Raw genomic sequence first — 57,671 nt, forward strand, 5'->3', positions numbered from 1 at the left:
GGCGTCATGGCCCCGGAGACGAGGGTGACGTCCCGCAGATGGATCCAGCGGGGAAGCCGGGCCGCCCCCGTCGCGTCCTCCTCCGCGCGCAGTTCCCGTACGCCCTGGTCGACGGTCTCGGGGAACTCGGCGAGCAGGTTGGCCCCCTCGCCCTCGACCTGGCGCAGGCTCCTGGCCCACTCGGCCTTCCACTGCTCGTGCCCGATGACGTCGCCGTGCAGGATGCCGCCGGGGTGCGTGAGGGTGAGGGGCAGGCTGGAGCGGGGGTCCTCGTCGAGGAGCTGGATGAGCAGCTGGAGCTGGAGATCCGGCAGGGGTTCGGTGATCACCGCGGCGGACGGTGCCGGCGAGGTCTCGGCGGTGGCGCTCATGGGCCTGCCCTTCACGTGGCGATGGCGGACGACGGTCGTCCTCCCCGCCTGCCCGGCGAAGGCGCGCGTACGCCCCCGGGGCCCCAGTTCTCAGAGGAAGCGGCGGATGGGCACGACGGCCGCTTCCTTGGCCCGCTGGACGAGGTCGCGGCGCTTCCACCGGCCGCGCTCGATCAGCACGCTGTTCTCGCGGTCCTCCTCGAAGTGGCCGTCGAGGGTGGCGGTGAAGTCCTGGTCGAGGACGGCGAGCATGACTTCCTCGTCATGGTCGAGGGAGCGCCGGTTGAAGTTGGTGGAGCCGATGAGCGAGGCGACCCGGTCGATGGTGAGGCTCTTGGTGTGCATCATCGTCGGCTGGTACTGGTAGATCTTCACGCCGCAGGCGGTCAGGTCCTCGTAGTACCGCTGCCCGGCGAGCTGGCAGACCCGCTTGTCGGTGTGCGGCCCCGGCAGCAGGATCTCGACCTCCACCCCGCGCGCGGCGGCGGCGCACAGCAGCCCGGTGAAGTAGGCGTCGGGGGCGAAGTAGGCGGTGGTGAGGCGGATGCGTTCCTCGGCGGACTCCAGGACGACCCGGATCAGGGTCTGCATGTCCTGCCAGCCGAAGGAGGCCGAGCCGCGCACCACCTGGACGACGGAGTCGCCGTGGTGCTCCTCGGTGACGAACCGGTCGCGGTCGTCGAACAGCTCGTCGTGGCACTCGGCCCAGTTCTGGGCGAACGCGGCGGCCAGGCCGTCGACGGCGGGCCCGCTGACCTGGACGTGGGTGTCGCGCCACTCGTTCTCGTTGCGGGCGTCGCCGCACCACTCCTCGGCTATCCCGACGCCGCCGGTGAACGCGGTCTGCTCGTCGACGACGAGGACCTTGCGGTGGCAGCGGTGGTTCTGCTTGAGCGGCGAGAGGTAGAGCGGCTTGCGGAACCAGGTGACGGTGACCCCGGCCTCGTCCATCATGGCCAGCTGGTCCTTCTCGATGAGCCGCGATCCGAACCCGTCGAGCATGAGCCGCACCCGGACCCCGGCGCGGGCGCGGTCGGCCAGGGCCTCGGCGAACTGGAGAGCGATGTCACCCCGCCAGTAGACGAACGTCATCAGATCGACGGTGTGCTCCGCCTCACGGATGGCCTTCAGCATCGCGCCGAAGATGGCGTCGCCGTTACGGAGCGGGACGAGGGAGTTCCCCTCGGTCGCGGCGATACCGATCAGCCGCTCCAGCCTGCGTCTGAGTCGTTGGGAGCGTTCCTCGCAGGTACGGTCCTCCGGGGCCGTGCGATCGGAGGCTTCGGCTGCAGTGGCGGACATGAATCACCTGTGGGTTGTCGGGCGGGGCGGCCGTACACCGTCGTCGCGCGACGGCGAGGCTGCCAGAACCTCGCAGACTGTACTCCCGAGTTCTGGACATGTGTACGACCGCTTATCGGTCAGCCACCGGGATGTCCGATAAGCGAACTTTGAACGCTACATAATTGAATGCCTGGAATCAGCAACGCTCCTCCTGCGCTCCGTCCCAGGTCGCCGTGTCGGGGTCGATGCCATGCGCACGCGCGCCTGCGTCGATGAGGCGACGGAACCACATCGCGAGGCCGGGGCGGATGCTGTCGTAATGGGCGGCGAATCCCGCATCGGCCTCGTACATGCGGCCGAGGCAGACCTGCATCTGCCGGGTGAGGGGGAAGTACGAGCCGAAGACCTCGCGGTGCCGCTCGACGAGCCGGTTCGCCTCCCGGCTCCCGGGTGGGATCCCGGCGTCCATCGCCTCCCCCAGGGCGCGGTCGAGATCCGCCACGTCGTCGGCGACGGCCTGCCACTCCTCCGGACTGCGCGAGGCCGAGCGTTCGGCGTACTGCCGCCACTGCGTCGTGTCCCCGTAGCGCCGGCGGGCCCGGGCCGGACCGTCCGGATCCCATCCGGGGCCGAAGACCGCGGCCTGCTGTTCGTCCGTCAGCAGCGGGCCGCCCTCGTGGGCCTCGATCATCCGGTCGAGGCCGGCGCCGAGCCGCTGGAGGCGGTCGATCCGTTCGGCGACCTGGGTGCGCTGCGCACGCAGTGCGCCGAGCACGTCCGTGGTCGTGTCGTCCAGGACGGTCCGGATCCGGTCCAGGCCGAGACCCAGCTCGCGGTAGACCACGACGCGGTGCAGGCGTTCCAGATCAGCGGCGGTGTAGAGCCGGTATCCGGCAGCCGTGCGCAGCGACGGCTGCGCCAGACCGATCTCGTCCCAGTGGTGCAGCGCGCGGACCGTCACTCCCAGCCGCGCCGAGACCTGACCGACGGTCAGGCCGTCGGCATCCGTGGTGTCAGGCATGCCTCTCATGGTCGGTCAGGTTGTCGCCGGGTGGGGCGATGCCCATGGCCTCAAGGTTGCGTGCCTCCTGGCTCGCCGGGTCGAAGGGCTTGGCCGCGGTGAAGACGACCCGCGCGTTCTCCGGCGTGATCACCTCTACATCGCGGGTGTTCCAGGCGGTGTCCCGGGGGCCGTCGACCGAGTCCGGGCGCAGCGCACGGCAGGCCTCGGCCAGGGATTCGACCTGGCTGAGTACGCCCGCGAAGCTGAAGCTCATCGCCGGTGGCTGCTCCGGAACGCTCTCCGCCGCGACGAGGAGGACATCCTGGAACGCCCACCGGCGCAGATGCACCAGCGTGCCGGGGACGCTGAACAGCTCGAAGAACCCGAGTCCGTGCATCCAGAAGTCCACCGAGGCCGCCAGATCGCTGGTGGGGATCGTCACGAACGCGGGCATGCCATAAATGCCGCGGAACGGCTCCGGCGGAACCGCGTCCGGGCCGGGGGCGGGCACAGGACTCATCTCGAACGCGTTGTAGTAGTCGCTCATGGACCCGACCTTCCACCCTCACGCCGCGTGAGGGTCAAGTCGGCGTCGTCAGGACTGCCCGGTGCGCTCCCACCCGTAACCGGGACCACCGTAGACGTACTCCGGCCGCCCCTTCATCCCGCTCGTACGGAAAGGCTTCCCGTGGTCGTCGATCCGCAGCACCCCGTCCTCACCGCCGCTGCTCCACTCCAGCTCCAGGTACCAGGCGACGTCGTAACTCACGGCCTCCATATCGAGGTTGAAGACCTCCACGTCCTCGGACGACACCTTGTACGGGAAATCCACCGCCGGGACCTCGATGTCCCCCTGCGTCCCCGGCACCGGCCGCAGGACGGGGTTCCCGGCGTCGAGGTGGGAGGCGAAGGACTGGGGCGTGATCCCGCTGCCGCAGCCGTTGCCCATCCGGTACGCCGACCAGGGCAGCGGAGCCTTGCGGGACACGACGCGGACGTGCATGCCCTTGAGGACGACCGCCTCCCGGGAGGTCCCCTGCACGGTGAGCTGGAGCAGCATGTTGCCGGCGTCGACCCCGCCGTACGACTCCGCCCAGCCGCGCCGCTCCGGTGACGCGGGCGGTGGATCTACGTCGTCGGGATCCCGGTTCACCAGATAGTGCTGACCGCAGGGCTCTTCCCAGTTGTACGAGGAGATGCTGACGGTCGGCGGGGCGCCGAGGCCCGTACCGCTCCCGCCATCGCCGTCCCCGCTCTGGGACTGCCCGGCACCCGAGCCCGCCGAGGGCTTCGCAGACGGCTGCCCCGAGGGCGACGCGGACGCGCCCGTCGAAGTACCGGACGGGCTCGGGCTCGCGGAGGGCCGGGGCGTGCCCGAAGCGGAGCCCTCCGGAGGCTCCGCGAGACCCCCGCCCGCGTCCTCCACCCGGTCCGCGGCGCTCCCGCCGCCGTCCTTCCCCGACCCGACGAGGTCGACGGCGACGACAGTGCCGGGCACGAGGAGCGCGGCGACTCCGGCGGCGGCAATGAGCACCCGCGTACGCCGGGAGAACCGGGACCACCGGGAGCCCGGGCCCGACCGATCGCCGCTGCCGGCCGACGTCACGTCCGGCGCGGACGACTCCGGCGGCTCACTCGCCTCAACCGCACCGGGAACGACGGCAGACACGGCATCAGACGCAGTGGCAGGCACGACCTCAGACGCGACGTCAGGGACAGCAGCAGCGGAAGCCGCAGTCGCAGCGCCAGCCGGAGGCCGCCGCCGGGCCGCGTCCGCCACGATCCACCGCCGGTGCACCTCCACCAGCTCGTCGCCCGACGCCCCGCACACCCGCGCGAACCGCTCCACCGGAGCGAACTCGTTCGGCACGGCGTCCCCGTTGCAGTACCGGTGGAGGGTCGACGTACTGACGTGCAGCTTCCCCGCCAGCGCCCCGTAGCTGCGCCCCGAACGGTCCTTCAGATCCTTCAGCAGAGCCGCGAACTCCACGGCCTCCGGCGTCGCCACGACGGCGCTCCCCTTCCTCGTACGTCCCGGAACGGCGTTCCAGGGACGCGGACTTCCCGCAGGTCACCGTATGCGTAGACGTTCCAGCGTCCCCAATGGTTCGGCAGGCGTTGCGGCCGGATTCCGCCACCCCACAAGCTCGGACCACACCACACCAGCACCGCAGATCAACCGAGTACGGGGAGAACCACCGCCATGCGCACCAACCGCATCCGCACCACCGCCCTCGCCGCCACCGCTCTCGTGGCCGCCCTCTCGCTCACCGCCTGCGGCGGCGACGACAAGGCCATGGGGACCAAGCCGGCCGGCTCCGCCGAGACCGCGACCCCCGCGGCGACGAGCACCGTCGGCACGGCACAGCAGGACGCGCCGGAGGCCGGCGCGCCCGAGACGCAGACCGTCCCCGCCGAGGGGAAGCACGCGGGCGGCAACGGCAAGAAGCCGGAGACCGCGCCGAACGCGGAGGCGGCGGCGTCGATCCCGGCCTGCACGCCCAAGAACTCCACGGTGAAGGTCTCCAAGGTGAGGCGGCCGATCAACCACCTGCTGCTCACGGTCACGAACACCGGCTCCAAGGACTGCGCCGCGTACCACGCGCCGTTCCTCCGCTTCGACAACGCGCAGGCGGTGTACCCGATCCTCGACGACAGCAAGCCGCAGGCGGTCGTCGTGCTCTCCCCCGGCGAGGAGGCCTACGCGGGCATCGGGCTGCTCGGCGAGCCCGGCGAGAACGAGCCGGTCAAGAGCAAGGGCCTCGGCGTGATCATGGTCGACAAGAACAACAAGGCCAAGGGCGAGGCCACGCTGAAGCTCCCGGCGGAGACCTACACGGACGGCCTGGGCTACGTCACCTACTGGCAGTCGGACATCGGCAACGCCCTGGGTATCTGAGCCTCGCGGGACATCCCAGGCCAGCGCCTGACGTGCCGTAACCATGTGCGACCCGTACATCTTTCTTGTACGGGTCGCACATGCGTGAAGTGGGTTCCGGGGTGGGAGTGGGAACCGTATGCACCCCAGAAAGCGACAGCGTAAGAACGCGTCGACGATGAAGCTCGTGGGCAAGCTCCTGGCCCGGTTCCGCACCGAGGCGGGTATGACCCAGGTCGAACTGGCCCTGGCCGCGGGCGTACAGGAGGACACGATCGCCTCCATCGAGCAGGGCAGACGCTCGCTCGTGCCGGATCTGGCGGAGACGATCGACGACCTGCTGGACACGAAAGGCGCGTTGTCGACGGCGGTCGACAACATGCCCGAGTACGACCTGATCCCGCTCTGGGCCGAGCACTACCTCAACATGGAACACGAGGCGCTGGCACTGTCCTGGTACGACAACCAGGTCATCCCGGGCCTGCTCCAGACGAAGGCGTACGCGGAGGCGGTGTTCAGCAACAGGACCCCCGTCTACAGCCCGGAGGAGATCGAGACGCAGACGACGACGCGGCTGCAACGCCAGCAGATCCTGGACCGGAAGAAGCCGCCGACGATCAGCATGGTGATCTGGGAACCGGTCCTGATGATGAAGCTGACGTCGGACGAGGACCACCGGGAACAGCTACGCCGCCTCTACGCGATGGCCCAACTCCCGGGCGTCTGCCTCCAGGTGCTCCCGCTGGACAGCAGGGCCCACGCGAGCCTCGACGGCCCCTTCACTCTCCTGGAGACACCGGACCACCAGCACATCGCCTACTCCGAAACCCAGCGCGGCAGCCACCTGATCTCGGACCGGAACGAGATCAGCATCCTCGCCCAGAAATATGCGATGCTGCGAGCCCAGGCGCTCACCCCGCTGGAGACCCTGCGCCTGCTGGCCCGTTTACTGGGAGAGACATGAGCACCGCACTGAACTGGTTCAAGTCGAGCTACAGCGGCAGCGAAGGCGGCCAGTGCCTCGAAGTCGCCTACGACTGGCGGAAGTCGAGCTACAGCGCCGATGAAGGCGGGCAGTGCATCGAGATCGCCGCGCACCCCGCCGCCGTCCACGTCCGTGACTCGAAGGACATCGAGGGCCCGACGTTCACCGTCGCGCCGCAGGCCTGGTCGGCGTTCGCCGCCTACGCGGCCACCGCCTGACCCTCATCCCCGCTCAGCACCGCAAGCCTCATCCCCGGACCGTCTCGTAACGGAGCATCGCGACCCCGTTCCCGAAGGTCCGGGTCTCCACCAGCCGGAGCATCTGCCTCTCCTCGCTGTCCTGGAAGAAGCGACGGCCCCGGCCGAGGATGACGGGGTGGACGTAGATCCGGTACTCGTCGATGAGATCGGCCTGCCGGAACGACTCCAGCAGATTCGCCCCGCCGACCGCCAGATCCCCCGAGGCGGCGTCCCGCAGCGCCCGCACCTGCTCGGGGTCGACCTCGTGCAGCAGGGTCGCGTTCGGACCCACGCTCTCCAGCGTCCGCGAGAAGACGAACTTCGGCACGTCCCGCCAGATCCCCGCGAATTCGGCCATCACCCCCTCGTTGGCAGGGTCCTGATCGGCGGTCGGCCAGAACTCCTCCATCAACTCGTAGGTGACGCGCCCTTCGGCGAAGCCGCCCATGGTGCGGAAGTAGTCGTTGAAGTGCTGATGCAGCTCGTCGTCGACGGTGTGCCAGTCGATGTCCTGGTCGGGCCCTTCGAAGAATCCGTCGAGGGAGAGCGAGATGGACGTGATGATCCTGTTCACGGCGGCTCCTGCCGGATCGGCCCGGTCGACGGTGACGGGGCGGCGCACAACGGGGCTCGAACATACGCCTTCCGCACCCGGCCCACCGGGAAATGGACCCTGTCGGTACCGGCGTCGGCACACGGATGGCGGCCTAGCCTGGGCACATGATCACCTGCGTCGTGCGGTACACCATCGACCCGAAGAAGATCGCGGCATTTGAGCGGTTCGGTACCCGCTGGATGGAGCTGGTGCAGGCCCACGGCGGCACGCACCACGGCTACTTCCTCCCGGCGGAGGGCGCGAGCGACGAGGCGCTGGCCCTGTTCAGCTTCCCGAGCCTGGCGGCGTACGAGGAGTACCGGCACCTGTTCGGCCGGGACCCCGAGTTCATCGCAGCGGACCGCATCCGCGACGAGAGCGGCTGCGTACTGCGCTACGAGCGCACCTTCATGCGCCCGCTGCTCCCGGGCGACCTGGCGGGTGCCGACGCCGTGCCCGGGCCGACGCCCGGGGAACCGCGGCCCGGGACGCCCTAGTTCCGCGCCCGTCGCGCCGCTCGGTGGGCGGTGGGCGGTGGGCGGTGACGTCCCTGGCGGGACGCAAGGACCGCCTGCCCCGCTCGTTGTCAGTGCCGCCGCCTAGGCTCCCCCTCATGGCGACGCTCCCGAATCCTCTGCCCGACCTGGCCTCCTCCGGCCTGGTCCTCCCGCCCGGCTCCCTGGTGGACGCCACGCTGGACGGCCCCTGGCACGAACCGCTGCTCTGGCACGCGGACGGCCCGGCGGCCCCGCGCGACTGGCCGGACCTGCGGGCGGCCGGGCGGCGGCTCGGGCTGCTGCCGGTGCTGGTCACGGGCGGCCGGCGCGACCAGTGGCCCGAGGACTGGGACCTCTGCCCGGACGACACGTCGTATCCCGGCGACCACGACGCCGAGGAGGTCCTCGCGGGGTACTGGGCGGACCACGTCGACCACGTCGACCACGCGGACGACGCCGACAACGGGATCGGCGACGGGACGGCGGCCGACGAAAACCACGAGGACTCCCCGGCCCCCGGCTCGTCCTGGCCCGGCCTCGCGCCCGTTCCCGCCCGGGAGGCGGCCGAGGACGCGGACACGGTGGCCGCAGGCCTCGCGGGCGTCATCGCCGCCGACGCCGACGAGTGGCTCGGCGGAGCCCGCATCGCCCTCGCCCCGGCCCGCCGCAGCGCCGACATACCGGCGGCGATCGGCTGGTCGGGCCCGATGAACCACGAGAACGACGTGGCCCGGCTCTGCGCGGTGCTCCGCTCCTGGGAGGACCGCTTCGACGCCCGGGTCGTGGTGCTCGGCTTCGACACGATGATCGTCTCCGTGGGCCGCCCGCCCGCGACCATCGAGGAAGCCCGCGCCCTGGCCGCCGAGCACTACGCGTTCTGCCCGGACAACATCGACCAGGCCCCGCCGCACGACCTCGACGCCTACGCCGAGAAGGCCCTGCTCAACCAGGAAGCGTGGTCGTTCTGGTGGGACTGAACACGGACCGTACGGCCGGGCAGCGATCGGACCTGTCCCGGATCAAAGCCTGGTGGCGCACGCTCGGCGGCGACGGCTTCGTCGCCCTGCCTCCCCCCACCCGTAGTCGCTACACCCAGTCCGACGGCCACGAGGACGCGGCCGAGCTGTTCGCGACCCGAGGCATCCCCGAGACCGCCTCCTTCGCGTACTGGCACTGGCAGTCCCACGACGCCTTCGCCCGCTCCGGCGACCTCCGAGGCGCGCTGTACCTGCACTGGGGCGGCGACCACGCCACGGTCGCCACGGGTCTCGGGGAGGGCCCGCCCGGCTATCGCATCGTCAACAACGGTCCGCAGGGAGCCTTTCAGCTGGACAAGGTCACGGCGACGGACGCCGACGGGCTGCCGGACCCGGAAGACACCGCGGGCGTACGCCAGTTCCTCTCCCGCATCGACGAGCCCCGCCGGCGGACCGCCCGCTCCACGGAGTACGACCCGCTGGCCCCAGCCGAGGAACGCTGGCTCCACGACCGGCTGTCGGGCCCCGTGGACCTGGACGCCGCCGTCCGCTTCACCGCCCCGCTGGAGCACCGGCAGGCGCTGACCCCGGACGAGACGGCACGGCTGCTGTCCGCCTGGCGGGAGACGTACGCCGGCCGGCTCGCGGCCTGGCCCGGCTGGCGTTCCGTGCTCCCCGCGCTGCTGCGCCAGGAGCACCCGGAGGCCTGGGAGGTGGCCCCCGAACTGGGCGCGGATGCGGCGTACGCCCTCGCCGCGCATCCGTCCCCGCGCTCGCTGGAACTGCTGCGTACGTGGGCGCTGACCGGTGACGAAGGGGCCGTTCGCGGCTGGTTCCGCGCCCACCACGCCCTGCGCGAACCGGACCCGGTCCGGGCGGCCCACGCGCTCTCCGAGGAGCTGACGGACGGCACCGCGCCCGAGGCCGCGCAGACCGGCCTCCTCCACGCGCTGCGGGAAGCCGTCACGGGCGAGCCCGAAACCCGCCGCCCCGCCGCCGACGCGTTCTTCCCCCTGCTCCTCGCCACCATCCGGTTCGCCACCGACGACCGCCTGCCGCGCCCGCTGCGGGTCGCCGCCGCGAGGGCCGCCGCCGAAACGACCGACCGCGTGCGCGAAGCGGCCGGCCGCCTCACCGACGCCGCCGACGCCGCCGAGGCGCTGGCCGCCGTGGAGCGCTACGAGACCGTCCGCGACGAGCTCCTCGCGGGCACCGGCCCCGACCTCACCGGCTACGAGGGCGGCCTGGGCGACATCTACCACCGCTACCGCACCCTCTCCCCCGCCGACGTCCGGTGGCTGCACGACCGGCTCGCCGACCCGGCCACCGGCGTCCAGGGCATCGCCTTCTGCCTCGAACTGCTCTACGCCCACGGCAAGGCGACCGAAGCGGACCTGGTCGCCCTCCTCCCCCGCTGGAAGAAGGAGCTGACCAAGCAGTACCGCACCACGTACACCGAGTGGCGCCACCCGCTGGTCACCCTGACCTGCCTCGCCCTCGACCTGGAACACCCGGCCGCCGCCGACCTGCTGGCCTGGTGGTCGAAGCCCAAACCGCTCTGGAAGGAACCGGTCCGGCTGCTCACCCACCTCGGCGCCCCCGACGAGGAGAAGGCCGCCGAGCTGTGGGAGTTCGTCGTCTCCGGCGGGCACGACACGGGCCACCTGATGACGTGGGTACTGCTCCGCGCCCGCCTCGACGGCACGCACCCACTGCACGTGGCGGAGAAGCTGATCGCGGAGCAGGAGACCCGCGATTACGTCCTGCACCGCGTCCTGATCGGAGTCGCCGACCCCGCCCAGCCGCTCTGGCACTACGCGATCGACCCGCGCAGCCACAGCTGGTGGCACCGCGCGCAGGAGGTGGCGGACGACCCCCGACTCTCCGACGCCGCCCGGGCGATCGGCATGAAGGCGGCCCGCGAGCACTACGTCACGCGCTACCCGGACCAGGTGCGCCCACCCCTCACGGAAGGCGAGGTGAACGCGGCCCGCGCCTGGCTGGAGGCCCGCGCCGACAGGACCGCCGCGGACTGAGCCCTCGTACTCATGCGGGCGGCGGCCCCCTCGCGGTTGGCTCGACCGCATGAGCGAGAACAGCCACGACGGCGGCAGCGGCACCGGCAGCACCCCGGCGACCGACCCCGCGCACGCACCCGACCGCCGCGCGTGGGTCGCCCCGCTGATCTCCACGGTCGTGACCCTGCCGCTCGGGCTCATCGCCCTGTTCATCGGCGGGCTCACGCCGATGGCGTGCGACTCCTGCAACGGCGCGGCGGCCGACCGCTTCGACGCGAGCTTCGCCACCGCCTGGACCGTCCTGTGGATCGGCCTGTTCATCGCGCTGGCCGTGCTGATCGCGAGCTGGGCGGTCCCGCACCAGCTCCGCCACGCCGCCCGCCGTGTGGGCCTGGCCCTGGCCGCACCTGCCACCGCCGTGGTCACTTTCGTAGCATTCATGGCACTGGTCGACTGGCCCTGACAGAAAGTGTCCACCCCCATGAACGACACGAACCTCACGACCACGACGGAAGCCGCTTCCGCGGCCGAAGCCGCAGAGCGCCTGATAGCCGAATTCCATGCGCTGCCCGCAGACAGCGACCGCAAGCGCGAGATCATCACCGAGCTGGACGACAACACCCAGGCGCTGCCGTTCCTCGTCTCGGTCGTCGCGGACCCGGGCGAGTACGACCTCGCCCGGGTCGAGAGCGCCACCGTCCTGCGCCTGTGGCCCCCGGCCGACCCCGCTCTGCGCCACGAAGCGGGCCGCGCCCTGCTCACCGCGCTGCGCGATCCGGCGGAGGACCTGGTCCGGCAGTACGCGGCGATGTCGCTGGCGCCCTACACGGACGACCCGGTCGTCGCCACGGTCCTGGACACCACCGCGCGGGCCGACGAGGACCCCCTCGTACGGGACAGCGCCCGCTTCTCCATCAAGGAGGCCCACCGGCTCCAGGAGACCGGAGCGGGTGGGCCGTGATCACGCGGGGCTCAGCCCCTGCCGCGTCCGAGCCACTGGGCCGCCTCGGTCGCCCAGTAGGTGAGGATCATCTGCGCCCCGGCCCGCCGGATCCCGGTCAGGCTCTCCAGGATCGCCTTGTCCCGGTCGATCCAGCCCTTCTCTGCGGCGGCCTCGATCATCGCGTACTCGCCGCTGATCTGGTACGCCGCGACCGGCACGTCCACGGACTCCGCGACCTTGGCGAGGATGTCCAGATACGGTCCGGCGGGCTTCACCATGACCATGTCCGCGCCCTCCGCCAGGTCCAGCGCCAGCTCACGCAGCGACTCGCGGGCGTTGGCCGGGTCCTGCTGGTAGGTCTTGCGGTCACCGGTCAGCGAGGAGCCGACGGCCTCGCGGAACGGGCCGTAGAAGGCGGAGCTGTACTTCACGGTGTAGGCGAGGATCGACACGTCCTCGTGGCCGGTCTGGTCCAGGGCGTCCCGGATCACGCCGACCTGACCGTCCATCATCCCGCTGGGGCCCACCACATGGGCCCCGGCGTCCGCCTGGACCTGGGCCATCTCCGCGTACCGCTCCAGGGTGGCGTCGTTGTCCACCCGCCCGTCGGCGTCCAGGACCCCGCAGTGGCCATGGTCGGTGAACTCGTCCAGGCACAGGTCCGACATCACGACGAGCTCGTCGCCGACCTCCTCGCGGACCGCGCGCAGGGCGACCTGGAGGATGCCGTCGGGGTCGGTGCCCGCCGTTCCCCGGGCGTCCTTCTTCCCGTCCTCCGGCACCCCGAAGAGCATGATCCCCGAGACCCCGGCCGAGACCGCCTCGACGGCCGCCTTCCGCAGGGTGTCCAGGGTGTGCTGGTGCACGCCGGGCATGGCCGAGATGGCGACCGGGGCGTCGATGCCCTCCCGGACGAACGCGGGGAGGATCAGGTTCGCGGGGTCGAGCCGTGTCTCGGCGACCATCCGCCGCATCGTCGGGGTCGTCCGCAGCCGCCGGGGGCGGGAGCCGGGGAAGTTTGCGTACGCAGTCATCCTTCGACGATAGACCCGTGCGCCCCACGGTCTTACCGACACCTGCGCCGGGAAAGGCCCGCGCGCAGGCTGTCAACAGGGCCCTGCGCCGGCGCCGGAGAAGACAGCGGGCCCGGCCGCCGAAGCGACCGGGCCCGCTCACCCTCGTACTGCCGTTAGGTCGTCGTCCGACGCCTGCGCGCCCCCGGGCGGCGCTCGCTCGGCCGGGTCACCGGGTCGCCGGCCTCCTTCGCGGCGTCCCGGCGCTGCGCGCCGAAGGCGGCGAGCGCCTCGGCGAGCTTGTGCACCGACGGCTCCGGGGACAGGACGTCCACCCGCAGACCGTGCTCCTCGGCGGTCTTCGCGGTGGCCGGGCCGATACACGCGATCACGGTCACGTTGTGCGGCTTGCCCGCGATGCCGACCAGGTTGCGCACCGTCGAGGACGAGGTGAACAGGACCGCGTCGAAGCCGCCGCCCTTGATCGCCTCGCGGGTGTCGGCCGGCGGCGGCGAGGCGCGGACCGTGCGGTACGCGGTGACGTCGTCGACCTCCCAGCCCAGCTCGATGAGCCCGGCCACCAGGGTCTCGGTGGCGATGTCGGCGCGCGGCAGGAACACCCGGTCGATCGGGTCGAAGACCGGGTCGTAGGGCGGCCAGTCCTCCAGCAGCCCGGCGGCGGACTGCTCGCCGGAGGGCACCAGGTCCGGCTTGACGCCGAAGTCGATCAGCGCGGCGGCGGTCTGCTCGCCGACGGCGGCGACCTTGATCCCGGCGAAGGCCCGGGCGTCGAGACCGTACTCCTCGAACTTCTCCCGGACCGCCTTGACGGCGTTCACGCTGGTGAAGGCGATCCACTCGTAGCGGCCGGTGACCAGGCCCTTGACCGCGCGCTCCATCTGCTGGGGCGTACGCGGCGGCTCGACGGCGATCGTCGGGACCTCGTGCGGCACCGCACCGTAGGAGCGCAGCTGGTCGGAGAGCGACGCGGCCTGCTCCTTGGTCCGCGGGACGAGCACCCGCCAGCCGAACAGCGGCTTGGACTCGAACCACGCGAGCTGGTCGCGCTGTGCGGCGGAGCTGCGCTCTCCGACCACTGCTATGACCGGCCGGTGGCCCTCGGGCGAGGGGAGCACCTTGGCCTGCTTGAGGGTCTGGGCGATCGTCCCGAGGGTCGCCGTCCAGGTGCGCTGGCGGGTGGTGGTGCCCGCGATCGTCACGGTGAGCGGGGTGTCGGGCTTGCGGCCCGCCGAGACCAGCTCACCGGCGGCGGCCGCCACCGAGTCCAGCGTGGTGGAGACGACGGCGGTGGCGTCGCTCGCGCCGACCTCGCTCCAGCACCGGTCGGAGGCCGTACGGGCGTCGACGAAGCGGACGTCCGCGCCATGCGCGTCGCGGAGCGGCACCCCGGCGTACGCGGGCACGCCGACGGCGTTCGCGATGCCCGGGACCACCTCGAAGGGCACCCCGGCGGCGGCGCAGGCGAGCATCTCCGCGCCCGCGTCGCCGTCCAGACCCGGATCGCCCGCGACGGCACGGACCACCCGCCTGCCGCCCTTCGCGGCCTCCATGACAAGATTGGCCGCATCCCTGAGAACGGGTACACCGGCGCTTGTTGACGAGACGTCAACAAGCGTCAGCTCAGGCGTGCTCACGCCTTCCCGCGCATGGCTGCGAACGACGTCGAGCACATCGGGCTCGGCGACAAGGACGTCCGCGCTCGCGAGCGCTTCGACAGCGCGCAGAGTCAGCAGTCCCGGGTCGCCGGGACCGGCGCCGAGGAAGGTGACCTGGCCTTGGGCGGACAGGACCGGAAAGTCGGATGCGGCGGGGCCGGTGGGGCTCAAAGTGCTCGCTCCCCCATAAGACCGGCCGCACCCTTGGCGAGCATCTCGGACGCGAGTTCGCGACCGAGGGCCGCCGCGTCGTCGTGCGACGTGGGGACGGGACCGGTGGTGGACAGCTGTACGAGCGAGGAACCGTCGGTGGTACCGACGACTCCGCGCAGGCGCAGTTCGTTGACAACCTGTCCGTCGGCCAGGAGGTCGGCCAGCGCACCCACAGGTGCGGAGCAGCCGGCCTCCAGGGCGGCGAGCAGGGCGCGCTCGGCGGTCACGGCGACCCGGGTGTACGGGTCGTCGAGCTCGGCGAGCGCGGCGGCGAGGTCGGCGCTGGACGCGGCGCACTCGATCGCCAGTGCTCCCTGGCCGGGAGCGGGCAGGACGGTGTCGACCGGCAGGAAGTCGGTCACCTCACCGGTCCGGCCGAGACGGCTGAGCCCGGCGGCGGCGAGGACCACCGCGTCGAGCTTGCCGTCCCGCACGAACCCGATCCGCGTGTCGACGTTGCCCCGGATGGGGACGGTCTCGATCCGCAGTCCGTGGGAACGGGCGTACGCGTTGAGCTGCGCCATGCGGCGCGGCGAACCGGTGCCGATGCGGGCGCCGTCGGGCAGCTGCTCGAAAGTCAGCCCGTCCCGGGCGACGAGCGCGTCGCGCGGGTCCTCGCGCTGCGGCACCGCGGCCAGCACGAGGTCGTCGGGCTGGCTGGTCGGCAGGTCCTTGAGCGAGTGGACGGCGAAGTCCACCTCACCGCGCAGGAGCGCCTCGCGCAGGGCGGCGACGAAGACTCCGGTGCCGCCGATCTGCGCCAGGTGCTCGCGGGAGGTGTCCCCGTACGTGGTGATCTCGACGAGCTCGACGGCGCGCCCGGTCACCTCGCGGACCGCCTCGGCGACGAGCCCGGACTGGGCCATGGCGAGCTTGGAGCGCCGGGTGCCCAGCCGGAGCGGCGCGGCGCCCCGCGCGTCCGGCGATGAGTTGTCGGTCATGACCGCCCTCTATTCGGGTCGTTCAGGTCGGCCCGGGAGACGGCGGCCACCGTCTGCGGGTCGAGGTCGAAGAGTTCTCGCAGCGCGTCCGCGTACCCGGCGCCGCCGGGCTCGCTGGCGAGCTGCTTGACCCGCACGGTGGGCGCGTGCAGGAGCTTGTCGACGACGCGGCGCACGGTCTGGGTGATCTCGGCGCGCTGCTTCTCGTCCAGGTCGGGGAGGCGGCCGTCCAGCCGGGCGATCTCGCCGGCGACCACGTCGGCGGCCATGGTGCGCAGGGCGACCACGGTCGGGGCGACGTGCGCGGCGCGCTGGGCGGCGCCGAAGGCGGCCACCTCGTCGGAGACGATCGTGCGGACCCGGTCCACATCGGCGGCCATCGGGGCGTCGGCGGACGCCTCGGCGAGCGACTCGATGTCGACGAGGCGCACCCCGGCGATGCGGTGGGCGGCGCCGTCGATGTCGCGCGGCATGGCGAGGTCGAGCAGGGCGAGCCGGACCGGACCGGTCGACTGGGCGGGCACGGTGACCCGGCGCGGCGTCGCCGGACCGGCGTGCGCGGCGGAGGCGGCGGAACCGTTCTCCACCCAGGCAGCGTGCTGGTCGACGTCGTCCGGGGCCGGGGCGACGGCGGTGACCGCCGGTGCCTCGGGCGCGGCGTCCAGGGTCACGCCCAGGGCGTCGGCGAGGGCGTCGGCGGTGAGCACGAGGCCGGTGGAGCCGGTGCAGGAGACGACGATGTCGGCACGTGTCAGTTCGTCGCCCACCGCGGACATCTCGACGGCGCGGGCGCGCACGGCGGTGTCGTCGCCCTGCTGGAGGATCTCCACGAGGCGGTCCGCGCGGGCGCGGGTCCGGTTGGCGACGACGATCTCGGCGACACCGGTCCGGGCGAGGGTCGCGGCGGCCAGCGAGGACATCGAGCCGGCGCCGATGACCAGGGCGCGCTTGCCCCCGGCCCACAGGGCGGGGTCGGCCCCGGCGGCGAGCTGCTGGAGCCCGAAGCTGACGAGCGACTGCCCGGCCCGGTCGATCCCGGTCTCGCTGTGGGCGCGCTTGCCGACCCGCAGGGCCTGCTGGAAGAGGTCGTTCAGCAGCCGTCCGGCGGTGTGCAGCTCCTGGCCGCGCGCGAGCGCGTCCTTGATCTGGCCGAGGATCTGGCCCTCGCCGACGACCATCGAGTCGAGCCCGCAGGCCACCGAGAACAGGTGGTGGACGGCCCGGTCCTCGTAGTGCACATAGAGATACGGAGTGAGCTCTTCCAGGCCGACGCCGCTGTGCTGGGCGAGCAGGGTGGAGAGCTCGGCGACGCCCGCGTGGAACTTGTCCACGTCCGCGTACAGCTCGATGCGGTTGCAGGTGGCCAGCACGGCGGCCTCGGTCGCGGGTTCCGCGGCGAGGGTGTCCTGGAGCAGCTTGGCCTGGGTGTCGGCAGCGAGGGACGCCCGCTCCAGTACGGAGACGGGGGCGCTGCGGTGGCTCAGTCCGACGACGAGGAGGCTCATGCGGGCATCACGGCGGGCATGTCCCCGTCGGGTCCTTTTCGGCCGGTGGGCGTGGCACGCATCGGGGGCGCGCCCTCGTCCTCGGCGGTGGCGTCCTCGCCCGCCTTGCGCTGCTCGTGGAACGCGAGGATCTGGAGCTCGATGGAGAGGTCGACCTTGCGCACGTCGACGCCCTCGGGCACCGACAGGACGGTCGGCGCGAAGTTCAGGATGGAGGTCACACCGGCGGCGACGAGCCGGTCGCAGACCTGCTGGGCCGCGCCGGGCGGGGTGGTGATCACACCGATCGACACCCCGTTGTCGCTGATGATCCGGTCGAGGTCGTCCGTGTGCTGGACGGCGATCCCGGCCACCGGCGTACCGGCCATGGCGGGGTCGGCGTCGATCAGCGCCGCGACGCGGAAGCCGCGGGAGGCGAAACCGCCGTAGTTGGCGAGGGCCGCGCCGAGGTTACCGATACCGACGATCGCGACCGGCCAGTCCTGGGTGAGCCCGAGCTCACGGGAGATCTGGTAGACGAGATACTCGACGTCGTATCCGACACCCCGGGTGCCGTAGGAGCCCAGGTAGCTGAAGTCCTTGCGCAGCTTCGCCGAGTTGACGCCGGCCGCCGTGGCCAGCTCCTCGGAGGAGACCGTGGGGACCGATCGCTCGGAGAGCGCGGTCAGGGCGCGCAGATACAACGGAAGTCGGGCGACGGTGGCCTCGGGAATTCCTCGGCTACGGGTCGCCGGTCGGTGTGTTCGGCCAGTTGCCACGGTGCTCCTGCGGGATGAGCGGGGCTGCAGGCGGCCGTATGTCCCAAGACCGCCCCGTCGAATGCAGGCTATGTCTTTGTGAACGCGTGCACAAAGATTGTGTCCGTTTTGTCCGGTCAAAGTGACCGGGGTCACGCGCATTTCCCGCGCGATCCCGGAACCAGGGACCGCAACGGCCCGTTGCAGCCTCGAAGGGGGCAAAGCGGTACACACTCCTCACAACTACGCCCCCGAGGCCACTCAAAACGCCCGCAATGTTAACCGGGTTTCGCGTCCGCACCCAGCGCCTTGCGCAGCCTCACGGGGTCCACGCGCCAGAACGTGTGCTGTTCGCCATCGATCAGCACCACCGGAATCTGCTCCCAGTACTCCTTGTAGAGCTCCTCGTCCTCGGCGATGTCCTTCTCCACCCACGACGCCCCGGTCTCCTCACAGACCGCGCCCACCACCGCCCGCGCGTCCTCGCACAGATGGCAGCCCGGCTTCCCGACCAGCGTGACCACCCGCTCGGCGGGCTTCTTCTTCGTACGTCGCAACAGAGGACTCATGCGTCCATTCTGCGCCCGCCGGGCCCGGATCCCGGGCCCGCGCACCCCCGCCGCCGACCGCCCGGAATCGACCGATTCACCATTCCGCCCCGAAGCGTTCACGCCACCGCATCACGGCAGGTCGGGCAGGTACGGACGGACTGGCTATGCTCACCGCATGGCCGCTCTTGGATGGCTCACCCCCCGTAGGCGTTCCGCGACTGCGCGCAGCGTCCTGGCAGGCGAGGCCGCCGCCGAGGCCGCACGGAAGACCTCGGTCGCCGACGACGACGCCGCCCTCCTGACCGGAACCTCCGAAGAGGCGCCCGAGGAGCCCGCGTTCCCCGTCGCCGGGGACGTCCGCGCCGCCGCCTTCTTCGACCTCGACAACACCGTGATGCAGGGCGCCGCGATCTTCCACTTCGGCCGCGGCCTCTACAAGCGCAAGTTCTTCGAACGCCGCGAACTCACCCGGTTCGCCTGGCAGCAGGCGTGGTTCCGGCTGGCCGGCGTCGAGGACCCCGAGCACATGCAGGACGCCCGCGACAGCGCCCTGTCCATCGTCAAGGGCCACCGTGTCTCCGAGCTGATGTCCATCGGCGAGGAGATCTACGACGAGTACATGGCCGACCGCATCTGGCCCGGCACCCGCGCCCTGGCCCAGGCCCACCTGGACGCCGGGCAGAAGGTCTGGCTGGTCACCGCCGCGCCCGTGGAGACCGCCACCATCATCGCCCGCCGCCTCGGCCTGACCGGCGCGCTCGGCACCGTCGCCGAATCGGTCGACGGCGTCTACACCGGCCGCCTGGTCGGCGAACCGCTGCACGGCCCCGCCAAGGCCGAGGCCGTCCGGGCCCTGGCAGCCGCCGAGGACCTCGACCTGGACCGCTGCGCCGCCTACAGCGACTCGCACAACGACATCCCGATGCTCTCGCTGGTCGGCCACCCCTACGCGATCAACCCGGACACCAAGCTCCGCAGGCACGCCCGCGCCCGCGACTGGCGGCTGCGCGACTACCGCACCGGCCGCAAGGCGGCCAAGGTCGGCATCCCGGCCGCCGCCGGGGTCGGCGCGCTCGCGGGCGGCACCGCCGCCGCGCTCGCCCTGCACCGCCGCCGCCGCTGACCCACTCCCTTCACCGCGCCCCGTGCCCGCCCGCCCCGTCCGGTCACGGGGCGCAGCCACGCCCGAAGCCGGGCGGCCGATCGAAAGCCGTTTCGCCGCAACCGCCGACGCCCCCTCCGGCCAGCCGGATCGCCGACGCACGGCCACAACACGTCGCCCCCATAGGCAGATCACGAAGTAATCCGATCAATAAACGGTCACCATGTGCTACTTGATCCGTCACTTAGCGATAAGAGAAGCGACGGAACCGGTGATTTAGACAACTGGGTGTAGCGCTGCCTGCACGAAGCGTTATTCTCCTCAGACGCATCACGGAGACCGCCGCCCGCTACCACGGGTGACGATTTTCGAACTGCTCGTGATGGAAGCTCTGCCTCTGGGAGTCCCGTGTACCCACACGTCGGGGTTGACGCCTCGGGCCTGGCTACGCTGCGTGCATCGGTCATTGACCGCTTGCGCGGCTTCGTCCCCACCGCGTACGCCGTCCCCGCATTTGCCACCCCTGCACCTGCCGGCCCTTGCTACGCCCTGGCCGAACGCAGTGCGGCGGTCGGAAGACGCAGCACCCGCACCGCCTCGGCCACCACGTCGACCGTCCGCCGTCCCACGGCCGACAGCGACAGCGCGCGCATGATGGATCTCGTCGAGCGCGCACAGGCCGGCGAGGCGGACGCCTTCGGCCGCCTGTACGACCAGTACAGCGACACCGTGTACCGGTACATCTACTACCGCGTGGGCGGCAAGGCGACCGCGGAGGACCTCACCAGCGAGACCTTCCTCCGCGCGCTGCGCCGGATCTCCACGTTCACCTGGCAGGGCCGCGACTTCGGCGCCTGGCTGGTCACGATCGCTCGCAACCTGGTCGCCGACCACTTCAAATCCAGTCGTTTCCGACTGGAAGTGACCACCGGCGAAATGCTCGACGCCAACGAGGTGGCGCGCAGCCCCGAGGACTCCGTCCTGGAGTCCCTGTCCAACGCCGCGCTGCTCCAGGCCGTCCGGCGACTCAACCCTCAGCAGCAGGAGTGCGTCACCCTGCGGTTCCTCCAAGGCCTCTCGGTCGCCGAGACCGCCCGGGTGATGGGCAAGAACGAGGGCGCGATCAAGACCCTCCAGTACCGAGCCGTGCGGACGCTCGCCCGACTCCTGCCGGACGACGCCCGCTGACGACGCCCTGCCGACCCCTTACCAACCCCTTACCGACCACCTACCGACCCCCTGCTGACGACCCTGCGTGACCGTCCCGTCACGCACTGGTCCGATCATCTTTCGCGCGTAACCCAAGTGCCGCGCGCGTCGTTGTGCCGGTTGCAGGCCCCCTGTCGTCACCACCTGTCCGCCTCCACTCACTCCATCGAGTGGAAACGCTCAAGGTGGGCAACCTTCCGGACCGCCAGGGGAGTCGACCGTCATGACGAGAGGAGGTGCCGCCAGTGATCGCAAACGTTTCGGCACACCGGCGGGCGAACGCCTTCGCCCAGGCCCTGGAGGAGCAGACCCCCCAGGGTGCGGCGGCCGCAGAGCCCGCTGAGCCGGCCGACCAGGCCGACCGCGGACCGCTGTTGGCCCTGGCGAACGGCCTCGGTGAGCTACCGAAGCCGCAGTTGGACCCCGAGGTCAAAGTGGTGCAGCGAGCCCAGCTCGTCGCCGCCATGGAGGCCATGTTCGCCGAGGGCGGCGCATCCACGGGCCCTACGGTGCCCGTGCAACGGGGCAAGGGGGCCCACCGGGCCTCCCCACTGCGGAAACTGCGACCCCGCTCCCGCTGGGCGAAGGGGCTCACCGCCGGCGGGCTCACCGTCGGCGTCGCCGCGGGAGCCTTCGGCGGAGTGGCCGCCGCCAGCTCCGACGCCCTCCCCGGTGATTCGCTGTACGGGCTCAAGCGCGGGATGGAGGACATCAGCCTCGGCATGGCCAAGGGCGACGCCGACCGCGGCGAGGCCTATCTCGACCAGGCCTCCACCCGGCTCAGCGAGGCCCGCAGACTCATGGAGCGCGGCCGCTCCGGCACCCTGGACCACGAATCCCTCGGCGCCGTCAGACGCGCACTCAACGGCATGTCCCACGACGCCTCCGAGGGCCACCGCCTGCTCCGCTCCGCCTATCAGCGCGACGGAGCGATCGGCCCCATCCAGACCCTGGACACCTTCTCCCGCTCGCACCGCGACACCTGGAGCAGCCTCCGCGACCGGCTGCCCGTCCAGCTCACCGACGTCCGCGACGAGGTCACCTCCGTCTTCGACGCCATGGACGAGGAAGTCGCCCCGCTCCAGTCCCTCCTCCCCCGTCCCCCCGGCGAGGACAAGGACACCGGGCGCTCCGACACCACCACCGGCCCGGGCAAGGGCTCCCCCCGCACCGACGCCACCGCACCTCCGGCCTCCCCCGAGAAGCCCGGAGACCGCACCGACGGCAGCGCGGACCCCAAGCCCTCCGGCTCCTCGGGCTCCTCCGACGCCACCCCGGACGACGGCCTGCTCGGCGGCGGCACGGACGGCCTGCTGGACGAGCTCCCCACGGACGAGCTCACCCCGCCGCCCGCCGAGAACCGTCCGAGCACCCCCGCCGCTCCGGACGTCACCCTGCCCCCGCTCCTCCCGGGGCTCCTCCCGGGCCTCGGCATCGACGGCGAGAACCTCAAGCCGTAAATCCGCAACGGACAGGACAGACGAACAGACCAAGGGGCCGGCACGCGATCCGCGTACCGGCCCCTTGGTGGTTCATCAGTGATGGGCGGGCTCAGAAGAAGACCGACCGCCGCTGCACCAGCAGCTTGTACAGCGTGTGCTGGATCTGCTCCCGCACCTGGTCCGTCAGGTTGAACATCAGCATCGGATCCTCCGCCGCCTCCGGCGGATAGCCGTCCGTCGGGATCGGCTCACCGAACTGGATCGTCCACTTCGTCGGCAGCGGCAGCGCACCCAGCGGCCCCAGCCACGGGAACGTCGGCGTGATCGGGAAGTACGGGAAGCCCAGCAGCCGGGCCAGCGTCTTCGCGTTGCCGATCATCGGGTAGATCTCCTCCGCCCCCACGATCGAACACGGCACGATCGGAGTGCCCGCCCGCAGCGCCGTCGACACGAACCCGCCGCGCCCGAAGCGCTGCAGCTTGTAGCGCTCGCCGAACGGCTTGCCGATGCCCTTGAACCCCTCCGGCATCACCCCGACGATCTCGCCCATCTCCAGCAGCCGCTGCGCGTCCTCCGCACAGGCCAGCGTGTGACCGGCCTTGCGCGCCAGCTCGTTGACGACCGGGAGATGGAAGACCAGATCGGCGGCGAGCAGCCGCAGATGCCGCTCGGCCGGATGGTTGTCGTGCACCGCGACCTGGAGCATCAGCCCGTCCAGCGGCAGCGTCCCGGAGTGGTTGGCCACGATGAGCGCCCCGCCGTCCGACGGGATGTTCTCGATGCCCTTCACCTCGACCCGGAAGTACTTGTCCGCCAGCGGACGCAGCGCCGACATCAGGACCTGGTCGGTGAGCTCCCGGTCGTACCCGAACTCGTCGACGTCGTAATCCCCGGTGACCCGCCGCCGCAGGAACGCGAGCCCGCCCGCGATCCGCCGCTCCCAGCCCCCGGCCGGCGAACGGCCCGCGTCCACCGCGTCCGGACCGGGCTCCCGCGGCCCGCCGTCCGCCTCCCCGGTCTCCAAGGACCCGTCGGACAGGAGGCCGGGCTGCTCGGGGACCTGCGCCCCCGGCAGGGCGCTCACCGGAGCGGCGGAGCCGTCGCCCCGGCCGCTGCCGCCCGCCCCGGTCCTGCGCCGCGCGGGACGCGCACCGCCACCGGACCGCGAACGGTCGTCGTCGAACGGAATGACCTTGGCATCCGCCATCGTCGGTGCGCTCCTCTACCTGGCGCCGTGAGTCGTCTGTACCGCACCGGCACCGCGCTCCCGCGGTCCGGCGCCCTTCGGCAGCGGCAACGCCGCCAGCCGGTCCACCGCCCTGCCCACCGTCTCCGGCGGCAGCAGCCCGGGCCCCCGGCTCCGAGCGAACTCCGCGAAGGTCTCCGCCGTGGTGAACTCCGGCCGGAAACCGAGCGTCTCGCGCATCTGCACCGTCGAGACCACCCGGCCGTGGGTGAGCAGCCGGATCTGTTCCGGCGAGAAGTCGGTCATGCCGATCGTACGGAGCGCCGAGCCGACCCAGGTGACGGCGGGCAGCAGCACGGGAACGGTCGGCTTCCCCAGCCGCCGCGAGCACTGCGACAGCAACAGCACCCCGTCGCCGGCGATGTTGAACGTGCCGCTGTTCAGCGTTCCGCGCCGGGGCTCGCTCGCCGCGATCCCGAGGACGTCGATCACATCGTCCTCGTGCACGAACTGGAGCCGCGGGTCGTAGCCGAAGACGGTCGGCAGGACGGGCAGCGACAGATAGTCGGCGAGCGGCGAGTCCGGGTGCGGCCCCAGGATGTTGGCGAACCGCAGCACGCACACCGCCACGTCCGGGCGGCGGCGGGCGAAGCCCCGTACGTACCCCTCGACCTCGACCGCGTCCTTCGCGAAGCCGCCGCTCGGCAGCGACTTGGGCGGGGTGGTCTCGGTGAACACCGCCGGGTCGCGGGACGCCGACCCGTACACGCTCGTGCTGGACTTCACCACGAGCCGCTGCACCGTCGGCGACTTCTGGCAGGCGCCGAGCAGCTGCATCGTGCCGATGACGTTGGTCTCCTTGATCGCCGTCCGGCCGCCGGCGCCGAGCGCCTTGCCCGAGACGTCCAGGTGGACCACCGTGTCGACGGCGTACTCGGCCAGGATCCGCGCCAGGGCCGACTGCCGGATGTCGGCGCGGACGAACTCCGCGTCGCCCAGCTGGTGCGGGGGCGCGACCGCGTCGACCGCGATCACCCGGTCCACCCCGGGATCGCGCTGGACGTGCCGGACGAAGCGGCCCCCCAGCTGCCGGGCCACTCCTGTGACGAGGACGACCTTCCCCAAGACCAGCGCCTTCCGTCGGCATGGGAAGCCGAACCCTGCTTCCCTGTTCCCCTGCTTCCCGCGGTAACTTCCCTGGCGGTCACCGTAGCGGGTGGACGGTTCCCTGTAACGCACCGCAGCCCCTCCACCGGAACGGCGGAGGGGCTGCGGATCTCACGAACTGCGTTCGCTTACTTCTTGTTGCGACGCTGAACGCGCGTGCGCTTGAGCAGCTTGCGGTGCTTCTTCTTGGCCATCCGCTTGCGCCGCTTCTTGATAACAGAGCCCACGACTACCCTCGCTCACTTCTTCTTCACTGGTGCGGGGCGTCTGGGCCCACACGACCTACGTCGGCCTAGCCTACCCGCCCCTGTCCGAGGGACGTAATCCGCGGGCAACCCGAGGCTCACCTCAGGCTGATTCCACCCCCACAAAGGACTCGCGGAGATACGCGTGAACCGCTTGCTCCGGCACCCGGAAGGACCTGCCCACCCGGATCGCCGGCAGATGACCGCTGTGCACCAGGCGGTACACCGTCATCTTCGACACGCGCATGACCGAGGCGACTTCCGCCACGGTCAGAAACTTGACCTCGTTGAGAGGCCTCTCGTTGTCAGCAGCCATGATCCACCTGTCCCTCCGCACCGGACGCGCACCGGCTTCCCCTCCGGTGACTCTTCGTCGTTGTGCGCTCACTCCCCAGATTAGGGGCGGGTGGTGCGAGTGGGGAAGAGGGGAGGCGATCGACGGCTTACTGTGACAGACAGGCCCGATTGAGCACATAGCGCGTCAACGGCCGGTAGAACGGCGCCCGTACGCCGTCGTCGAGCGGAACGGCCACGGACACCCTCCCCTCCGCCTCCCCCACGAACAGCGCCGGATCATCCGTGTCCGCCGGACCGATCGCCTCGACCCCCAGCTGACCTGCACCGCAGACCCAGCCGTGATCCCCGATCACCAGCTCGGGCAGCACCCCGAGCCGCTCCGCCGCGTCCTGGAGCGCGAGCCGCACGGGCAGCGGCGAATGCGTGTGCGCGCCGGTCTCGCCCCCGGTGGGCCGCCCACCGGGTTCGCGCACCAGGGCGACACCCCGTACGTAGTCGAGACGGTACGGACGTACGCCAAACCGGGTCGTTATGTCGACACATCGCCCCTGCGCGGGGGTGAGAACAGGACAGCCCGCCGCCGACAGAGCGTCTGCCAGCCCGGCGTAGAAACCGAGCAGCCGGTGCGGATGTCCGGTGCCCAGCAGCACCGGAGCCCGCCGCTCGGCCACCAGCGCCAACCGCTCGGCGAACGCGTCCAGCGCGGCCACCGTCCGGTCCGGATCGATCGCATCGGGGCCGCTCACGTGCGCGGGGTCGCCCGAGACCCCGCACCGGTCCGCCATCAGCCGCAGCAGCTCGCCCTCGCCCCAGGCCCGCTCGGGCGCGAGCCCCAGCAGCACCCGCGGATCCCGGGCGGCGAACAGCCGGTAGCTGCGCAGACTGGTCTCGCGCGACGTGGCCACGGGCCCGGCCAGCCGGGCCGCCAGCAGATGGGCGCGCAGCGCCCCGGTGCTCAACACCCCTGGGATGCTGCCGTACCGGAGAGCCGGAGCGGGCCGGAATCCCGTTACGCCCCACCGTTGGCGTAACGCACGGCACAATGCCCCGCGCGACGCCCGGACCACGGACACACGGGCCGGGCGTCCGCGGGACACCTCAGGTCAGCAGCCCCCGCAGCGGGAAGGCGGCCTTCCGGGACGCCAGCACCGCCTGGTCCAGCCGGTCCGCCGGGTCGTACCCGTCCTCCCACGCCTTCCACGACGGCGTACGCCCGTCCGTCATCCGGCCGGGCCCCAGCTGCCGCGTACGGGCGTAGACCAGATCGCGCCAGGACGGCGGCACCACCGACTCCGGATCAACGGGAGCGTGCGCCGCGATCCCGACGAGGTGCGTCCACGACCGGGGCACCACATCCACCACCGCGTACCCGCCGCCGCCGAGCGCCACCCAGCGCCCGTCGGCATGATCGTGGGCCAGCCGGTGGCAGGACTCCATGACCGCCCGCTGCGCGTCCAGCGACACCGCGAGGTGGGCGAGCGGGTCCTCGAAGTGCGTGTCGGCCCCGTGCTGGGTGACGAGCACCTGGGGCCGGAAGTCGGCCAGCAGCTCGGGCACCACCGCGTGGAAGGCCCGCAGCCACCCCTCGTCCCCGGTCCCCGCCGGCAGCGCCACGTTCACCGCAGAGCCCTCGCCGGCCCCGGCCCCGGTCTCCTCCGGCCACCCGGTCTGCGGGAAGAGCGTCCTCGGGTGCTCGTGCAGCGAGATCGTCAGGACGCGCGGGTCCTCCCAGAACGCGGCCTGCACCCCGTCCCCGTGGTGGACGTCCACATCGACGTACGCGACCCGCTCCGCGCCCAGCTCCAGCAGCCGGGCGATGGCCAGGGCCGGGTCGTTGTAGACGCAGAACCCGGCGGCCGAGCCCGGCATGGCGTGATGCAGCCCCCCGGTGAAGTTCACCGCGTGCTCGGTCTCGCCCCGCCACACGGCCTCCGCGGCTCCGACGGAGAGCCCGGCGATCAGCGCGGACGCCTCGTGCATCCCGGTGAACGCCGGATCGTCCACGGTCCCGAGCCCGTAGTTCTGGTCGGCGGCCCGCGGATCCGCGGAGGCGGCCCGCACCGCCGCGACATAGTCCTGCCGGTGGACGAGTCTCAGGCTGGAGTCCCCCAAGGGCCTCGCCGACCGCAGATCCACCGCCGTATCGAGCCCGAACGCCCGCACCAGCCCCATCGTCAGGGCGAGGCGGACCGGGTCCATGGGGTGGGTGTCCCCGAAGTCGTATCCCGTAACTGCGTCATCCCACATCACCTGTGCGCGGCCGCTCATGCCCGCCACCGTATCGGGCGGTCTCCGGCCCGAACGCGCGGGCGTACACCAGCGTCGCCAGCACCAGGACCATCGGTACGAGCATGGCCCCGCGATAACTCCACGCATCCCCCAGAGCGCCCACGAGCGGCGAACCGACCAAGAACCCCACATAGTTGAAGATATTCAACCGGGCCACGGCAGCGTCGCTGTTCCCCGGGAACATCCGCCCCGCGGCGGCGAAGGTCTGCGGCACGATCACGCAGAGCCCGAACCCCAGCATCGTGAACCCGAGCATCCCCACCCAGGCCCCGGGCGCCACCGCCACGACCGCGAACCCGCCGGCCGCCAGCAGGCTCCCGCCCCGCACCACGGCGACCGCCCCGAACCGCCGCACCCCGAGGTCCCCCACGGCCCGCCCCAGCAGAGTCGTCACCATGTAGACGTTGTACGGGACGGTCGCGAGCTGCTCCGAACTGCCCAGCACGTCCTGGAGGTACTTGGCACTCCAGTTGGAGACGGTCGAGTCCCCGATGTAGGCGAAGGTCATGATGAGGCAGAGCGGCAGCAACAGCTTCAACGAGAGCGCCCCGCCCGCACTTTCCGAACCGGAACCGGCACCGGCCTCCGCGCCGTCCGGGAGCTTGCCCTCCTCGCCCTTCCCTTCCGTGTACCACCGGCTCCCGATCAGCGCGGCGGGCAGCAGCACGGCCACGACGGGCAGGTACGACGCGAGCAGCGACAGCTCCCACCGCGCCCCGGCCCAGGCCAGGGTGGCCCCCGCGATCCCGCCGAGGCTGTAGGCGGCGTGAAAGCCGGTCATGATGGAGCGTCCGTAGGCGCGTTGGAGGCTGACCCCCAGCATGTTCATGGAGGCGTCGAGCGCTCCGACGGCCAGCCCGAACACCCCGAGGGCGACAGCGACATGCCACATCTCCCGCCCGGCGCCCACCCCGAGCAGAGCGAGGAGGACAAGGGGCTGGGCCCACCGCAGGACGAGGCTCGGCCGCACCCGCGCGACGACCTTCTCGGTGGCCACGCTGCCGGCCCCCGCCAGGATCGGGACAGCGGCGAGGAAGACGGGCAGCAGCCCGTCGGATATCCCGTACTGGTCCTGGATGGCGGGAATGCGCGTCACCAGAAGTGCGAAAGCCACGCCTTGAACACCGAAGCTCAGCCCCAGGGAGGCCCTGCCGTGCCGCAAGCCCGCATCAGTCATGGCCGCGAGCGTAGAGCCAGGCTCTACCCATGGGTAGATGGATCAGCCGAGCAGTTTCCGGACGGGCGTTGTCCGGAGGAGGGACGTCAGGCGAGCAGTTGGGGCAGCTGGGCCATGTCCGAGAAGTGCCCGGTCACTCCGACGAGCCGGTCTGCGGGCACCATCGAGGTGAACCCGTACACGTCCATCCCGGCCGCCCGCGCCGCTTCGACCCCGAGCGGGCTGTCCTCGATGACGACGCACCGCTCGGGCGCAACGCCCATGCGCTCGGCGGCGTACAGAAACAGGTCCGGCGCCGGCTTGCCCCGCCCGACGTCCTCCGAGCTGAAGATCCACTCCTCCTCGAACCACTGGTCGATCCCCGTCTTGCGGTGCCCCACCCGGATCCGCTCATGGCTCCCGGAAGAGGCGACGCAGTAGTCCACCCCGTCCGCGACGAGCTTCCCGAGCAGCTCCTCGGTCCCCTCGACGGCCACCAGTTCCTCCTGGAAGGCGGCGAACGTACGGGTGGCGAGCGTGGAGTCGAAGTCCTCGGGCAGCTTCTGCCCGGTCCGCTCCTCGACGAGGTCGTGGACCCGGTGCACGGCGGACCCCATGTAGTCGCGGAGCGATTCCTCGTACGAGGTGGGGTGACCGAGTTCGGTCAGGTAGCCGGAGAGGACGGTGTTGGCGAGCGGCTCGCTGTCGACGAGCACACCGTCGTTGTCGAAGATGACCAGTTCATAGCGCATGGTCCGACCCTAGACGTTCAGAACGCAGAAAAGCCCCGTGCCACAAGGGCACGGGGCTTTCCCCAAAGATTGTTCGGCGGCGTCCTACTCTCCCACAGGGTCCCCCCTGCAGTACCATCGGCGCTGAAAGGCTTAGCTTCCGGGTTCGGAATGTAACCGGGCGTTTCCCTAACGCAATGACCACCGAAACACTATGAAACTATGAACACCGGGCAAAATCACGGCTGTTCGTTATTTCAGAACTAACACAGTGGACGCGAGCAACTGAGGACAAGCCCTCGGCCTATTAGTACCAGTCAGCTCCACCCGTTACCGGGCTTCCACATCTGGCCTATCAACCCAGTCGTCTACTGGGAGCCTTAACCCCTCAAGAGGGTGGGAATACTCATCTCGAAGCAGGCTTCCCGCTTAGATGCTTTCAGCGGTTATCCTTTCCGAACGTAGCCAACCAGCCATGCCCTTGGCAGGACAACTGGCACACCAGAGGTTCGTCCGTCCCGGTCCTCTCGTACTAGGGACAGCCCTTCTCAATATTCCTACGCGCACAGCGGATAGGGACCGAACTGTCTCACGACGTTCTAAACCCAGCTCGCGTACCGCTTTAATGGGCGAACAGCCCAACCCTTGGGACCGACTCCAGCCCCAGGATGCGACGAGCCGACATCGAGGTGCCAAACCATCCCGTCGATATGGACTCTTGGGGAAGATCAGCCTGTTATCCCCGGGGTACCTTTTATCCGTTGAGCGACAGCGCTTCCACAAGCCACTGCCGGATCACTAGTCCCGACTTTCGTCCCTGCTCGACCCGTCGGTCTCACAGTCAAGCTCCCTTGTGCACTTACACTCAACACCTGATTACCAACCAGGCTGAGGGAACCTTTGGGCGCCTCCGTTACTCTTTAGGAGGCAACCGCCCCAGTTAAACTACCCATCAGACACTGTCCCTGATCCGGATCACGGACCCAGGTTAGACATCCAGCACGACCAGAGTGGTATTTCAACGACGACTCCACAACCACTGGCGTGGCCGCTTCAAAGTCTCCCACCTATCCTACACAAGCCGAACCGAACACCAATATCAAACTATAGTAAAGGTCCCGGGGTCTTTCCGTCCTGCTGCGCGAAACGAGCATCTTTACTCGTAGTGCAATTTCACCGGGCCTATGGTTGAGACAGTCGAGAAGTCGTTACGCCATTCGTGCAGGTCGGAACTTACCCGACAAGGAATTTCGCTACCTTAGGATGGTTATAGTTACCACCGCCGTTTACTGGCGCTTAAGTTCTCAGCTTCGCCACCCCGAAAGGCAGCTAACCGGTCCCCTTAACGTTCCAGCACCGGGCAGGCGTCAGTCCGTATACATCGCCTTACGGCTTCGCACGGACCTGTGTTTTTAGTAAACAGTCGCTTCTCGCTGGTCTCTGCGGCCACCCCCAGCTCAAGCAGCAAGTGCTATCACCGGTGATGGCCCCCCTTCTCCCGAAGTTACGGGGGCATTTTGCCGAGTTCCTTAACCATAGTTCACCCGAACGCCTCGGTATTCTCTACCTGACCACCTGAGTCGGTTTAGGGTACGGGCCGCCATGAAACTCGCTAGAGGCTTTTCTCGACAGCATAGGATCATCCACTTCACCACAATCGGCTCGGCATCAGGTCTCAGACTATATGCACGACGGATTTGCCTACCGTGCGTCCTACACCCTTACCCCGGGACAACCACCGCCCGGGCTGGACTACCTTCCTGCGTCACCCCATCGCTTACCTACTACAAGTCTGGTTCATCGGCTCCACCACTACCCTCAACTCCGAAGAGATCGGGCCGGCTTCACGGACTTAGCATCGCCTGATTCAGTACTGGGCGTTTCAAAGCGGGTACCGGAATATCAACCGGTTGTCCATCGACTACGCCTGTCGGCCTCGCCTTAGGTCCCGACTTACCCTGGGCAGATCAGCTTGACCCAGGAACCCTTAGTCAATCGGCGCACACGTTTCTCACGTGTGTATCGCTACTCATGCCTGCATTCTCACTCGTGAACCGTCCACAACTCGCTTCCGCGGCTGCTTCACCCGGCACACGACGCTCCCCTACCCATCCGTACTCCCGTTGGGGATATATGTACGAATGACACGACTTCGGCGGTACGCTTGAGCCCCGCTACATTGTCGGCGCGGAATCACTTGACCAGTGAGCTATTACGCACTCTTTCAAGGGTGGCTGCTTCTAAGCCAACCTCCTGGTTGTCTCTGCGACTCCACATCCTTTCCCACTTAGCGTACGCTTAGGGGCCTTAGTCGATGCTCTGGGCTGTTTCCCTCTCGACCATGGAGCTTATCCCCCACAGTCTCACTGCCGCGCTCTCACTTACCGGCATTCGGAGTTTGGCTAAGGTCAGTAACCCGGTAGGGCCCATCGCCTATCCAGTGCTCTACCTCCGGCAAGAAACACACGACGCTGCACCTAAATGCATTTCGGGGAGAACCAGCTATCACGGAGTTTGATTGGCCTTTCACCCCTAACCACAGGTCATCCCCCAGGTTTTCAACCCTGGTGGGTTCGGTCCTCCACGAAGTCTTACCTCCGCTTCAACCTGCCCATGGCTAGATCACTCCGCTTCGGGTCTAGAGCGTGCAACTCAAACGCCCTGTTCGGACTCGCTTTCGCTACGGCTTCCCCACACGGGTTAACCTCGCTACACACCGCTAACTCGCAGGCTCATTCTTCAAAAGGCACGCAGTCACGACTGACAGCACAAGTGCTGCCAGCGACGCTCCCACGGCTTGTAGGCACACGGTTTCAGGTACTATTTCACTCCGCTCCCGCGGTACTTTTCACCATTCCCTCACGGTACTATCCGCTATCGGTCACCAGGGAATATTTAGGCTTAGCGGGTGGTCCCGCCAGATTCACACGGGATTTCTCGGGCCCCGTGCTACTTGGGTGTCTCTCAAACGAGCCGTTAATGTTTCAGCTACGGGGGTCTTACCCTCTACGCCGGACCTTTCGCATGTCCTTCGCCTACATCAACGGTTTCTGACTCGTCTCACAGCCGGCAGACTATGAAAAAGAGATCCCACAACCCCGCATGCGCAACCCCTGCCGGGTATCACACGCATACGGTTTGGCCTCATCCAGTTTCGCTCGCCACTACTCCCGGAATCACGGTTGTTTTCTCTTCCTGAGGGTACTGAGATGTTTCACTTCCCCTCGTTCCCTCCACACTGCCTATGTGTTCAGCAGCGGGTGACAGCCCATGACGACTGCCGGGTTTCCCCATTCGGAAACCCCCGGATCAAAGCTTGGTTGACAGCTCCCCGGGGACTATCGTGGCCTCCCACGTCCTTCATCGGTTCCTGGTGCCAAGGCATCCACCGTGCGCCCTTAAAAACTTGGCCACAGATGCTCGCGTCCACTGTGCAGTTCTCAAACAACGACCAGCCACCCACCACCCCGTCCTTGCAGACGAGTTCACTGGGGCCGGATCAGAAGGACAGCCACATTCGGCCGCACCCTCAGATACCCAACAACGTGCCCGGCCCGATGCCCCGTTCACCACGTTCCACGCCGAAGCAGTACTAGTAGTGACCAGATCATCGTGCCGAATAGTCAACGTTCCACCCATGAGCAACCAGCACCGGACATTCGCCGATGTACTGGCCTCTGACCAAACCGAAGCCTGGTAAGAAGTGCTCCTTAGAAAGGAGGTGATCCAGCCGCACCTTCCGGTACGGCTACCTTGTTACGACTTCGTCCCAATCGCCAGTCCCACCTTCGACAGCTCCCTCCCACAAGGGGTTGGGCCACCGGCTTCGGGTGTTACCGACTTTCGTGACGTGACGGGCGGTGTGTACAAGGCCCGGGAACGTATTCACCGCAGCAATGCTGATCTGCGATTACTAGCAACTCCGACTTCATGGGGTCGAGTTGCAGACCCCAATCCGAACTGAGACCGGCTTTTTGAGATTCGCTCCGCCTCGCGGCATCGCAGCTCATTGTACCGGCCATTGTAGCACGTGTGCAGCCCAAGACATAAGGGGCATGATGACTTGACGTCGTCCCCACCTTCCTCCGAGTTGACCCCGGCAGTCTCCTGTGAGTCCCCATCACCCCGAAGGGCATGCTGGCAACACAGAACAAGGGTTGCGCTCGTTGCGGGACTTAACCCAACATCTCACGACACGAGCTGACGACAGCCATGCACCACCTGTATACCGACCACAAGGGGGGCACCATCTCTGATGCTTTCCGGTATATGTCAAGCCTTGGTAAGGTTCTTCGCGTTGCGTCGAATTAAGCCACATGCTCCGCTGCTTGTGCGGGCCCCCGTCAATTCCTTTGAGTTTTAGCCTTGCGGCCGTACTCCCCAGGCGGGGAACTTAATGCGTTAGCTGCGGCACCGACGACGTGGAATGTCGCCAACACCTAGTTCCCAACGTTTACGGCGTGGACTACCAGGGTATCTAATCCTGTTCGCTCCCCACGCTTTCGCTCCTCAGCGTCAGTAATGGCCCAGAGATCCGCCTTCGCCACCGGTGTTCCTCCTGATATCTGCGCATTTCACCGCTACACCAGGAATTCCGATCTCCCCTACCACACTCTAGCTAGCCCGTATCGAATGCAGACCCGGGGTTAAGCCCCGGGCTTTCACATCCGACGTGACAAGCCGCCTACGAGCTCTTTACGCCCAATAATTCCGGACAACGCTTGCGCCCTACGTATTACCGCGGCTGCTGGCACGTAGTTAGCCGGCGCTTCTTCTGCAGGTACCGTCACTTTCGCTTCTTCCCTGCTGAAAGAGGTTTACAACCCGAAGGCCGTCATCCCTCACGCGGCGTCGCTGCATCAGGCTTTCGCCCATTGTGCAATATTCCCCACTGCTGCCTCCCGTAGGAGTCTGGGCCGTGTCTCAGTCCCAGTGTGGCCGGTCGCCCTCTCAGGCCGGCTACCCGTCGTCGCCTTGGTAGGCCATTACCCCACCAACAAGCTGATAGGCCGCGGGCTCATCCTTCACCGCCGGAGCTTTCAACCCCGTCCCATGCGGGACAGAGTGTTATCCGGTATTAGACCCCGTTTCCAGGGCTTGTCCCAGAGTGAAGGGCAGATTGCCCACGTGTTACTCACCCGTTCGCCACTAATCCACCCCGAAGGGCTTCATCGTTCGACTTGCATGTGTTAAGCACGCCGCCAGCGTTCGTCCTGAGCCAGGATCAAACTCTCCGTGAATGTTTACCCGTAATCGGGTGCACACACACGAGAGCGGAACAACCGGTCGGAATAAGACCCGTTGTTCACAGCGTCCTCGCTGTGTATTTCAAAAGGAACCGCGTCCCAGCGTGATGCTGGAGACGGGGTATCAACATATCTGGCGTTGACTTTTGGCACGCTGTTGAGTTCTCAAGGAACGGACGCTTCCTTCGGTCCCGTATCACCGGGGCCCTCCGGGCGCTTCCCTTCGTCTTTACTTCTTTGTCCTGCTGTCTTGCGTTTCCGACTCTATCAGACTCTTTCGCGTCTGATTCCCGGTCGAAGCGGGCCGTGCAGTTTCGCTTTCCAGGTTCTTCGCTTTCGCGTTTTCCCTTTCCGGCGAGTCCGACTCTATCAGATCCTTTCGGGCCTGATTCCCAGTCAGCGGGGCTTGTCCTCCCGGCTGTTGGGCCGTTCCGACGAGTGAGACTTTAGCGGAGTCCTGGGCCCCGACGCTAATCGAGGGCGTTCCTTCGAACGCGGATTCCTCATTTCGCGCAGGCACGCGAAAAGGCATGCGACGTGGTGTCGCGTGTCTTCTCGTGGTTACTGCGGAAAGGCTGTCCGGGGACCGACCGGGGTCGGCGCTCACGTCGGACAACTCGGAGCACACTACGGACCTGCCGGGGGCGTGTCAACCCCCGGCAGGAGCTGTGGGTCAGCCGTTGCCGGAGGCCAGTTCGCGGCTGCGGTCGCGGGCTGCCTCAAGGGCGGCGATGAGGGCCGCCCGCACCCCGTGGTTCTCCAGTTCGCGGATCGCGCTGATCGTGGTGCCGGCCGGGCTGGTGACGGCCTCGCGGAGCTTGACCGGGTGTTCGCCGCTGTCCCGGAGCATGACGGCGGCGCCGATGGCGGCCTGGACGATGAGGTCGTGAGCCTGGGCGCGGGGCAGGCCGAGCAGGATGCCCGCGTCGGTCATGGCCTCGACCAGGAAGTAGAAGTAGGCGGGGCCGGAGCCGGAGAGGGCGGTGGCCGCGTCCTGCTGGGACTCCGGGACGCGCAGGGTCTTGCCGACGCCGCCGAAGATCTCCTCGGCGGTGGCGAGGTGCGCGCCGGTGGCATGGCTGCCCGCCGAGATGACGGACATCCCCTCGTCCACGAGGACCGGGGTGTTGGGCATGACCCGGACGACCGGGGTGTCCGGGGTGAGCCGCTCCTCGATGAACGTGGTGGTGATGCCCGCGGCCGCGCTGATGACCAGACGGTCGGCGGTGACGTGCGGGGCGAGTTCGTCCAGGAGCTTGCCCATGTCCTGCGGCTTCACCGCGAGGATGAGGATGTCGGCGTTCTTGGCCGCCTCCGCGTTGGTGACGGACTCGACCCCGTACCGCGTGTGCAGTTCCTGGGCCCGGTCGCTGCGGCGGGTGGTCACCAGGATGTCGGCCGGTCGCCAGCCTGCCCGGATCATCCCGCTGAGCAGGGCCTCGCCGATCTTGCCGGTGCCGAGGACTGCGACTGTCTGGGTCATGCGTTCACCCTCCGGGCTGTGCTGTGGGCCGGGCTGTTTCTGCTGCCCGTCATCCTCGCATCGGGGTTCTCACGGCGTACGGCGGCGGAGGGTGATCGCGCCGAGGCAGAGGACCAGCAGGGCGCTTCCCGCGACAACGGCGACATCGCGGACGAAGTCGCCGGTGATGTCGGGGTGCTGCAGGACCTGGTTCATGCCGTCGACGGCGTACGACATGGGCAGGACGTTCGAGATCGCCTCCAGGACCGGGTGCATCGCCTCGCGCGGGGTGAACAGGCCGCACAGCAGGAGCTGGGGGAAGATCACCGCCGGCATGAACTGGACCGCCTGGAACTCGGAAGCGGCGAACGCGGAGACGAACAGGCCGAGCGCGGTGCCGAGCAGGGCGTCGAGCAGGGCCACGAAGAGCAGCAGCCAGGGGGAGCCGACGACGTCCAGGCCCAGCAGCCAGACGGAGACGGCCGTGGCGAGCGCCGACTGGACGACCGCGACCGCGCCGAACGCGAGGGCGTACCCGGCGATCAGGCCGCCCTTGCCGAGCGGGAGGGCGAGGAGGCGTTCCAGGGTGCCCGTGGTGCGTTCGCGCAGGGTGGCGATCGAGGTCACCAGGAACATCGTGATCAGCGGGAAGATGCCGAGGAGGGAGGCTCCGGTCGCGTCGAAGGTGCCGGGGGCGCCGTCGAAGACGTAACGGAGCAGGGTGATCAGCAGGACCGGGACGATCACCAGGAGCGCGATCGTGCGGGGGTCGTGGGTCAGCTGGCGCAGGACGCGGCCCGCGGTGGCGGTCATCGGGGGGCCTCCTCGGTGGTGAGGGGTGCGGCGGTCTGGTCGGCGGGACGCTCTTCGGCCGGGTGCCCTTCGGTCGGGTGCCCTTCGGTCGGGTGCTGCCCGGACCGGTCCGCGTCGGCCCGGTCCGTGTCGGCCCGGTCCGTGTCGACGAGGTGGAGGAACGCCTCCTCGACCGTGGTCGTGCCGGTGCGGTGGCGCAGCGCGTCGGGAGTGTCCTCGGCGAGGATCCGGCCGTCGCGCATCAGGAGCAGGCGGTGGCAGCGTTCGGCCTCGTCCATGACGTGGGACGAGATGAGGATCGTGGTGCCGCGGCCGGCCAGGCGGTGGAAGAGGTCCCAGAGGTCCCGGCGGAGTACGGGGTCGAGCCCGACGGTCGGCTCGTCCAGGACCAGCAGGTCCGGGGTGCCGAGCAGGGCGACGGCCAGCGAGACGCGACTGCGCTGGCCACCGGAGAGCGCGCCCGCGAGGGCGTCGGCGCGGCTCGTGAGGTCGACGTCGTCGATGGCGCGGGTGACGGCCTCGCGGCGGGCGTCCCGGTGGGCGCGGCCGGGGTGCAGGACGGCGGCGAAGTAGTCGAGGTTCTGCCGGACGGTGAGGTCGGTGTAGACGGAGGGCGCCTGGGTGACGTAGCCGATGCGGGGGCGCAGGGCCGGGTCTCCGGCGGGGTGGCCGAGGACGTCGAGGACGCCGGTGACCTTGGCCTGGGTACCGACCACCGCCCGCATGAGGGTGGTCTTGCCGCAGCCCGAGGGGCCGAGGAGGCCGGTGATGGAACCGGAGGGGACGGTGAAGTCGAGGGCCCGCAGGACGGTGCGGGTGCCTCGGACGACGGTGAGGTCGCGGGCCGCGATCGCCGAGGTCGGTGGTGGGGGTGCGTCCGGGGACGGGTGCGTCGTCGGGGTGGTCGGTGCCGCCCCGGGTTCGTAATTCATCATGTGATGAATTATTCGCGCGACAGGGCTGCCCGTCAAGAAGGAGGGGGACGGAAACGACCCGGCCCGCCGACGTGGTGTCGGCGGGCCGGGTCGTGTGTGCGGTGCGCGGGGCTCCGGGAGCCTCAGCCGCGCTTCGGGCGCTTGCGGCCGGCGGCCTTGCGGGCCGCCGGGTTGCCGGTGCGGGTCGAGCGGCGCTTCTCGAACTGGGCGCGGGCCTTCTCGTACTCGGTGCGGCGCAGCTTCTCGCCCGGGGCCTCGGTGAGCGAGCGGACGAAGTAGGCGAGGAGCGAGCCGATGAAGCCGATGGACTTCAGGCCGCGCAGGGCGTCCTCGCGGGACGGGTCCTGGGGGCGGGCGCCGAAGCTCTCCCAGGTCTTGCGGAACGCGATGGCGCTGCAGATCGAGAACATCGCGATGACCAGCATCCCGACGATCCCTCCGACCTCCGCGATCTCCAGCCCTTCGTAGGCGAAGCGCAGGACGAAGCAGGCGGCGACGGCGGCGGCCAGGGAGCCGACGGCGACGCCGGCGCGGCGGAGCCCGTAACCGCCGTCGTGGTCGACCCACGTCGTGCCGAAGAAACGGATCGGCTCGGGCTGCGGCCCCGGGGCCGTGGCGGTCGGGGTGCCGGGGGCTGCGCTGTTCTCGCTCACGGGGTCGATTATCCCCCGCCGCCCCCGGTACCCCGGGTGGTGCCGTCAGTCGCAGCGCGGTGCGACGTAGCCGTCACGTCCCGTGTAGACGTAGGCGTCCGCGACGAACTGGCCGTTGGCGATGTTGTCCCAGAGGTTCGACGTGCCGTACGGGCCGGTGACCCGCTCCCCCGGCTTCTGGCAGTAGATCGGGATCTTCTGCCCGTACGGCAGGGTCCGGACGATGCGGTAGCTGGTGCCCGGTCCGGTGCGGACGTTGACCCGGTAGCCCGGGGCGATCGGGTAGCGGGTGCCGGATGCGGTGGTCTCCACCGTGAGTTCCTCGGCCGCCGCCGGTTCCTGCGTGTGCTCTTCAACGCCCATATGGGCCTCCCCCGTTGAGATGTCCCGTACGCACCTGTACGTACGACGCGCAGGCTAGCAAGCACCGTGCCTCTCGCACGCACCATCGACTAGGCTCCGTGCGTCGCATGCGCACGAACACACGGGGGTGGGCGATGCCGCCGCTGCGAGAGCCCGGAGCGCATCCGGAAGCGGAGTTTCCGCAGTACGCCGGCGCCTACCGACTCGAAGCCTGTCTCGGCTCGGGCGGCATGGGGGTCGTGCATCTGGCGCGCTCGGCCTCGGGGATGCAGCTCGCGGTGAAGGTCGTGCACGCGCCGTATGCGGCGGATCCCGAGTTCAGGGCGCGGTTCCGGCAGGAGGTGGCGGCCGCGCGGCGGGTCAGCGGGGCGTTCACCGCGCCTGTCGTCGACGCCGATCCGGAGGCCGACCGGCCCTGGATGGCGACCCTCTACGTGCCCGGGCCCACGCTCGCCGAGCAGGTGAAGCGGAACGGTCCGTTGGCCCCCGCCGCGCTGCGCCGGCTGACCGCGGGGCTGGCCGAGGCGCTGCGGGACATCCACCGGGCGGGCGTGATCCACCGCGACCTCAAGCCGAGCAACGTGCTGCTGACCGACGGGGGCCCCAAGGTCATCGACTTCGGGATCTCGCGGCCGTACGACAGTGATCTGCGCACCGAGACCGGCAAGCTGATCGGGTCGCCGCCCTACATGGCCCCCGAGCAGTTCCAGCGGCCGCGGGAGGTGGGGCCGCCTGCCGATGTGTTCGCGCTGGGGGCCGTGATCGTCCACGCGGCGACGGGCCGGGGGCCGTTCGACTCGGACAGCCCGTACATCGTGGCGTATCAGGTGGTGCACGATCAGCCGGATCTGGGCGGGGTGCCCGAGGAGCTGGCCCCGCTGGTCGCCCGGTGCCTGGCGAAGGACCCGGCCGAGCGGCCGACGCCGGACGAGGTGATGGCGGCGCTGGGGCCCCCGTCGTACGAGGCCGAGGCGTTCGTACCGGCGCAGCGGCGGCGGGCGGTGTCGGTCGCGGCGGCGGTACCGGCCGTGCCCGAGGAGGAGCGGGACGGTTCGGAGGAGGACACGCATGTGCGGGCCGCGCCGCCGGTCCGCCGCCGGTGGCTGCCGCGGGCCCGGCTGGTCGTGGCGGCGGCGGTGCTTCTGCTGGTGGCGGGGGCGGGCGCGGGGGCGTACGCGGTGTGGGGCGGGGGCGGGGGCGGTACGGAGGCGAGCCCGCGCGGGTCGGAAGCGGAGGCGGGTGGGCCGAAGGCAGCGGGTGCCGTCGCTCCTTGGCGTACCGAGCTGCGGACCACCGGGAGCGCCACGCCCGTCTGTGCCGGAGCCGGGGGCGGGGGCGCGCTGTACTGCTCGGTGGCCGGGGCCGGCACGGTCCGGATCGATCCGGCGGACGGGCGCGTGGTGTGGACGGCCCGGTCCTCCTCGGACGAGGGCGCCCACGCTCCGATCGTCTCGGGTGCGGTCGTGCTGGCCGGCGGCCCGGACGGGAAGCTGCGCGCGTTCGACCCGGTGAAGGGGACCGCCGTCCGGGACACCTCGTCGTCCGCGGGCCCCGGGGCGGCGTTCCCGGCGGGCGACACCCTGCTGGCCGTCGCGGACGACGGGACGGTGACGGCGCTGGACGGGGCGAGCGGGGCGTCCCGCTGGAAGAAGCCGCTGGCGGGGCACGTGCGGCCGGATTTCGCGCTGTACGACGGTGGGTCCGGGCTCGCCTACGCCTTCGAGCACGCGCCCTCGGGTGCGTCGACCCTGGTCACGGCGGTGGACGCGGGGAGCGGGCGTGTCTCCTGGCAGCGGCGGCTGGACGGAGTGCTGACGCCCGTCTCCACTGCGGGGGCCGGGGAGCTGGTGCTGACCGCGATGGACGGGAACTCGGACACCGCCGAGCTGGTCCGGTACGCCCCCGCGTCCGGTGTCGCCGCCCGGATCGCGCTGCCCTTCACCCTGGACGGGCCGCAGGTGGTCATGGCGGGGGATGTCGCGTACCTGCTGGGGCGGGGCGGTTCGCTGCTGGCCGTCGACACGGGGGCGGGCGGTGGTGCGGGGGCGGAGCTGTGGCGGCTGGAGACGGGGGTCGGCCGGGCGTCCGCTCCGGTGCTCGGGGAGGGCGGGCACCTGTACTTCTCCGCGGCGGACGGGCGGTTGCTGGCGGTCGACACGGGGCGGGGGGCGCTGGTGGGGCAGACCCGGGCGCGGCTGAGCGGGGGGAAGCTGACGTATGCGTCGGATCTGCCTGCGCCGGTGGTGGCGGGGCGGATGGTGGTGGGGGCGGCGCCGGACGGGTCGGTCTTCGCCCTGGACGGGGCGGAGCCGGGGGGCTGGTGAGGGCCGCGCCGGAGTTTCGGGGCTCTGCCCCGGGCCCCGCTCCTCCATCGCCGGAGGGGCTTGAACGGGTTGCCCGGAGCCGCTGGGAAGGCGCTTGGACCGGGGAAAACGTCGGCGCCTCCGCTGACAGCGTCAGTCTGCGGAGGCGCCGGGCTGAAACGTCAGCCGAGCTTCGAGATGTCGCGGACCGCGCCCCGGTCCGCGCTCGTCGCCATCGCCGCGTAGGCACGCAGTGCGGCCGAGACCTTGCGGTCGCGGTTCTTCGGGGCGTACACGCCGTTCAGCGCCTCGCGGCGGGTGGCCAGTTCGGCGTCGTCGACGAGCAGCTCGATCGAGCGGTTCGGGATGTCGATGCGGATCCGGTCGCCGTCCTCGACGAGCGCGATCGTGCCGCCGGAGGCCGCCTCGGGCGAGGCGTGGCCGATGGACAGGCCCGACGTACCGCCGGAGAAGCGGCCGTCGGTGACCAGGGCGCAGACCTTGCCCAGGCCCCGGCCCTTGAGGAAGGAGGTGGGGTAGAGCATCTCCTGCATCCCGGGGCCGCCGCGCGGGCCCTCGTAGCGGATGACGACGACGTCGCCCGGCTCGATCTCCTTGCGGAGGATCTTGTCGACGGCCTCGTCCTGCGATTCGCAGACGACGGCGGGGCCCTCGAAGGTCCAGATCGACTCGTCGACGCCGGCCGTCTTCACGACGCACCCGTCCTCGGCGAGGTTGCCCTTGAGGACCGCGAGGCCGCCGTCCTTGGAGTAGGCGTGCTCGACGTCGCGGATGCAGCCGCCCGCCGCGTCCAGGTCGAGGGTGCCCCACCGCTCGGACTGCGAGAACGCGGTCGCGGAGCGGACGCAGCCGGGGGCGGCGTGCCACAGCTCGACGGCCTCGGGGGACGGGGAGCCGCCGCGGACGTCCCAGTCCTTCAGCCACTCGGCGAGGGTGTCGGAGTGCACCGAGTGGACGTCCTCGTTGAGCAGGCCGCCGCGGTGCAGTTCGCCGAGGAGGGCGGGGATGCCGCCGGCGCGGTGGACGTCCTCCATGTAGTACGTGCCGCCGGGGGCGACGTTGGGGGCGACCTTGGCGAGGCACGGGACGCGGCGCGAGACCTCGTTGATGTCTTCGAGGTCGTAGGCCAGCTCGGCCTCCTGGGCGGCGGCCAGCAGGTGCAGGATCGTGTTGGTCGAGCCGCCCATGGCGATGTCCAGCGCCATCGCGTTGTCGAACGCGGCGCGAGTGCCGATGGAGCGCGGCAGGACCGTCTCGTCGTCCTGCTCGTAGTAGCGCTTGGTGATCTCGACGACCGTGCGGCCGGCGGTCTCGTACAGCGCCTTGCGGGCGGTGTGCGTGGCGAGGACGGAGCCGTTGCCGGGGAGGGAGAGGCCGAGGGCCTCGGTCAGGCAGTTCATCGAGTTGGCGGTGAACATCCCCGAACAGCTGCCGCAGGTGGGGCAGGCGTTCTCCTCGATGCGGAGGATGTCCTCGTCGGAGATGGACTCGTCGACCGCGTCGCTGATCGCGTTGACGAGGTCGAGTTTTCGCACGGTCCCGTCGACGAGGGTGGCTTTGCCGGCCTCCATCGGGCCGCCGGAGACGAAGACCGTCGGGATGTTGAGGCGCATCGCGGCGTTCAGCATGCCGGGGGTGATCTTGTCGCAGTTGGAGATGCAGATCAGGGCGTCCGCGCAGTGCGCCTCGACCATGTACTCCACGGAGTCGGCGATCAGGTCGCGGGAGGGCAGGCTGTAGAGCATGCCGCCGTGGCCCATCGCGATGCCGTCGTCCACGGCGATGGTGTTGAACTCGCGCGGGACCGCGCCCGCCGCCTGGATCGCCTCGGAGACGATCCGGCCGACCGGGGCGAGGTGGGTGTGGCCGGGGACGAACTCGGTGAACGAGTTGGCGACGGCGATGATCGGCTTGCCGATGTCCGCGCTCGCTACGCCCGACGCGCGCATAAGGGCGCGCGCGCCCGCCATGTTGCGTCCGTGGGTGACCGTGCGGGACCTCAGCTCGGGCATCGTCGCTCGCTCCTTCAACAGAAAAGACTGTCCTTCGAGCGTACGCCCCGAATCCAAGATCTGGACAGGCCGTCCGGAATGCGGGACGCGGTGGTCGCTGGGTGGTCACTCGCCGCCGCGCCGCTTCAGCTCTCGCCCAAGTATCTCTGGAGCGTCGGCGCCACCATCGCGACGATCTCCTCCGGGTCGGCGGAGGCGAGCGGCTCGGCGCGGACCACGTAGCGGAGCATCGCGATGCCCAGCATGTGCGAGGCGGCCAGCTCGGCCCGGAGGGTCGGGTCCGGTACGTCCAGCTCGGCCGCGATCCGCTCCAGCAATCGGCGCAGCACGAAGTCGCGCAGGACGTTCGCGGCCGCCTCGTGGGTGACCGCCGAGCGCAGGATCGCCAGCAGGGGCGTTCGGGTGCCGGGGTCCTCCCACACGGAGAGGAAGAAGCGCGCCAGCCGCTCTCCCAGGCCGTCCGGAGCGCCGCCGAGCACGGCCGGGAGGACCAGGGCGGGTTCGAAGGTGACCTCGATGGCGGCCGCGAAGACCTCGTCCTTCGTACCGAAGTAGTGGTGGACGAGGGCCGCGTCGACCCCGGCGGCCTTGGCGATGCCCCGGATCGACGTCTTGTCGTAGCCGCGCTCGGCGAACTCCGTGCGCGCCGCCTCCAGGATGCGCGTACGGGCGTCGGGGCCCTCGGACGCGGCCTTGCGGGAGGGCCGGCCCCGGCGGCGCGGGGCGGGGGCGTCGTCGGTGGTGGGGGTCGGCTCGGGGTGCTCGGTCACGGGCGGAGGTCCGGCTCCTCGGTCACGGGCAGGGGATGGGATCCCTGGGTCACGGGCACGGGATCGGGCTCTTCGGCCACGGGCAGGGATCCGGTCCTCGCGGTCACGGGCGGTGGATCTTCGGGGACGGGTCGGGGGCGGCGACGGAGGTGGCCAGGTGGAGGCGGGTGAAGGCCAGCGCCTCCGCGAGATCGGCCTCGCGTTCGGCGGAGGACATCGCGCGCCGGGTGTTGACCTCGATGACGACATGGCCGTCGAAGCCCGTGCGGGCCAGCCGCTCCAGCAGCTCCGCGCACGGCTGGTCGCCCCGGCCGGGCACCAGGTGCTCGTCCTTGGCCGAGCCCTTGCCGTCGGCGAGGTGGACGTGCGCGAGCCGGTCACCCATCCGGTCCACCATGGCGAGCGCCTCGGTGCGGGCGGTCGCGGTGTGCGAGAGGTCGACCGTGAAATGCCGGTAGTCGTCGTTGGTGACGTCCCAGTCGGGGGCGTACGCGAGCATCTCGCGGTCCCGGTAGCGCCAGGGGTACATGTTCTCGACGGCGAACCGGACGTCCGTCTCGCCGGCCATCCGCCAGATCCCGGTCACGAAGTCGCGGGCGTAGGTGCGCTGCCACCGGAACGGCGGGTGCACGACGACGGTGGAGGCGCCGAGCTTCTCGGCGGCGGCCTTCGCCCGCTGGAGCTTGACCCAGGGATCGGTGGACCAGACGCGCTGGGTGATCAGGAGGCAGGGGGCGTGCACCGCGAGGATCGGGACCCGGTGGTAGTCGGAGAGCCGGCGCAGGGCGGCGATGTCCTGGCTGACGGGGTCGGTCCAGACCATGACCTCGACGCCGTCGTACCCCAGGCGCGCGGCGATCTCGAAGGCCGTCGCCGTGGACTCGGGGTAGACCGAGGCCGTCGACAGGGCGACCTTCGCATCGGGGATGCGCACCACTGGTTCTGCCACCTGGACAGCGTACGGGCAGTGATACGCCACTCCGAGTGCTCCTGGCCGAAAGTGATCAGGGCCATGGGGCCGTGACCGTACGTCACCGAAACGGTGCTTCCCGTACGGTCCCACCCCGCCTCATCCGGGCAGGGCAGCCCGTTCCGTCGGGAGGTGGTCGAGGCGGCGCAGGATCACGCCCTCGCGCAGGGCCCAGGGACAGATCTCCAGCTCCTCGACGCCGAACAGGTCCATCGCCCCCTCGGCGACCAGCGCCCCGGCGAGCAGCTGAGGGGCCCGGCCCTCGGAGACCCCGGGGAGCCGGCCGCGCTCCTCGACGGTCATCGCCGCCAGCTTGGGCACCCAGTCCTCCAGCGCCTTGCGGCTCAGCGAACGCTGGACGTACAGGCCCTCGGTGGAGCGGGCGGCTCCGGCGATCCGGGCGAGCTGCTTGAAGGTCTTGGAGGTGGCGACGACGTGGTCGGGGCGGCCGGCCCGGCTGAACTCGCCCACCGTCCGCGCGATGCTGGCCCGGACGTGCCGGCGCAGCGCCCTGACCTGCTCGGGGTCGGCCGGGTCGTCCGGCAGCCAGGCGCCGGTGAGGCGGCCCGCGCCGAGCGGCAGGGAGACGGCGGTGTCGGGCTCCTCGTCGATGCCGAAGGCGATCTCCAGGGAGCCGCCGCCGATGTCCAGGACGAGCAGCTTCCCCGCGGACCAGCCGAACCAGCGGCGGGCGGCCAGGAAGGTGAGCCGGGCCTCCTCCTCGCCGCTGAGGACGGCCAGGTCGACGCCGGTCTCGATCCGGACCCGCTCCAGCACCTGGTCCGCGTTGGTGGCCTCGCGCACCGCGGAGGTGGCGAACGGCAGCACGTCCTCGCACCCCTTGTCCTCGGCTGCCTGGACGGCGCCGGCGATCGTCGCGACGAGCCGGTCGATGCCGAGGGGGCCGATCGCGCCGGTCTCGTCGAGCAGTTCGGCGAGCCGGAGCTCGGCCTTGTGCGAGTGCGCGGGCAGCGGGCGGGCACCGGGGTGGGCGTCTACCACCAGCAGGTGAACCGTGTTCGATCCCACGTCGAGGACTCCGAGTCTCATAGGGGAACGCTACTGCGCCATCGGACTTACGCTGTCCGCGTGCCAAAGACGAAAAAGGCTAAGCAGGACAAAGCCACGAAGAAGCCGAAGTCGAACAAGCAGGCGTCACAGCCGGAGGCGAACGGACCGGACCCGTCCGACGAGAAAGGCCTCGACTTCGCGCGGGCCTGGGTGGAGTTCCCCGACCCGGCCGACGACGAACAGGTCTTCCGCTGCGATCTGACCTGGCTGACGTCCCGTTGGACCTGCATCTTCGGCAGCGGCTGCCAGGGCATCCAGGCGGGCCGCGCCGACGACGGCTGCTGCACGCTGGGCGCGCACTTCTCCGACGAGGACGACGAGAAGCGGGTCGCCGAGAACGTGGCACGGCTCACCCCGGAGCTGTGGCAGTTCCACGACGTCGGTACGGAGACGGGCTGGGTCGGCGTCGACGAGGACGGCGAGCGCCAGACGCGCCGCTGGGAGGGCTCCTGCATCTTCCAGAACCGGCCGGGGTTCCCGGCCGGGGCGGGCTGCTCGCTGCACATCCTGGCGCTGCGGGAGGGCAAGGAGCCCCTGGAGACCAAGCCGGACGTGTGCTGGCAGCTGCCGGTGCGGCGGACGTACGACTGGATCGACCGGCCCGACGACACCCGGGTGCTCCAGGTGACGATCGGGGAGTACGACCGCCGGGGCTGGGGCCCGGGCGGCCACGACCTGCACTGGTGGTGCACCTCGGCCACCTCGGCGCACGGGGCCGGTGACCCGGTGTACGTGTCCTACCGCCCGGAGCTGATCGAGCTGATGGGCAAGGAGGGCTACGACCGGCTGGTCGAGCTGTGCGAGGAGCGGCTGTCGTCGCTGCTGCCGATGGCCCCGCACCCGGCGGATCCGCCGCTGCCCGCCGCGAAGAAGAAGCGCTGACCGTCGGGGGTCCGGGGGCGTGGCGCCCCCGGACCCCGTCGTCTGCCCTCAGCCCGTCCTCCGTCCTCAGCCCGTCGGGGCCGGGTCGGTCGGGGGCGGGTCCGTGGGGCTCGGGTCGGTCGGGTCCGGTGTCGGCTCGGGCGGGTCCGTGGGGTCGGGCGGATCGGTCGGGTCCGGCGGGTCCGTGGGGTCGGTCGGGCCCGGCCCGGGGTCGGTGGGACCGGGGTCGGTCGGGCCCGGGTCCGTGGGGCCGGGGTCGGTGGGGCCGGGATCGGTCGGCCCGGGGTCCGTGGGGCCCGGGTCCGTGGGGCGGGGCGGTTCCGTGCCGGGGCGGGTGGGGCGCGGGCCGCCCGTGGTCGGGGCGGTGACCCCGTGGCCGTCGATGAGCACGGCGGAGCCCGAGGGGGTCAGCGAGATCCGGGCCCGCCACGGCCCGGCCGGCTGTGCGTCCCGGATCACCGAGACCGCGATCGTGGTGGTCTGCCCGGCCGCGAGCGTGCCCGACGTACGGCTGAGGCGCAGCCACCCGGCGTCGGTGGCCGCCGACCAGCCGACCGGTTCGCGGCCGGGGTTGGTCAGCGTGATCGTCGTGACGGCCCCGGAGGTCCGGGCCGTCACGGTCAGCCGGGCGTCGCCGTGCTGCGCGCCGCCGGTGCTGACCACCTCGGCGGTGACGTCCGGGACGCGGGCGCCGAAGCGGTCACCGGGGCGGCCGTGACCGGTGTTCTCGGGGTCGTACGGGTCGCCGCTCATCCCGCCGGCGCCGTCCACCTCCGTGGCGGTGACCGAGGTGCCGTCGTGGCCCTCGCCGGTCTGGGGCGCTCCCCGGTACGCGGCCCAGAGGGCGATCACGGGGGCGGCGACCACCGTCGCGACGACCGTGGTCGTCACGACCCGGGCGCGCAGCCGGTCCCGGCGGGCGGCCTGGTCCTTGGGGTCGAGCGGATAGCCGCTCCGGTCGAAGCGCGGGCCCGCGGCGCGGGAGCGGTGGGCCTGGGCCATAGCGACGTACACGGAGGGGCGGGGGGCCTCCACGAGGGGCAGGGCGGCGACCGGGGCCAAGGCCGCGCCGGGCCAGGGGCCCGCCGCGTCGGCGCGTTCGGCGGCGCGGCGGCAGCGGGGGCAGTCGTCGACATGCCGGACGAGCTCACGGCGCAGGGCGGCGGAGAGCAGCACCCGGTGGTCGCCGGTGAGCCGGGCCACGGTGGGGCAGTCGCCGCCCTCGACGACAGCGAGGGCGGCGCGGGTGCGCTCCACCTCGCAGGCCGCGGCGGCCAGCAGCTCCCGGGCGGTGGCCGCCTCCAGGCCGAGCACGGCGGCGACGGCGCGCGGGGGGAGGCGGTGGCGTACGGCCAGTTCGAGGGCTTCGCGCTGCTCCGGGGTGGTGCCCGCGGCCTCGGGCCAGGCGAGCGTGGCGAGCTCCCGGCGGCGGGCCTCGGCGGCCGGTGACTCGGCGGGGGCGGGGGTGGCGGCGTCCTCGGGGGTGGCGGGGGCGGTGGGCGAGGTCCGCGCGGGGGCGGTGGGCGCGGTGTGCTCCGGCGTGCGCCGGGCGGAGCGCGCCCCTTTACCCGTGCCGGTGCCGGTGGCGGTCGCAGCCTCGGTCCCTTTGCCGGTCCCCGTGGTTCCGGTCCCGTCGCGGGTCTCGGATGCCTTGGCCGTACAGGGTGGCTTGACCGGCCCCGGGTGGCGGCGGTGGGCCTGGCGGCCGCGCCTGCGCTCGGTGAGCGCCCGCAGGCAGGTCCACCGGGCCAGGGCGTACAGCCAGGATTTACGTTCCTCCTCGGACGCGGGACCCCGGGCGTCCTGCCGGTCCGCGATCGCCAGGACGGCGCCGAGCGCTTCGGTGGCCGCGTCGTGGTCGCAGAGCACGGAGAGGCAGTACGTGAAGAGGCCGTCGAGATACGGCTCGTAACGTGCGGGCGGTCGCTGTGCCGGGGCGTCGGTTCCTCGGCGGTGCGCCCGGTGTGCGCCGGTGGTGTGCGTCGGGGTCTCCAGCCTGCTGCTCGTCACCCGGCGACCGTAGGCAACGGAGCGCATGCCTCAAGTGCCCCCTGAGTACATTTAATCCTTACGGGTGAATGTATCCCTCGAAAGAGTTGTGAAAGCGGACAGAGATCCCGGATTCCGCCCGTAGTGCTCCGGAGTGCTTCCGTGCGCCCTGCGCGCGTCGCGGCGGTGCGCACCCATGGCCGGGGGCGGCGTTGTCGTACCCCACCTATACGGTGACGCCATGGCTGCCCGTACGAAATCCGCGAAGGACCGGCCGTCCTACCGCTGCACCGAATGCGGCTGGACCACCGCCAAATGGCTCGGCCGTTGCCCCGAGTGCCAGGCGTGGGGGACGGTCGAGGAGTTCGGCGGCGCCCCCGCCGTGCGCACCACCGCGGCGGGCCGGGTCTCCACGGCCGCGCTGCCCATCGGCCAGGTCGACAGCCGGACGGCCACGGCCCGCTCCACCGGCGTCGGCGAGCTGGACCGGGTGCTGGGCGGCGGGCTCGTGCCGGGCGCGGTCGTGCTGCTGGCGGGCGAGCCGGGCGTCGGCAAGTCGACGCTGCTGCTGGACGTGGCGGCCAAGGCGGCGAGCGACGACCACCGCACGCTCTATGTGACCGCCGAGGAGTCCGCGAGCCAGGTCCGGCTGCGGGCCGACCGGATCAAGGCGATCAACGACCACCTCTACCTCGCGGCGGAGACGGACCTGTCGGCGGTGCTCGGGCATCTGGACGCGGTGAAGCCGTCGCTGCTGATCCTGGACTCGGTGCAGACGGTCGCCTCGCCCGAGATCGACGGCGCGCCCGGCGGGATGGCCCAGGTCCGGGAGGTCGCCGGTGCGCTGATCCGAGCCTCCAAGGAGCGCGGGATGGCCACGCTGCTCGTCGGTCATGTCACGAAGGACGGCGCGATCGCCGGGCCCCGGCTGCTGGAGCACCTGGTGGACGTGGTGCTGTCCTTCGAAGGCGACCGGCACGCCCGGCTGCGGCTGGTGCGCGGCGTCAAGAACCGTTACGGGGCGACCGACGAGGTCGGCTGCTTCGAGCTGCACGACGAGGGCATCACGGGTCTCGCCGACCCCTCGGGCCTCTTCCTGACCCGCCGCGACGTCGCCGTGCCGGGCACCTGCCTCACCGTGACGCTGGAGGGCAAGCGGCCCCTGGTCGCCGAGGTGCAGGCGCTCACCGTCGACTCGCAGATCCCCTCGCCCCGGCGCACGACCTCCGGTCTGGAGACCTCCCGGGTCTCGATGATGCTCGCCGTGCTGGAGCAGCGGGGCCGGATCAGCGCGCTCGGCAAGCGGGACATCTACAGCGCGACGGTGGGCGGCGTGAAGCTCACCGAGCCCGCCGCCGACCTGGCGGTCGCGCTCGCGCTGGCCAGCGCGGCCAGCGACACCCCGCTCCCGAAGAACCTGGTCGCGATCGGCGAGGTGGGGCTCGCGGGCGAGGTCAGAAGGGTCACCGGGGTGCAGCGGAGGCTGGCCGAGGCACACCGTCTGGGCTTCACCCACGCCCTCGTGCCGACCGACCCGGGACGGGTTCCGGCCGGTATGAAGGTCACGGAAGTCGCCGACATGGGCGACGCCCTGCGGGTCCTCCCGCGCCGCTCTCGCCAGGAGGCACCACAGGAGGACAACGCGCGCCGGTAGACTTTGCCCTGGTCTCGCCCGCCCGTGGACACGGCATGGGGGACGCAAGGGCACCGCAAACCTGTGACCGGAGGAGTGCAGTGGCAGCCAACGACCGGGCGACGACGCCCGGAAAGTCCGGCCAAGGCACCGGTAACGAGGCGCTGATGCGCGCCTCGCTGAGCGCGGTCGCGCCCGGTATGGCCCTGCGGGACGGCCTGGAGCGCATTCTCCGCGGCAATACCGGTGGCCTGATCGTGCTGGGCATGGACCGGACCGTCGAGTCGATGTGCACCGGCGGATTCGTGCTGGACGTGGAGTTCACGGCGACGCGCCTGCGCGAGCTGTGCAAGCTCGACGGGGCGCTGATCCTCGACAAGGACATGACCAAGATCCTGCGGGCCGGGGTGCAGCTGGTCCCGGACGCCTCGATCCCCACGGAGGAGACGGGCACCCGGCACCGTACGGCGGACCGGGTCTCCAAGGCGTGCGGCTTCCCCGTCGTCTCGGTCTCCCAGTCGATGCGGCTGATCGCGGTGTACGTGGACGGGGAGCGGCGGGTCCTGGAGGAGTCCTCCGCGATCCTGTCCCGGGCCAATCAGGCGCTCGCGACGCTGGAGCGGTACAAGCTCCGCCTCGACGAGGTCGCGGGCACGCTGTCCGCGCTGGAGATCGAGGACCTGGTCACCGTCCGGGACGTGACGGCGGTGGCGCAGCGCCTGGAGATGGTGCGGCGGATCGCGACGGAGATCGCGGAGTACGTGGTCGAGCTCGGCACCGACGGACGGCTGCTCTCCCTCCAGCTGGACGAGCTGATCGCGGGGGTGGAGCCGGAGCGGGAGCTGGTGGTCCGGGATTACGTCCCCGAGCCGACGGCGAAACGGTCGCGCACGGTGGCGGAGGCGCTGACCGAGCTGGACTCCCTGAGCCACACGGAGCTGCTGGAGCTGCCGGTGGTGGCGCGGGCGCTGGGCTACAGCGGCTCACCGGAGACCCTGGACTCGGCGGTGTCCCCGCGGGGCTTCCGGCTGCTGGCGAAGGTGCCGCGGCTGCCGGGGACGATCATCGAGCGGCTGGTGGAGCACTTCGGTGGTCTGCAGAAGCTGCTGGCCGCCAGTGTGGACGATCTCCAGACGGTGGACGGGGTGGGCGAGGCGCGGGCGCGGAGTGTCCGTGAGGGGCTGTCGCGCCTGGCGGAGTCGTCGATCCTGGAACGCTACGTCTGACCCTTCAAGCCCGTCCGGCGACTCTCCCAGCTCGTCCGGCGTTTGAGGACGGGGCCCTGCGCAGCGTCCAGCCCGCCAGGCGCTTGGGGGCTGAGCCCCGACCACCTCCAGCCCGTCCGGCGTGTGAGGACGGAACCCTGCTGCCCGGTGGGCGGTGGCTTCACGGGCTGGCCCGGACCTCTTGGCGCATCGCTCGTCCACCTGAACGGTTCCGTGCTCAAACGCCGGACAGGCTGGTTTTGGGCTCGCCCAGGCTTGTGAGTGCATCGCTCGTCCACCCGGACGGTTCCGTCCTCAAGCGCCGGACGGGCTGGTTTTGGGCTCGCCCAGGCCCGTGGGCTCAGCGCCCGACCGCGTGAACGGTTCCGTCCCCAAACGCCGGACGGGCTTGAATCGCCGCCCGACGGGCTTGGGTGGCCGGCCGACCCGCGAAAGGGTCAGTCCTTCGCCAGGACGAACGACGCTCGCTGGACCGGCTCGCCCGGCGCCTTCGCCTCCAGGAGGTACGTTCCCGGGCCCGCCTTGCCCGAAGGCGGCGTCGCGCAGCCCGGCGCGGACAGGGTGCGGTTCCAGTCCACCGCGTGGATCACCGTCGCCCCCGCCGGCACCTTCAGGAAAAGCGGGCCCCCCGCAGCGGGGCAGTCCTTCGAGGACCAGATCGGGTCGTCGTCCTCGCCCCCCGCCTCCGTCACCGTGAGCACCGCGCTCTTCGGGCCGAAGTCCGCCTTGCACGTGCTCGACGACGTGTTCTTCGCGATCAGCTCGAACTTCGGCTTGTCGTCGGGGCCGTAGCTGACCTTCGTCCGCAGGCTCAACTGCACCGCCGCGGGCTTGCACTCGGGGAGCGGGGACCCGGCCGGAACCTGCTGGCCCGCACTGCCGCCGCCACCCGAACCGCCCGTACCCGCAGCCGCACCTGACGGGTCGCCAGCGCCCGCACCCGTAACGCCTGTTGACGCTCCGTCGCCCGAACCGCCCGAGGACTCACCCGAGCCGCCCGAACCGCCGCCGCCGCCCTCGTCGTCCGACTCGTCGCGGCCGCCCGGCTGTTGGCTGATCGCGGGGCCGGAGCTGCCCGGGCCGGGGGTGATCGACTCGACCGGGTCGGAGCCGCCGGGCTTGGCGTCGTCCCGGCCGCCGCCACCGCCGCCGCCGGACGTCACCGCCCAGGCGATCAGCACGGCGAGCAGCGCAACCAGAAGTCCCGCCACCGCCCTTCGGCGCCAGTAGATGCTGGAGGGAAGCGGACCGACCGGATTGCGCATAGATCCCACAAGGCCGAACTCTACGAGAGATCCGGACCGAGTCCGGCCCCACCCGCCGCTCCGCTCACAAGTTTTGCCGATCATCATCACGGGACGAGGGCCGCGAGCCGGTCACAGGGGACAGAACGGGTGGCGTTGTCACCCCCTGGGCCCGCCGCGCGGGCCGACACCCCCGCGTCCGTGACGCCCGCCCCGCCTTCCGTGCCAGGATCGTCAGTGCCATGACTGCCATGACTTCCACTTCACCCCAGACGCCCCCCGCCGCCGCCTCCCTCCACACCCCCGTCATCGGGTGGTTCGAGCAGCACGCCCGCGATCTGCCCTGGCGCCGCCCCGAAGCGGGCGCCTGGGGCGTGATGGTCAGCGAGTTCATGCTGCAGCAGACCCCGGTGAGCCGGGTCCTGCCGGTGTACGAGCAGTGGCTCGCCCGCTGGCCCCGCCCCGCCGACCTGGCCGCCGAGGCGCCCGGTGAGGCGGTCCGTGCCTGGGGCCGGCTCGGCTACCCGCGCCGCGCGCTGCGCCTGCACGGGGCCGCGCAGGCGATAACGGAACGGCACGGCGGCGATGTGCCGAGCGAGCACGCCCAGCTGCTGGCGCTGCCCGGGATCGGCGAGTACACGGCGGCGGCCGTGGCCTCGTTCGCGTACGGACAGCGGCACGCGGTGCTCGACACGAACGTCCGCCGGGTGTTCGCCCGCGCCGCGACCGGGGTCCAGTACCCGCCGAACGCGACGACGGCCGCCGAGCGCAAGCTCGCCCGGGCGCTGCTGCCGGACGAGGACGAGCGGGCGGCGAAGTGGGCGGCGGCCACGATGGAGCTGGGCGCCCTCGTGTGCACCGCGCGCAACGAGGACTGCGACCGGTGCCCGATCGCCTCGCGGTGTGCCTGGCGGCTGGCCGGGAAGCCCGCGCACGAGGGTCCGCCGCGCAAGGGCCAGACGTACGCCGGTACCGACCGCCAGGTGCGCGGGCGGCTGCTGGCGGTGTTGCGGGACGCGGTGAACCCCGTACCGCAGGCCGCGCTGGACGCGGTGTGGGACGAGCCGGTGCAGCGGGCCCGGGCGCTGGACGGGCTGGTGGCGGACGGTCTCGTCGAGCCGCTGGCCGACGGCCGGTACCGGCTGCCGATGACCTGATCCCGCCGCCGCTCCCGGGGCCCGGCTCCGCCCTGTCGCACCACCGGGTTCCGGGGCCCGGCCCCGCTGTTACACAACCGATGGGCAGCCGTGCACCGGCCTACGGCTGCTCCGCACATCGCCGTGACAACGCCTCCGTAGCGTCTCCGACAGCAGTGACCACGGGGATTCATCGGGGACGGAGGCGGTTGTCATGGCGCAGGGCGAGGTGCTCGCGTTCGAGGACTACGTACGCACACGGCAGGACGCGCTGCTGCGCAGCGCGCGTCGTCTGGTCCCCGACCCCGTCGATGCCCAGGACCTCCTGCAGACCGCCCTGGTGCGCACGTACGGCCGCTGGGACGGCATCGCCGACAAGTCGCTGGCCGACGCCTATCTCCGCCGCGTCATGATCAACACCCGTACGGAGTGGTGGCGGGCGCGCAAGCTCGAAGAGGTCCCGACCGAGCAGCTGCCCGACGCGAGCGTCGACGACGGCAGCGAGCAGCGCGCCGACCGCGCCCTGCTGATGGACATCCTGGGGATTCTGGCTCCGAAGCAGCGCAGCGTCGTCGTGCTGCGACACTGGGAGCAGATGAGCACGGAGGAGACGGCCGCGGCGCTCGGCATGTCGGCCGGTACGGTCAAGAGCACGCTGCACCGGGCCCTGGCGCGGCTGCGTCAGGAGCTGGAGAGCCGCGAGCTGGACAGCCGCGAGGCGGTCGCCCGGGAGCACCGCGGCCACCGGGGTGTGGCGCCGGCCGCCTCCGGCCGTGTCCCCGCCCAGCGGTCGCCGCTGACGTCGGTGCCGGGGACGAAGGCACACACACCGGCGCAGCGGAACGGGCGTCACGACGAGCGGGGGATGGAGCGGTGCGCGGCCTGAGCGGCAGCAGCAGCGGTGGGGGTGGCGGCCTCGGGGACGGCGACGGGCCGGGGAGACCGGTCCGGAGACCGCGCCTCCGGGGCGGTATGGCGGCGGGTGGCACGGCCTTGGCCGGACTCGTCGCCTTCGGACTGTTCAGCGTCGGCTGCTCGACGGGCGGCACCGGCACCCGGGACGAGGGTCCCGCCGGCAGTCAGCCGGTCGCCCAGATCACCCAGCAGCCCAGCCCGTCCGGCACGACCCCGCCCGTGCGGCGGGTCGACGCCGTACGGCTCCTCAAGAGCGACCCCAAGGTGGGCGAGCGGGTCCGGGAAGGGCTCAAGCCCTGTGCGGGCAAGGCCTACCCGGTCGACACGTCCTACGGGTCGATGACCGGCGGCCGGACCGCCGACGTGGTGGTCAACGTGATGAGCTGCGCCGACTCGGTGAGCGTCGGAACGTATGTGTACCGGGCGGACGACGACGGCTCGTACAAGAACGTCTTCGCCGCCGAGGTGCCCGCCGTCTACGGAACGATCGACCGGGGCGATCTGGTGGTGACGACCCAGGTCTACGGTTCGAAGGATCCGCTGGCGTCCCCGTCCGGCTCGGAGGTGGTCACCTACCGTTGGGCGAGCGACCGCTTCACCGAGCACGACCGGGTGCACAACGACTTCAGCCGGGCCGTCGAGGGCACGGACGGCGATCTGCCCGTGCAGTCGGAACCGGTGGCACCGGATCCGGCGGACGAACCGGCGCAGCCGGGCAGGAACTGACACCGGGCAGGAACGGAAAGCGAGAAGCAGCCCCATGGCCGAGACCCACGTCCTCTTCGTCGAGGACGACGACGTCATCCGCGAGGCGACCCAGCTCGCCCTGGAGCGGGTCGGCTTCACGGTCACCGCGATGCCCGACGGGCTCTCCGGTCTGGAGGCGTTCCGCGCCGACCGGCCGGACATCGCCCTGCTCGACGTGATGGTGCCGGGTCTGGACGGGGTCAGCCTGTGCCGCCGCATCCGGGACGAGTCGACCGTCCCCGTGATCATGCTCTCCGCGCGGGCCGACTCGATCGACGTGGTGCTCGGCCTGGAGGCCGGCGCCGACGACTACGTGACCAAGCCCTTCGACGGGGCGGTCCTGGTCGCCCGCATCCGGGCGGTGCTGCGCCGCTTCGGCCACGCGGCCGGGCCGGACGGCGCGGGGCCGGGCGGTACGGAGGCGGCGGACGAGGCGCTCGGCGGCGTGCTGGTCTTCGGCGACCTGGAGGTCGACACGGACGGTATGGAGGTGCGGCGCGCCGGGGAGCAGGTGGCGCTGACGCCCACCGAGATGCGGCTGCTGCTGGAGTTCTCGTCCGCGCCGGGCACGGTCCTGTCCCGGGACCGGCTCCTGGAGCGGGTCTGGGACTACGGCTGGGGCGGGGACACCCGGGTCGTGGACGTCCATGTGCAGCGGCTGCGCACCAAGATCGGCCAGGACCGGATCGACACGGTCCGCGGCTTCGGCTACAAGCTGCGCGGATGAGACGGGCACGGGTGGAGCGGCCGGGGCAGGCACGGGTGGAGCGGCCGGGGCAGGCACGGGTGGAGCGGCCGGAACGGGCCCAGGTAGAGCAGCCGGGGCAGGCACGGGTGGAGCGGCCGGGGCGGACACAGATGGAGCGGCCGGTGGTGGGCCCATGAAGCGGCTGGCCCTGCGGACCGGTGTCCGCTGGAAGATCAGCATCGCCATCGCGGCGGTCGGCGCGCTCATCGCGGTGGCGCTGAGCCTGGTGGTGCACAACGCGGCCCGCGTCTCGATGATCGAGAACGCCCGCGAGGTGCAGTTGGAGCGGCTGCTCGGCGCGCAGCGCTTCTACGAGGCGACGAGCATGCAGAAGGGCGGCCCGAAGTTCGGGGCGAAGCTCAACGACCCGACGATGCCGCAGAGCCTGCGCGACGAGGTCCGCAAGAACCGCCGGGCCACCCATGTCGAGCAGGGGGCCGACGGGATCCCCGAGGTCTGGGCGGCGGTGCCGCTGGCCGGCGGGGACGTGCTGTCGCTGCACACCCGGTTCGCGGACCGCTCGGCCACGATCATGGACGATCTGGACCGGGCCCTGATCATCGGCTCGGTCTCGGTGGTCTTCGGCGGCTGCGCGCTCGGGGTGCTCATCGGCGGCCAGCTCTCGCGCCGGCTGCGCAAGGCGGCTGCCGCGGCGGGCCGGGTCGCCCAGGGGCAGACGGACGTCCGGGTCAGGGAGGCGGTCGGCGGGGTCGTCCGCGACGAGACGGACGAGCTGGCGCGGGCGGTCGACGCGCTGACCGACGCGCTGAACGAGCGGATCGAGGCGGAGCGCCGGGTCACCGCGGACATCGCCCATGAGCTGCGTACCCCGGTGACCGGGCTGCTCACGGCGGCCGAGCTGCTGCCGCCGGGCCGCCCCACCGAGCTGGTGCGGGACCGGGCCCAGGCGATGCGGACGCTGGTCGAGGACGTGCTGGAGGTGGCCCGCCTGGACAGTGCCTCGGAGCGGGCGGAGCTGCAGGAGCTGCCGCTCGGGGAGTTCGTCAGCCGGCGGATCGCTCTGCTGGACCCCGATGTGACCGTGCGGGTGATCCATGAGTCGTGGGTCTCCACCGATCCGCGCCGGCTGGAGCGCATCCTCGGCAATCTGCTCGGGAACGCCGCCAAGCACGGCTCCACCCCGGTGGAGGTCTCGGTCGAGGGCCGGGTGGTCCGGGTCCGCGACCACGGTCCGGGGTTCCCGGAGGAGCTGCTGCGGGACGGGCCGAGCCGGTTCCGTACCGGCAGCGTGGACCGGGCCGGGCACGGGCACGGGCTCGGG

Annotated in this window: 51 protein-coding genes and 3 rRNA genes (2 of these 54 cut by a window edge); 20 read left to right on the forward strand and 34 right to left on the reverse strand. The window is 70.8% G+C overall.

Going from position 1 to position 57,671, the window contains the following annotated elements; all coding sequences use genetic code 11:
• From WQO_RS14715 to WQO_RS14735, 5 genes are all read right to left on the reverse strand, one after another.
• Window positions 1-371: the 5' portion of a hypothetical protein gene (locus tag WQO_RS14715; protein WP_010063981.1), read on the reverse strand. It extends 70 nt beyond the left edge of the window; the window shows 371 of its 441 coding nt (coding positions 1-371); it begins with the start codon at window positions 369-371; its stop codon lies beyond the left edge, outside the window.
• Between the two features lie 90 nt (window positions 372-461).
• Entirely contained in the window at window positions 462-1,673 is a 1,212-nt protein-coding gene (locus WQO_RS14720) for a phospholipase D-like domain-containing protein (protein ID WP_010063982.1), read from the reverse strand.
• Window positions 1,674-1,851: 178 nt separating this feature from the next.
• Window positions 1,852-2,676 carry a MerR family transcriptional regulator gene (locus WQO_RS14725; RefSeq protein WP_010063984.1) on the reverse strand — a complete coding sequence of 275 codons (825 nt, stop codon included), beginning with the start codon at window positions 2,674-2,676 and terminating at the stop codon, window positions 1,852-1,854.
• Window positions 2,669-3,205 (reverse strand): VOC family protein, encoded by a 537-nt coding sequence (locus tag WQO_RS14730; RefSeq protein ID WP_010063985.1) that lies wholly within the window; start codon window positions 3,203-3,205, stop codon window positions 2,669-2,671. The genes WQO_RS14725 and WQO_RS14730 overlap by 8 nt, the downstream gene beginning before the upstream one ends.
• Window positions 3,206-3,253: 48 nt before the next feature.
• Window positions 3,254-4,666 (reverse strand): helix-turn-helix domain-containing protein, encoded by a 1,413-nt coding sequence (locus tag WQO_RS14735; protein WP_010063986.1) that lies wholly within the window; start codon window positions 4,664-4,666, stop codon window positions 3,254-3,256.
• Window positions 4,667-4,861: 195 nt separating this feature from the next.
• Here WQO_RS14735 and WQO_RS14740 point away from each other — a divergent pair, with 195 nt between their 5' ends.
• The 3 genes from WQO_RS14740 to WQO_RS14750 all read left to right on the forward strand — a co-directional run bounded on the left by WQO_RS14740 (window position 4,862) and on the right by WQO_RS14750 (window position 6,739).
• Entirely contained in the window at window positions 4,862-5,557 is a 696-nt protein-coding gene (locus WQO_RS14740; RefSeq protein ID WP_010063987.1) for a DUF4232 domain-containing protein, read from the forward strand.
• A 157-nt stretch (window positions 5,558-5,714) separates the two neighbouring features.
• Complete coding sequence (locus WQO_RS14745) at window positions 5,715-6,500, forward strand: helix-turn-helix domain-containing protein (RefSeq protein ID WP_010063988.1); 786 nt, start codon at window positions 5,715-5,717, stop codon at window positions 6,498-6,500.
• Window positions 6,497-6,739, forward strand: a complete 243-nt coding sequence (locus tag WQO_RS14750) for a DUF397 domain-containing protein (protein ID WP_010063989.1) — start codon at window positions 6,497-6,499, stop codon at window positions 6,737-6,739. Before WQO_RS14745 ends, WQO_RS14750 begins: the two co-directional genes overlap by 4 nt.
• A 28-nt stretch (window positions 6,740-6,767) precedes the next feature.
• Here WQO_RS14750 and WQO_RS14755 read toward each other — a convergent pair whose 3' ends face one another.
• Entirely contained in the window at window positions 6,768-7,334 is a 567-nt protein-coding gene (locus WQO_RS14755) for a dihydrofolate reductase family protein (protein WP_029182675.1), read from the reverse strand.
• Window positions 7,335-7,480: 146 nt separating this feature from the next.
• Here WQO_RS14755 and WQO_RS14760 point away from each other — a divergent pair, with 146 nt between their 5' ends.
• The 5 genes from WQO_RS14760 to WQO_RS14780 all read left to right on the forward strand — a co-directional run bounded on the left by WQO_RS14760 (window position 7,481) and on the right by WQO_RS14780 (window position 11,808).
• Entirely contained in the window at window positions 7,481-7,852 is a 372-nt protein-coding gene (locus WQO_RS14760; RefSeq protein ID WP_010063992.1) for an NIPSNAP family protein, read from the forward strand.
• A 116-nt stretch (window positions 7,853-7,968) separates the two neighbouring features.
• Window positions 7,969-8,829 (forward strand): DUF4253 domain-containing protein, encoded by an 861-nt coding sequence (locus WQO_RS14765; protein ID WP_058953992.1) that lies wholly within the window; start codon window positions 7,969-7,971, stop codon window positions 8,827-8,829.
• Window positions 8,808-10,865: a hypothetical protein gene (locus WQO_RS14770; protein ID WP_010063994.1), complete on the forward strand. Its 2,058-nt coding sequence runs from the start codon at window positions 8,808-8,810 to the stop codon at window positions 10,863-10,865. Before WQO_RS14765 ends, WQO_RS14770 begins: the two co-directional genes overlap by 22 nt.
• A gap of 49 nt (window positions 10,866-10,914) precedes the next feature.
• The gene (locus WQO_RS14775; RefSeq protein ID WP_010063995.1) at window positions 10,915-11,310 is read left to right on the forward strand and encodes a hypothetical protein; all 396 of its coding nucleotides are present in this window, start codon (window positions 10,915-10,917) and stop codon (window positions 11,308-11,310) included.
• An 18-nt stretch (window positions 11,311-11,328) separates the two neighbouring features.
• Window positions 11,329-11,808, forward strand: coding sequence for a hypothetical protein (locus tag WQO_RS14780; RefSeq protein ID WP_010063996.1), 480 nt, complete (start codon window positions 11,329-11,331; stop codon window positions 11,806-11,808).
• A gap of 11 nt (window positions 11,809-11,819) precedes the next feature.
• Here the strand turns inward: WQO_RS14780 and hemB are convergent, their stop codons facing one another.
• The 6 genes from hemB to WQO_RS14810 form a co-directional block, all read right to left on the reverse strand.
• A complete protein-coding gene (gene hemB / locus WQO_RS14785) occupies window positions 11,820-12,824 on the reverse strand; it encodes a porphobilinogen synthase (protein WP_029182676.1) in 1,005 nt (334 codons plus the stop codon).
• Window positions 12,825-12,979: 155 nt separating this feature from the next.
• Window positions 12,980-14,650, reverse strand: a complete 1,671-nt coding sequence (locus WQO_RS14790) for a bifunctional uroporphyrinogen-III C-methyltransferase/uroporphyrinogen-III synthase (protein WP_029182677.1) — start codon at window positions 14,648-14,650, stop codon at window positions 12,980-12,982.
• Window positions 14,647-15,633, reverse strand: a complete 987-nt coding sequence (gene hemC / locus WQO_RS14795; protein WP_010064000.1) for a hydroxymethylbilane synthase — start codon at window positions 15,631-15,633, stop codon at window positions 14,647-14,649. Before hemC ends, WQO_RS14790 begins: the two co-directional genes overlap by 4 nt.
• Window positions 15,630-17,138 carry a glutamyl-tRNA reductase gene (locus tag WQO_RS14800; RefSeq protein ID WP_010064002.1) on the reverse strand — a complete coding sequence of 503 codons (1,509 nt, stop codon included), beginning with the start codon at window positions 17,136-17,138 and terminating at the stop codon, window positions 15,630-15,632. The genes hemC and WQO_RS14800 overlap by 4 nt, the downstream gene beginning before the upstream one ends.
• Complete coding sequence (locus tag WQO_RS14805) at window positions 17,135-17,896, reverse strand: redox-sensing transcriptional repressor Rex (protein WP_010064003.1); 762 nt, start codon at window positions 17,894-17,896, stop codon at window positions 17,135-17,137. The genes WQO_RS14800 and WQO_RS14805 overlap by 4 nt, the downstream gene beginning before the upstream one ends.
• 257 nt (window positions 17,897-18,153) lie before the next feature.
• Window positions 18,154-18,444, reverse strand: coding sequence for a glutaredoxin family protein (locus WQO_RS14810; protein ID WP_029182678.1), 291 nt, complete (start codon window positions 18,442-18,444; stop codon window positions 18,154-18,156).
• 157 nt (window positions 18,445-18,601) lie between these two features.
• Between WQO_RS14810 and WQO_RS14815 the strand changes: the two genes are divergently transcribed.
• The 3 genes from WQO_RS14815 (at window position 18,602) to WQO_RS14825 (ending at window position 22,197) form a co-directional block, all read left to right on the forward strand.
• Window positions 18,602-19,549, forward strand: coding sequence for an HAD family hydrolase (locus WQO_RS14815; protein ID WP_010064005.1), 948 nt, complete (start codon window positions 18,602-18,604; stop codon window positions 19,547-19,549).
• A gap of 387 nt (window positions 19,550-19,936) precedes the next feature.
• Window positions 19,937-20,716 carry an ECF subfamily RNA polymerase sigma factor, BldN family gene (locus tag WQO_RS14820; RefSeq protein WP_029182679.1) on the forward strand — a complete coding sequence of 260 codons (780 nt, stop codon included), beginning with the start codon at window positions 19,937-19,939 and terminating at the stop codon, window positions 20,714-20,716.
• Between the two features lie 266 nt (window positions 20,717-20,982).
• A complete protein-coding gene (locus WQO_RS14825) occupies window positions 20,983-22,197 on the forward strand; it encodes a DUF5667 domain-containing protein (RefSeq protein WP_010064007.1) in 1,215 nt (404 codons plus the stop codon).
• Between the two features lie 91 nt (window positions 22,198-22,288).
• Here WQO_RS14825 and WQO_RS14830 read toward each other — a convergent pair whose 3' ends face one another.
• From WQO_RS14830 to WQO_RS14900, 16 genes are all read right to left on the reverse strand, one after another.
• On the reverse strand, window positions 22,289-23,386 hold the full coding sequence (locus tag WQO_RS14830; RefSeq protein WP_010064008.1) for a lysophospholipid acyltransferase family protein: 1,098 nt from the start codon (window positions 23,384-23,386) through the stop codon (window positions 22,289-22,291).
• Window positions 23,387-23,401: 15 nt separating this feature from the next.
• Complete coding sequence (locus tag WQO_RS14835) at window positions 23,402-24,490, reverse strand: NAD-dependent epimerase/dehydratase family protein (protein ID WP_010064009.1); 1,089 nt, start codon at window positions 24,488-24,490, stop codon at window positions 23,402-23,404.
• A gap of 170 nt (window positions 24,491-24,660) precedes the next feature.
• Window positions 24,661-24,759: a 30S ribosomal protein bS22 gene (locus WQO_RS35045; protein ID WP_003948845.1), complete on the reverse strand. Its 99-nt coding sequence runs from the start codon at window positions 24,757-24,759 to the stop codon at window positions 24,661-24,663.
• Between the two features lie 121 nt (window positions 24,760-24,880).
• Window positions 24,881-25,093: a helix-turn-helix domain-containing protein gene (locus tag WQO_RS14840; protein WP_029182680.1), complete on the reverse strand. Its 213-nt coding sequence runs from the start codon at window positions 25,091-25,093 to the stop codon at window positions 24,881-24,883.
• Window positions 25,094-25,220: 127 nt separating this feature from the next.
• Window positions 25,221-26,036 (reverse strand): phosphatase, encoded by an 816-nt coding sequence (locus tag WQO_RS14845; RefSeq protein ID WP_010064011.1) that lies wholly within the window; start codon window positions 26,034-26,036, stop codon window positions 25,221-25,223.
• Window positions 26,037-26,172: 136 nt separating this feature from the next.
• Window positions 26,173-27,342 carry an acetoin utilization protein AcuC gene (locus WQO_RS14850; protein ID WP_010064013.1) on the reverse strand — a complete coding sequence of 390 codons (1,170 nt, stop codon included), beginning with the start codon at window positions 27,340-27,342 and terminating at the stop codon, window positions 26,173-26,175.
• A complete protein-coding gene (locus tag WQO_RS14855; protein ID WP_010064015.1) occupies window positions 27,311-28,540 on the reverse strand; it encodes an MFS transporter in 1,230 nt (409 codons plus the stop codon). The genes WQO_RS14850 and WQO_RS14855 overlap by 32 nt, the downstream gene beginning before the upstream one ends.
• A gap of 86 nt (window positions 28,541-28,626) precedes the next feature.
• Window positions 28,627-29,271, reverse strand: a complete 645-nt coding sequence (locus tag WQO_RS14860) for an HAD family hydrolase (protein WP_010064016.1) — start codon at window positions 29,269-29,271, stop codon at window positions 28,627-28,629.
• A gap of 71 nt (window positions 29,272-29,342) precedes the next feature.
• Window positions 29,343-29,459: ribosomal RNA gene (gene rrf, locus WQO_RS14865) — 5S ribosomal RNA — on the reverse strand.
• 78 nt (window positions 29,460-29,537) lie between these two features.
• A 23S ribosomal RNA gene (locus WQO_RS14870) occupies window positions 29,538-32,662 on the reverse strand.
• Window positions 32,663-32,964: 302 nt separating this feature from the next.
• Window positions 32,965-34,490: ribosomal RNA gene (locus tag WQO_RS14875) — 16S ribosomal RNA — on the reverse strand.
• Together the 16S, 23S and 5S rRNA genes form the textbook arrangement of a ribosomal RNA operon.
• A gap of 679 nt (window positions 34,491-35,169) precedes the next feature.
• Window positions 35,170-35,979, reverse strand: a complete 810-nt coding sequence (proC, locus tag WQO_RS14880) for a pyrroline-5-carboxylate reductase (RefSeq protein WP_010063790.1) — start codon at window positions 35,977-35,979, stop codon at window positions 35,170-35,172.
• Between the two features lie 69 nt (window positions 35,980-36,048).
• A complete protein-coding gene (locus tag WQO_RS14885) occupies window positions 36,049-36,771 on the reverse strand; it encodes an ABC transporter permease (RefSeq protein WP_010063789.1) in 723 nt (240 codons plus the stop codon).
• Entirely contained in the window at window positions 36,768-37,706 is a 939-nt protein-coding gene (locus tag WQO_RS14890) for an ABC transporter ATP-binding protein (RefSeq protein WP_010063788.1), read from the reverse strand. Before WQO_RS14890 ends, WQO_RS14885 begins: the two co-directional genes overlap by 4 nt.
• Before the next feature lie 122 nt (window positions 37,707-37,828).
• Window positions 37,829-38,359 (reverse strand): hypothetical protein, encoded by a 531-nt coding sequence (locus WQO_RS14895; protein ID WP_010063787.1) that lies wholly within the window; start codon window positions 38,357-38,359, stop codon window positions 37,829-37,831.
• Window positions 38,360-38,404: 45 nt separating this feature from the next.
• Window positions 38,405-38,722: an SH3 domain-containing protein gene (locus WQO_RS14900; protein ID WP_010063786.1), complete on the reverse strand. Its 318-nt coding sequence runs from the start codon at window positions 38,720-38,722 to the stop codon at window positions 38,405-38,407.
• Window positions 38,723-38,856: 134 nt separating this feature from the next.
• On the opposite strand from WQO_RS14900, the gene WQO_RS14905 reads away from it, so the two are divergent.
• Complete coding sequence (locus tag WQO_RS14905; protein ID WP_010063785.1) at window positions 38,857-41,046, forward strand: protein kinase domain-containing protein; 2,190 nt, start codon at window positions 38,857-38,859, stop codon at window positions 41,044-41,046.
• Window positions 41,047-41,207: 161 nt separating this feature from the next.
• On the opposite strand, the gene ilvD is transcribed toward WQO_RS14905, so the two are convergent.
• From ilvD to WQO_RS14925, 4 genes are all read right to left on the reverse strand, one after another.
• Window positions 41,208-43,058: a dihydroxy-acid dehydratase gene (gene ilvD, locus WQO_RS14910; protein ID WP_010063783.1), complete on the reverse strand. Its 1,851-nt coding sequence runs from the start codon at window positions 43,056-43,058 to the stop codon at window positions 41,208-41,210.
• A 125-nt stretch (window positions 43,059-43,183) separates the two neighbouring features.
• A complete protein-coding gene (locus WQO_RS14915; protein ID WP_010063782.1) occupies window positions 43,184-43,828 on the reverse strand; it encodes a TetR/AcrR family transcriptional regulator in 645 nt (214 codons plus the stop codon).
• Between the two features lie 103 nt (window positions 43,829-43,931).
• A complete protein-coding gene (locus WQO_RS14920) occupies window positions 43,932-44,765 on the reverse strand; it encodes a sugar phosphate isomerase/epimerase family protein (protein WP_010063781.1) in 834 nt (277 codons plus the stop codon).
• Between the two features lie 132 nt (window positions 44,766-44,897).
• Window positions 44,898-45,848: a Ppx/GppA family phosphatase gene (locus tag WQO_RS14925; RefSeq protein ID WP_010063780.1), complete on the reverse strand. Its 951-nt coding sequence runs from the start codon at window positions 45,846-45,848 to the stop codon at window positions 44,898-44,900.
• A 39-nt stretch (window positions 45,849-45,887) separates the two neighbouring features.
• Here WQO_RS14925 and WQO_RS14930 point away from each other — a divergent pair, with 39 nt between their 5' ends.
• On the forward strand, window positions 45,888-46,751 hold the full coding sequence (locus tag WQO_RS14930) for a DUF3109 family protein (RefSeq protein ID WP_010063779.1): 864 nt from the start codon (window positions 45,888-45,890) through the stop codon (window positions 46,749-46,751).
• Between the two features lie 66 nt (window positions 46,752-46,817).
• On the opposite strand, the gene WQO_RS14935 is transcribed toward WQO_RS14930, so the two are convergent.
• Entirely contained in the window at window positions 46,818-48,761 is a 1,944-nt protein-coding gene (locus WQO_RS14935; RefSeq protein WP_032749204.1) for a BACON domain-containing protein, read from the reverse strand.
• 220 nt (window positions 48,762-48,981) lie between these two features.
• On the opposite strand from WQO_RS14935, the gene radA reads away from it, so the two are divergent.
• Entirely contained in the window at window positions 48,982-50,394 is a 1,413-nt protein-coding gene (gene radA, locus WQO_RS14940; protein WP_010063777.1) for a DNA repair protein RadA, read from the forward strand.
• 80 nt (window positions 50,395-50,474) lie between these two features.
• Window positions 50,475-51,599, forward strand: a complete 1,125-nt coding sequence (gene disA, locus WQO_RS14945) for a DNA integrity scanning diadenylate cyclase DisA (RefSeq protein WP_010063775.1) — start codon at window positions 50,475-50,477, stop codon at window positions 51,597-51,599.
• A gap of 437 nt (window positions 51,600-52,036) precedes the next feature.
• Here the strand turns inward: disA and WQO_RS14950 are convergent, their stop codons facing one another.
• Window positions 52,037-52,780 (reverse strand): hypothetical protein, encoded by a 744-nt coding sequence (locus tag WQO_RS14950; protein WP_029182644.1) that lies wholly within the window; start codon window positions 52,778-52,780, stop codon window positions 52,037-52,039.
• Between the two features lie 305 nt (window positions 52,781-53,085).
• Between WQO_RS14950 and WQO_RS14955 the strand changes: the two genes are divergently transcribed.
• From WQO_RS14955 to cseC, 5 genes are all read left to right on the forward strand, one after another.
• Window positions 53,086-54,000 (forward strand): HhH-GPD family protein, encoded by a 915-nt coding sequence (locus tag WQO_RS14955; RefSeq protein WP_058953993.1) that lies wholly within the window; start codon window positions 53,086-53,088, stop codon window positions 53,998-54,000.
• Window positions 54,001-54,193: 193 nt separating this feature from the next.
• Window positions 54,194-54,865 (forward strand): SigE family RNA polymerase sigma factor, encoded by a 672-nt coding sequence (locus WQO_RS14960; protein ID WP_010063771.1) that lies wholly within the window; start codon window positions 54,194-54,196, stop codon window positions 54,863-54,865.
• An 86-nt stretch (window positions 54,866-54,951) separates the two neighbouring features.
• Complete coding sequence (locus tag WQO_RS14965; RefSeq protein WP_010063770.1) at window positions 54,952-55,620, forward strand: hypothetical protein; 669 nt, start codon at window positions 54,952-54,954, stop codon at window positions 55,618-55,620.
• Window positions 55,621-55,654: 34 nt separating this feature from the next.
• On the forward strand, window positions 55,655-56,368 hold the full coding sequence (cseB, locus tag WQO_RS14970) for a two-component system response regulator CseB (RefSeq protein ID WP_010063767.1): 714 nt from the start codon (window positions 55,655-55,657) through the stop codon (window positions 56,366-56,368).
• Between the two features lie 154 nt (window positions 56,369-56,522).
• Window positions 56,523-57,671: the 5' portion of a two-component system sensor histidine kinase CseC gene (cseC, locus tag WQO_RS14975; RefSeq protein WP_010063766.1), read on the forward strand. 189 nt of this gene lie beyond the right edge of the window; the window shows 1,149 of its 1,338 coding nt (coding positions 1-1,149); its start codon is at window positions 56,523-56,525; its stop codon lies off the right edge, out of view.

The organism is Streptomyces globisporus C-1027 (assembly GCF_000261345.2).
GTDB lineage: Bacteria > Actinomycetota > Actinomycetes > Streptomycetales > Streptomycetaceae > Streptomyces > Streptomyces pakalii.

Bases quoted from the DNA above. Each gene is read 5' to 3' on its own strand.
- WQO_RS14885 (WP_010063789.1), bottom strand. From the start codon at position 36,771: ATGACCGCCACCGCGGGCCGCGTCCTGCGCCAGCTGACCCACGACCCC.
- WQO_RS14955 (WP_058953993.1), top strand. From the start codon at position 53,086: ATGACTGCCATGACTTCCACTTCACCCCAGACGCCCCCCGCCGCCGCC.
- cseB (WP_010063767.1), top strand. From the start codon at position 55,655: ATGGCCGAGACCCACGTCCTCTTCGTCGAGGACGACGACGTCATCCGC.
- WQO_RS14850 (WP_010064013.1), bottom strand. From the start codon at position 27,342: ATGAGCGGCCGCGCACAGGTGATGTGGGATGACGCAGTTACGGGATAC.
- WQO_RS14800 (WP_010064002.1), bottom strand. From the start codon at position 17,138: ATGAGCCTCCTCGTCGTCGGACTGAGCCACCGCAGCGCCCCCGTCTCC.
- proC (WP_010063790.1), bottom strand. From the start codon at position 35,979: ATGACCCAGACAGTCGCAGTCCTCGGCACCGGCAAGATCGGCGAGGCC.
- WQO_RS14810 (WP_029182678.1), bottom strand. From the start codon at position 18,444: ATGAGTCCTCTGTTGCGACGTACGAAGAAGAAGCCCGCCGAGCGGGTG.
- WQO_RS14775 (WP_010063995.1), top strand. From the start codon at position 10,915: ATGAGCGAGAACAGCCACGACGGCGGCAGCGGCACCGGCAGCACCCCG.
- WQO_RS14815 (WP_010064005.1), top strand. From the start codon at position 18,602: ATGGCCGCTCTTGGATGGCTCACCCCCCGTAGGCGTTCCGCGACTGCG.
- WQO_RS14830 (WP_010064008.1), bottom strand. From the start codon at position 23,386: ATGGCGGATGCCAAGGTCATTCCGTTCGACGACGACCGTTCGCGGTCC.
- WQO_RS14840 (WP_029182680.1), bottom strand. From the start codon at position 25,093: ATGGCTGCTGACAACGAGAGGCCTCTCAACGAGGTCAAGTTTCTGACC.
- hemC (WP_010064000.1), bottom strand. From the start codon at position 15,633: ATGACCGACAACTCATCGCCGGACGCGCGGGGCGCCGCGCCGCTCCGG.
- WQO_RS14860 (WP_010064016.1), bottom strand. From the start codon at position 29,271: ATGCGCTATGAACTGGTCATCTTCGACAACGACGGTGTGCTCGTCGAC.
- WQO_RS14740 (WP_010063987.1), top strand. From the start codon at position 4,862: ATGCGCACCAACCGCATCCGCACCACCGCCCTCGCCGCCACCGCTCTC.
- WQO_RS14925 (WP_010063780.1), bottom strand. From the start codon at position 45,848: ATGAGACTCGGAGTCCTCGACGTGGGATCGAACACGGTTCACCTGCTG.
- WQO_RS14730 (WP_010063985.1), bottom strand. From the start codon at position 3,205: ATGAGCGACTACTACAACGCGTTCGAGATGAGTCCTGTGCCCGCCCCC.
- WQO_RS14855 (WP_010064015.1), bottom strand. From the start codon at position 28,540: ATGACTGATGCGGGCTTGCGGCACGGCAGGGCCTCCCTGGGGCTGAGC.
- WQO_RS14720 (WP_010063982.1), bottom strand. From the start codon at position 1,673: ATGTCCGCCACTGCAGCCGAAGCCTCCGATCGCACGGCCCCGGAGGAC.
- WQO_RS14765 (WP_058953992.1), top strand. From the start codon at position 7,969: ATGGCGACGCTCCCGAATCCTCTGCCCGACCTGGCCTCCTCCGGCCTG.
- WQO_RS14745 (WP_010063988.1), top strand. From the start codon at position 5,715: ATGAAGCTCGTGGGCAAGCTCCTGGCCCGGTTCCGCACCGAGGCGGGT.
- radA (WP_010063777.1), top strand. From the start codon at position 48,982: ATGGCTGCCCGTACGAAATCCGCGAAGGACCGGCCGTCCTACCGCTGC.
- ilvD (WP_010063783.1), bottom strand. From the start codon at position 43,058: ATGCCCGAGCTGAGGTCCCGCACGGTCACCCACGGACGCAACATGGCG.
- WQO_RS14890 (WP_010063788.1), bottom strand. From the start codon at position 37,706: ATGATGAATTACGAACCCGGGGCGGCACCGACCACCCCGACGACGCAC.
- WQO_RS14780 (WP_010063996.1), top strand. From the start codon at position 11,329: ATGAACGACACGAACCTCACGACCACGACGGAAGCCGCTTCCGCGGCC.
- WQO_RS14905 (WP_010063785.1), top strand. From the start codon at position 38,857: ATGCCGCCGCTGCGAGAGCCCGGAGCGCATCCGGAAGCGGAGTTTCCG.
- WQO_RS14725 (WP_010063984.1), bottom strand. From the start codon at position 2,676: ATGCCTGACACCACGGATGCCGACGGCCTGACCGTCGGTCAGGTCTCG.
- WQO_RS14750 (WP_010063989.1), top strand. From the start codon at position 6,497: ATGAGCACCGCACTGAACTGGTTCAAGTCGAGCTACAGCGGCAGCGAA.
- WQO_RS14960 (WP_010063771.1), top strand. From the start codon at position 54,194: ATGGCGCAGGGCGAGGTGCTCGCGTTCGAGGACTACGTACGCACACGG.
- WQO_RS14760 (WP_010063992.1), top strand. From the start codon at position 7,481: ATGATCACCTGCGTCGTGCGGTACACCATCGACCCGAAGAAGATCGCG.
- hemB (WP_029182676.1), bottom strand. From the start codon at position 12,824: ATGACTGCGTACGCAAACTTCCCCGGCTCCCGCCCCCGGCGGCTGCGG.
- WQO_RS14900 (WP_010063786.1), bottom strand. From the start codon at position 38,722: ATGGGCGTTGAAGAGCACACGCAGGAACCGGCGGCGGCCGAGGAACTC.
- WQO_RS14965 (WP_010063770.1), top strand. From the start codon at position 54,952: ATGGCGGCGGGTGGCACGGCCTTGGCCGGACTCGTCGCCTTCGGACTG.